Below are 42939 nucleotides of genomic sequence, written 5' to 3' on the forward strand. Positions count from 1 at the left end.
GGTGTTCGACTCGTACGCCGAGGTCCCGCAGAACGTGGCCAAGGAGATCATCGCCAAGGCCACCGGCGAGTGACCCGGCGGGCGGGGGCCGCCCCCCCCCCCCCCCCCCCGGGGCCCTCCCGCCGCGCCGCCCGGCACCGCCCCCGTCCGGTGCCGGGCGGTCGCGCGTCCGGGCTAGCGTGCGTGGCATGGAGCACACCGGGGTGCGGACCACCCGCGCCGGCGACGTCGACCTGGCCTACGAGACCTTCGGCTCGGCCGGGGACCCACCGCTGCTGCTGGTCATGGGCCTGGCCACGCAGATGATCGGCTGGCCCGACGAGTTCTGCCGGATGCTGGCCGAGCGCGGCCTGTACGTCGTCCGGTTCGACAACCGGGACATCGGCCTGTCCACCCACCTCGACGACGCCGGGGCGCCGGACGTGCTCGCCGTCATGGGCGGTGACCACTCGAGGGTGCCCTACCGCCTCGCCGACATGGCCGACGACACCGCCGCCCTCCTCGACGCGCTGGGCATCGACAGCGCCCACGTCGTCGGCGCCTCGATGGGCGGGATGATCGCCCAGTCGCTGGCCGTCCGGCACCCGGACCGGGTGCGCAGCCTCACCTCGATCATGTCGACGACGGGCGACCCGGCCGTCGGCGCGCCAGCCGAGGCCGCCATCGGCGTCCTGCTCGCCCCGCCGGCCACCGACCGGGAGAGCGCCGTACAGCGTGCGGTCGACACCTACCGGGTCATCGGCTCCCCCGGCTTCGAGTTCGACGAGCACGGGCTGCGGGAGCGGGCCGGGCTGTCGTTCGACCGCGCGTACAACCCCGCCGGCGTCGCCCGCCAGCTCGCCGCGATCCTGGCCAGCCCCGACCGCACCGCCGACCTCGCGGGGGTCGCCGTCCCCACCCTCGTCGTCCACGGCGAGCACGACGCGTTGGTCAACGTGTCCGGCGGCCGGGCGACGGCGGCCGCGATCCCCGGCGCCGAGCTGCTCGTCGTCGACGGGATGGGCCACGACCTGCCGCGCGAGGTGTGGCCGCAACTGGTCGACCGGATCACCGAGCTCGCCGCGCGCGCGGACGGCCGCTGAGTGCGACCGGGGCCCCGCCGCGCGAGGCGGGGCCCCGGGACCCGGTCAGCTGGTGAGCATGCCGCCCTCCACCGGGATCGTCGTCCCGGTGACGTAGCCGCCGGCGTCGCTGACCAGGAAGACCAGGGCGGCCGCGAGCTCCATCGGGTCGCCGGCGCGGCCGGCGAGCACCCGGCCCATCTGCTGGTCGAGGTAGCCCTCGGGGTACTGGTCGGTCATCTCCGAGGCGAAGAAGCCCGGCGCCAGCGCGTTGACCCGGATGCCCTTGCGGCCGGTCCACTGCTGGGCGAGGTCGCGGGTCAGCCCGATCAGGCCGGCCTTGCTCGCCGCGTAGGCGGCCTGCGGCAGCCCGGCGGTGGTCAGGCCCAGGATGCTGGAGATGTTCACGATCGAGCTGCCCGGCTTCATCACCCGCCCGCAGGCCTGGGCCATCCAGTAGCAGCCGTTGAGGTTGACGTCGATGACCGCCCGGAACTCCTCCGGCTTCTCCCGGGTGGCCGGGACCGCCGTGCCGATGCCGGCGTTGTTCACCAGGACGTCGACCCGGCCGAACTCGGCCATCGCGGCGTCGACCAGCGCCTGGCAGTCCTCCACGTTGGCGACGTCGGTGCGCACGGTGATCGCCCGCCGGCCCTCCGCCTCGACCGCCTCCTTCGTGGCGGCCATCCGGTCCTCGCGGCGGGCGCCCAGCGCCACGTCCGCCCCGGCCTGCGCCAGCGCCCGGGCGAACACCACGCCCAGCCCGGACGACGCCCCTGTGACGATCGCCACCTTCCCGTCGAGCCGGAACATGTCCAGGATCGTCCTGTCCGCCACCGTGTCTCCTCTCCCCTGCCGATCTCGTCCCCGGACCGTAACGGCGCTGTGCGGTAGATCACCGGGCGGGCGGGTAGGAGGCCCGGCGGGTAGCCGGTCCCGCTGAGGAGGAACTCGATGTCGTCACCGACACCGCCGGGGCCCCCGCTGTGGCGGCAGGCGTACGACGCCGCCGAGAAGCGGGTGACCCCGCACGCGGAGAACCTGGTGCGCACGCCGTACTTCGCCGTCGGGGTGGGCCTGCTGCGCCGCGCGCAGACGCTGGCGAAGGACACCGCCCGCGGCGTCTCCGCGCGCGCCTGGCACCTGGTCAACCTGCCCGCCGGCACCGACCTCGCCCGGCTGCGCGCCCAGGTCGGCGCGCTCGACCGCGAGGTCCGGCGACTGACCGTGCAACTGGAGAACGAGCGCCGCCGTCCCCGGACGGCGGACGTCCCGCCCCCCTCGACCTCGGAGGAACCCGATGCCGACGGTGCCCAGTCCCCAGGCGGTCCTCGACCGCGTCCGCCGCGACGTGGAGCGCAACGCCCTCCGCGCGCGTAACGGCATCAAGCTCGTCGCCGGCGTCGACCGGCCAGGCGTCGGGCTCACCCCGAAGGACGTCGTCTGGGAGCGCGGCCGCACCCAGCTGTGGCACTACCGCAGCGACAAGGTCCGGTACTCGCCGCCGCTGCTGATCGTGTTCAGCCTGATCAGCCGCAGCTACATCCTCGACCTGACGCCGGGGAACTCCTTCGTCGAGCAGCTGCTCGACGCGGGGTTCGACGTCTACATGGTCGACTGGGGCGAGCCCGACGCGCGGGACGCGCAGAACCGGCTCGAGGACTACGTCGACGACTACATCCCCGCCGCCGTCGAGCGGGTGCGCGAGCTGTCCGGCGCCGACGAGGTCAACCTGTTCGGCTACTGCTTCGGCGGCAACCTGACGCTGCTCTACGCCGCCCACCACCCCGACGCCCCGGTCCGCAGCCTCACCGTGCTGGCCACCCCGGTCGACTTCACCGAGATGGGGCCGATGGCCGAGGTCTTCCGCGGCGGCCTCGACGTCGACGACGTGGTCGACGAGGACGGCAACGTGCCGCCGCGGGTCGTCGTGCAGGGGTTCCGCACCCTCACCCCCACCTCCGAGGTCACCCGGTACGTGACGCTGTGGGAGCGGCTCTGGAACGACGAGTACGTGCAGGCCTACCAGGCGATGACCGGCTGGTCCGACGACCACATCCCGTTCCCCGGCGCGGCCGCCCGCGAGACGGTGCAGATGCTGGTGCGCGACAACGGGATGGTCACCGACCGGCTGACCGTCGCCGGGGACCCGGTGCACCTGTCCGACATCCGGCTGCCGTTCCTCACCGTGCGCGCCGACCGCGACCACATCGTCCCGCCGGACGCGACCGCGCCGTTGATCGACCTGGTCGGCTCGGAGGACAAGCACGAGCTGCGGCTCAACGCGGGGCACATGGGCCTGGTCGTCGGCCGGACGGCGGCGAAGACGACGGTGCCGGAGATCATCAGCTTCCTCCGGAAGCGCAGCGACGAGATCGGGGAGGACTGACGGTGGAGGTCGTCGAGCTGGAGTCGGCGCACTGCGACGCGCTGCTGCGCTTCTTCGCGGGCCTGCCCGAGGGCGACCTGACCTTCATCGAGGAGGAGGTCACCGACCCCGACGTCGTCCGGTCCTGGGCGTCCGGGTCCGCGGGCGGACGGCGGTTCGTGGCGCTGGACGGGGGCGAGGTCGCCGGGTACGTCGCGGTGCGCCCGCTGCCCGGCTGGTCCTCGCACGTCGGGGAGGTCCGGCTGGTCGTCTCCCCCACCCGGCGCGGCGAGGGCCTGGGCCGCCAGCTCGCCCGGCAGGCGCTGGTGACGGCGGTCGGCGACGGGCTGGCGAAGCTGGTCGTAGAGGTGGTCGCCGAGCAGGGCGCGGCGCTGGCGCTGTTCACCGACCTCGGCTTCAGCGGCGAGGCGCTGCTGCGCGACCACATCCGGGACCGCGAGGGGCAGCTGCGCGACCTCATGGTGCTGGCCCACCACGTCGACGACACGTGGGCCGGCATGGCCACCGTCGGCCTGGACGAGGCGCTGGGCCAGGACCTGAGCTAGGTCCGGTCCGTCCCCCGGGTGAGCCGGATCCGGCTCAGACCTCGCTGACCCGGCCGCCGTCGACGGTGATCCGCCGCGTGGTGGCCACCGCCTCGAGCATCCGACGGTCGTGGGTGACCAGCAGCAGCGTGCCCGGGTAGGCGGCCAGCGCCGACTCCAGCTGCTCGATCGCCGGCAGGTCGAGGTGGTTGGTCGGCTCGTCGAGGACGAGCACGTTCACCCCGCGGGCCTGCAGCAGCGCCAGCGCCGCGCGGGTGCGCTCCCCCGGCGAGAGGGTGGCCGCGGTGCGCAGGACGTGCTCGGCGGTGAGGCCGAACTTGGCCAGCAGGGTGCGCACCTCGGCGGTCGGCCAGTCGGGCACCTCGGCGGCGAAGGCGTCGAGCAGCCGCCGGTCGCCGGTGAACAGCCCGCGGGCCTGGTCGACCTCGCCGAGCCGCACCGCGGGGCCGAGCGAGGCGGCGCCGGAGTCCAGCGGCACCCGGCCCAGCAGCGCGCCGAGCAGCGTCGTCTTGCCCGCGCCGTTGGGCCCGGTGATCGCCACCCGGTCGCCCCAGTCGACCTGCAGGCCCACCGGCCCGAGGGTGAAGTCCCCGCGGCGCACCACGGCGTCGCGCAGGGTGGCGACGACGGCCCCGGCGCGCGGTGCCGCGGCGATGGTCATCCGCAGCTCCCACTCCTTGCGCGGCTCCTCGACCACCTCCAGCCGCTCCAGCCGCCGCTCCGTCTGCTTGGCCTTGGCCCCCTGCTTCTCCGCCGTCGCCCGGTTGTGTGCCTTGATGAACTTGTCGGGGTCCTTCTGCTTCTTCACCGCGTCGCGGACGCCCTTGGCCAGCCAGTTGCGCTGCATGCGGGCCCGCGCCTCGAGCTCGGCCTTGGTCTCGGCGTACTCCTCGTACTCCTCGCGCGCGTGCCGGCGGGCCACCTCGCGCTCGCCGAGGTAGGCCTCGTAGCCGCCGTCGACGACGCGGACGAGTTGCTGGGCGAGGTCGAGCTCGACGACCCGGGTGACGGTGCGACTGAGGAACTCGCGGTCGTGGCTGACCACGACGATGCCGGACCGGTTGCCGGTGACGAAGCGCTCGAGCTGGTCGAGGCCGGCCAGGTCGAGGTCGTTGGTCGGCTCGTCGAGCAGCAGCACGTCGTAGCGGGACAGCAGCAGCGCGGCCAGCCCGACCCGCGCCGCCTGGCCGCCGGACAGCGCCGGCATCGCGGCACCCGGGTCGACGCCGGGCGCGACCTCGGCGAGGACCTGCTCGAGCCGCTCGTCGAGGTCGGCGCCGCCCAGGGCCAGCCAGCGCTCCAGCGCCTCGGCGTAGGCGTCGTCGGCGCCGGGGCGGCCCTCGGCGAGGTCGGCGGTGGCGGCGTCGAGGGCGGCCTGCGCGGCGGTGACGCCGGTGCGGCGGGCGAGCGCGGCGGCGACGGTCTCGCCCTCGCGGCGGTCGCGCTCCTGCGGGAGGTGCCCGACGGTCGCCGTCGGCGGGCTCAGCGTGACCGAGCCGGAGCCGGCCGGCAGCTCGCCGGCCAGCGTGCGCAGCAGCGTGGACTTGCCGGCGCCGTTGACGCCGACCAGGCCGACGACGTCACCGGGCGCGACGACGAGGTCGAGGCCGGAGAAGAGGACGCGCGCGCCGTGGCCGGCGGCCAGGCCGCGCGCGACGAGGGTGGCGCTCATGGAGGTGCTCCCGGGAGGACGGATCGGTCGGGTCGACGTCGTTCCGGGGGTCACAGCACGCGCCCACGGTAGCGCGCGGAACGGTCAGGCGTCGCGCGCGTTCCCGTCCCCCGCCCCGCCGTCGGTGTCCCCGTCGGGGTCCTCGGCGGCGTCCCCGTCGGGGTCCTCGTCCAGGTCCTCGTCCAGGTCCTCGTCCAGGTCCTCGTCCAGGTCCTCGTCGTGGTCCCGGGCGAGCACCTCGTCGGCCATCTCGTCGAGCATCGCCTCGAGCGCGTTGTCCTCCTCCCCCGCCGGCCGGCGGCGGACCAGCCACGGCCGGAGGTGGTCGTAGCCGCGCACCGACACCCGGCGCAGCGGCCGCACCCGGTACCGCGGGTGCCCGCGCAGCCGGCGGGCGAGCTCGCGGTCGACCAGCACCGTCCCGGGCCGGGCCACCGAGGTCAGCCGGCTGGCCAGGTTGACCACCGGCGAGTAGACGTCGCCGAGCCGGGTGAGCACCGTGCCGTAGGCGGCGCCGACCCGCAGCTGCGGCCGGTCGGGGGCGTCCCACGCCTCGGGCAGGGTCAGCCCGATCTCCACCGCGTCGACGGCGGAGGCGGCGGTGTACAGGACGCCGTCGCCGACGGTCTTGACCACCCGGCCGTGCGAGCGGGCGATGACCTCGGTCGCGGTCGCCTCAAACGCCTCGACCATCGCGCCGAGCTCGCGGGCCGCCATGCCGCGGGAGCGGGTGGTGTAGCCGACCAGGTCGGCGAACCCGACGGCGAGCTCGCGGCGGTCGCCGGGCTCGCCGGTCGCCAGCACCCGGTCGATGTTGGCCGCGAGGTGCCGCCGCCACACGTAGTCCTGGGTGCGGGCCAGCAGCGGCAGCAGCACGTCGGCCGCGGCGACCGGGTCGACGGCCTCCGGGCCGAGCTCGCGGGCCTGCCGGGTGAGGACGTCGGCGAGCAGGTCGGTCTGCCAGTCGGCCAGCCGCGACAGCGCCTGCCCGGTGGCCCGGGCGATCGAGGCCTCGGTGTCGGGGTCGACGAAGCCGGAGTCGATGAGCGCCGACAGGGTCCCCAGCGCCCCGACGTCGGCGAGGGTGAAGGCGGGGTCGTCGTCGGCGACGTCGGGGAAGCCCAGCGCCCGCCACAGCCGCTGCGTCCGCTCGGGCGGCATGCCCGCGGCCGCGGCCACCTCCAGCCGGGTCAGCCGGCGCGGGCCGCCGAGCAGCAACCGCTCCAGCGCCGCCCGGACGGCGTCGCGGTCCGGGCCGGATCCGGGGTCCACGTCCGCCCCCCGGGTCAGCCCGTCGTGTGGACGACGAGCACGTCGCAGGCCGCGCGGCGCGTGGCGTCGGCCGGCACCGAGCCCAGCAGCCGGCCCCGGATGCCGTTGAGCCCGCGGTTGCCGACCACCAGCAGGTCGGCGTCCTCGCGCCGGACGACGTCGAGCAGCGCCTCCACCGGCGACCCGAGGACGGCGACGGTGCGCACGTCGCCGGCGCCCGCCTTCAGGGCCACCTCGCCGGCCTGCCGCACCGTCTCCTCGGCGGGGTTGGCGCCCACCACCTGGTAGGCCTCGTCCCCCAGCACGTCCCGGGCCCGGGACAGCTCCCGGTCGTCCTCCTCGGTGGGCAGGTGGGCGCAGGCCACGACGAGGGTCGCCCCGCAGGCGCCGGCGAGGGCACCGGCCCGCGCCACCGCGCGCAGCGAGGACTCCGAGCCGTCCGTCCCGACCACGACCGTCCGATACGCGCTCACGGCGCGCACTGTAGTGATCGCGCCGCGCCGCTGTGCCGCCGGTCACGGGCCGGGCACCCGATCGGGCTGCCGGGAAACGGCTGGTGGACGGCGGGTTGCCGGGGCGCGACCGGCGGCGCGCCGTCCCCCGGGGCCTCGGCAGCGTCCCCGGCGTGGGCGAGGATGGCGGGCGCACGGGGACCCGACGGCGAGGAGGACCATGACCAGCGCGACCCCCGGACGCCCGGGACCGGTGCGGGTCGACGTGTCCGGCCTGAGCAAGACCTTCGGCTCGGTGCGGGCCGTCTCCGACCTCGGCTTCACCGTGGAGCCTGGCTCGGTGACCGGCTTCCTCGGCCCCAACGGCGCGGGGAAGACGACGACGCTGCGGATGGTGCTCGGGCTCGTCACGCCCGACGCCGGCACCGCGACCTTCGACGGCGTCCCCTACGCGGCCCTGCGCGAGCCGGTGCGCACCGTCGGCGCCGTCCTCGAGACCGCGTTCCACCCCGCCCGCTCCGGCCGCGACCACCTGCGCGTGTACTGCCGCGCCGCCGGGCTGCCGGTCTCCCGCGCCGACGAGGTGCTCGAGCGGGTCGGGCTGACCGCCGCCGGGCGCCGCCGCGCCGGCGGCTACTCCCTCGGCATGCGGCAGCGGCTCGCGCTGGCGACGGCGCTGCTCGGCGACCCGTCGGTGCTCGTGCTCGACGAGCCGGCCAACGGCCTGGACCCCGAGGGCATCCTCTGGCTGCGCGGGTTCCTGCGGCACCTGGCGCACGACGAGGGCCGCACGATCCTCGTGTCCAGCCACCTGCTCGCCGAGGTGGAGCAGACCGCCGACCGGGTGGTCATCGTCGGCGCCGGCCGGCTGGTGCGGCAGGGCTCGATCGCCGAGCTGCGCGCCGGGGCGTCCGGCGGCAGCGTGCTCGCCCGCAGCCCCGAGGCCGACCGGCTGGCCGCCGTCCTCACCGGGGCGGGCATCGCCGCCACCCGCTCCGACGACGGCCTGGTCACCGTGACCGGGACGACGACCGCCGACGTCGGCGCCCGCGCCTTCGCCGCCGGGGTGGAGCTGCACGAGCTGCGCGCCGAGACCACCGGCCTCGAGGACCTCTACTTCCGGCTCACCGCCGGCCAGGAGCAGTACGCCGCCGACCCGACCGCCGTGACCGCCGAGGGAGCCGCCCGATGACCGCGCTGGTGCGCGCCGAGTGGACCAAGCTGTTCACCACGCGCGTGTGGATCGGCCTGCTGCTGGGGTCGTGCGTGATGGTCGCCGGCTTCGCCGTCCTGTTCACCGCGTTCGCCGGCGACGCCGAGGCCGGGCTGCCCCCGGTCGGCTCGGAGCAGTACGAGCAGCTCGCGCTGGCCACGGCGGCGAACGTGACCGTGCTCTTCCTGATCCTCGGGATCATCGGGATGACCCAGGAGTACCGGCACCGGACCGCGACGCCGACGTTCCTGACCACCCCGGCCCGGGGACGCGTCGTCGTCGCCAAGCTGGTCTCGTACGCGCTGGCGGCGGTCCCCTTCGCGCTGCTGGTCCTGGCGGTGAACTACGTCGTCGTCGCCCTCTACGCCGGCGCCCGCGGGACCGCGCCGTCCCTGTCGGGCGAGAACCTGCAGGTCCTGGCCTCCAGCGGGCTGGCGCTGGTCGTCTACGCCGTCATCGGCGTGGGCGTCGGCGCGCTGCTGCGCAACCAGGTGGGCGCGATCGTCGGGGCGCTGGTGTACCTGTTCGTCGTCGAGCCGATCATCCGGTCGGTCCCGGCGACGGCCACCGCGTACAAGTGGCTGCCCGGGGGTGCGCTGGAGGCGCTGACGGCGACCTTCCAGGCCCCCGAGCTGCTGGAGCGGTGGCAGGGCGGCCTGCTGCTGCTCGGCTACGGTCTGCTGGCGGCCCTGCTCGGCACCTTCCTCGCCGTCCGCCGCGACGTCGGCTAGCCGGCGCCGGCCTCCCCGACCCCGCACCGAGAGGTCCTCCCGCATGACCACCCGCACGACCACCCGCACGACCACCCGCATGACCGTGCAGCGCCTGGGCCGGCTGGTGGCCGACGGCGACGCCGAGGCCGTCCGCAGCGCCCTCACCGAGGCGCCGCGGCTGCTGACCGGCGCGGTCGAGCACGACGGCGACGCCGGCTGGACGCCGCTGCACCTGGCCGTCGCGCAGGGCCGCACGGACGTGGTCGAGGTGCTGGTCGGGGCCGGCGCCGACCTCGCCGCGCGCACCGAGTCCGGCCGCACGCCGCTGCACGTCGCCGTCGAGCACGCCCCGCGGCTGGTGCCGGTCCTCACCGGGCTCGGCGCGGCCGTCGACGCCGCGGCCGCCGCCTACCTCGACGACCCCGGCCGGCTCGCCGCCGAGCTCGACGCCGGGGCGCCGCTGACCGATCCCGCCGGCGGCTGGGACCTGCTGACCCTCGCCGCCGCCGGCGGGGCGGCGGGCACGCTGCGCCTGCTGCTCGACCGCGGCGCCGACCCCGACGGCGGCGCGCTGGCCGCGGCGGCCGCCGCGGGCCGCCCGGACCTGGTCCGCGTCCTGCTCGACGCCGGCGCCACCGTCGCCCGACGGGACCCCGACACCGGCCGGACGGCGCTGCACGAGGCGGTCGCGGCCGGCCCGGGCGGCGACGCGCCCGAGGTCGTGCGGCTGCTGCTGGCCGCCGGGGCCGACGTCAACGCCACCACCAGCGACGGCGCCAGCGCCCTCGACATCGGCCGGGTCGCGGCGGCCCGGCACCGGCGCGACGCTGGTCAGGCGGGCGCCCGCGACGCGCTCGTCGACCTGCTCGTCGCCTCCGGCGCCACCGACTGACCGGCCCCCGACCAGCGGCGTCCGGGACGCAGACGGCCTGCTCCGCGCGGTTCCGGAGAACCGGACGGGCGTAGACTCCAACCCCGGTCCAGCGACGTCCACCGACGACGAAGAAGGCACTCGCCCCGTGTCACGCGACAACTCATCCCGGCCGTCCACCACCTCGTCCTCCTCCGCGGTGGCGGGCTTCGGCACCAACGAGTGGCTGGTCGAGGAGATGTACCAGCAGTACCTCGCCGACCCGTCCAGCGTGGACCAGGCCTGGCACGAGTTCTTCGCCGACTACCGGCCGGGCAGCCCGGTCGCCGCGAGCGACGACCGTGAGCAGGCGCCGGCCGCCGGCAACGGCGCCGCCGCGCAGCCCGAGCCCGCCGCCGAGGCGACCTCCCCCGCGCGCCCGGCCGCCGCCGACGCCGCCGCCTCGGCTCCCGCGGCCGCCGCCCCCGCGGCGCCGTCCCCGGCGCCGGCGCGCTCCACCCCGGTCCCCGAGCGCACGGAGGCCACCGTGGTCGACCAGGCCGCCGACCGAGCCGACCAGACGGCCACGGCCGCGCCCGCCCCGGCGAAGCCGGCCCCGGCCGCCGCGAAGCCCGCCGCGGCCCCCGCCGACGGCCCGAAGCGCACGCCGCTGCGCGGCGCGGCCGCCAGCGTCGTCAAGAACATGAACGCCTCGCTCACCGTGCCGACGGCGACGAGCGTGCGCGCGGTGCCGGCCAAGCTGCTGGCCGACAACCGCATCGTCATCAACAACCACCTGAAGCGCTCGCGCGGCGGGAAGGTCTCGTTCACCCACCTGATCGGCTACGCGCTGGTCCGGGCGCTGGACGACTTCCCGAACATGAACGCGGCCTTCGCCGAGGTCGACGGCAAGCCGACCCTGGTGCAGCCCGAGCACGTCAACTTCGGCCTGGCCATCGACCTGCCCAAGGCCGACGGCTCCCGCTCGCTCGTCGTCGCCTCGATCAAGGCCGCCGAGGAGATGGACTTCGCCCAGTTCTGGGGCGCCTACGAGGACGTCATCCGCCGCGCCCGCGCCGGCAAGCTGACCCTCGAGGACTTCTCCGGCACCACGATCAGCCTGACCAACCCGGGCACCATCGGCACGGTCCACTCGGTGCCGCGGCTGACCGCCGGCCAGGGCGCGATCATCGGCGTCGGTGCGATGGAGTACCCGGCCGAGTTCCAGGGGATGAGCCCCGAGGCCCTGACCGAGCTCGGCGTCTCGAAGATCATCACGCTGACCTCGACCTACGACCACCGGATCATCCAGGGCGCCGAGTCCGGCGACTTCCTGCGCCGGCTGCACCAGCTGCTGCTCGGCGAGGACGGCTTCTACGACGAGGTCTTCCGGTCCCTGCGCCTCCCCTACGAGCCGGTGCGCTGGATGCCGGACGTGCGGGTGAGCCGCGAGGGGCAGATCGACAAGGAAGCCCGGGTCATCGAGGTCATCGAGTCCTACCGGCGCAACGGCCACCTCATGGCCGACACCGACCCGCTCGAGTTCAAGGTCCGCAGCCACCCCGACCTGGACATCCTCCAGCACGGCCTCACGCTGTGGGACCTCGACCGGCCCTTCCCCGTCGGCGGGTTCGTCGGTGAGAAGGTCATGCCGCTGCGCGACATCCTCGGCGTGCTGCGCAACTCCTACTGCCGCACCGTCGGCGTGGAGTACATGCACATCACCGACCCCGAGGAGCGCGAGTGGCTGCAGAAGCGCATCGAGCTCAAGGCCGAGCAGCCCGACCGCGAGAAGCAGAAGCACATCCTCGGCCGGCTCAACGCCGCTGAGGCGTTCGAGACCTTCCTGCAGACCAAGTACGTCGGCCAGAAGCGGTTCAGCCTCGAGGGCGGCGAGTCGGTCATCCCGATCCTCGACGAGGTCCTCATCGCCGGCACCGACCACGGCCTCGACGAGGTCGCGATCGGCATGGCCCACCGCGGCCGGCTCAACGTCCTGGCCAACGTCCTGGGCAAGAGCTACTCGAAGATCTTCGGCGAGTTCGAGGGCAACATCGACCCCGGCACGGTCCAGGGCTCGGGCGACGTCAAGTACCACCTCGGCGCCGAGGGCACCTTCGAGAACCCGTTCAAGCCGGGTGCCGAGATCGCCGTCTCGCTGGCCAGCAACCCCTCGCACCTGGAGACGGTCAACCCGGTCCTCGAGGGCATCACCCGCGCCAAGCAGGACATGATCGACAAGGGCGAGCAGGGCTTCACCGTCCTGCCGGTCCTGCTGCACGGCGACTCCGCGTTCGCCGGCCAGGGCGTCGTCCAGGAGACGCTGAACCTGTCCCAGCTGCGCGGCTACCGCACCGGCGGCACCGTGCACGTGGTCATCAACAACCAGGTCGGCTTCACCACCAGCCCGGCCGCGGCCCGCTCGAGCCTCTACTCGACCGACGTCGCGCGGATGGTCAACGCGCCGGTCTTCCACGTCAACGGCGACGACCCCGAGGCGTGCGTGCGCGTGGCCCGGCTGGCCGTCGAGTACCGGCAGGCGTTCAAGAAGGACGTCGTCATCGACCTGGTCTGCTACCGCCGCCGCGGGCACAACGAGGGCGACGACCCGTCGATGACCCAGCCGCTGATGTACGACATCATCGACCGCAAGCGCTCGGTCCGGAAGCTGTACACCGAGGCGCTGGTCGGCCGCGGCGACATCACGCTGGCCGAGGCCGAGGAGGCCCTGAAGGACTACCGCGACCAGCTGGAGCGGGCCTTCGCCGAGACCCACGACGCCACCGAGACCCCGAAGCCGCAGCCGGTCATGGACCAGCCGGCCCAGCAGGTCTCGGCCGTCGCCACCGCCATCACCCCCGAGGTGATGAAGGCGATCGGCGACGCGCACGTCTCGCTGCCCCCGAACTTCACCCCGCACCCGAAGCTCAAGCGGCTGCTCGAGCGGCGCGCGGCGATGGTCAGCGAGGGCGGCATCGACTGGGCGATGGGCGAGCTGCTGGCCTTCGGGTCGCTGCTCATGCAGGGCGTGCCGGTGCGGCTGGCCGGTCAGGACTCCCGCCGCGGCACGTTCGTGCAGCGCCACTCGGTGCTCATCGACCGGGAGACCGCCGCCGAGTACACGCCGCTGGCGCACCTGGCCGAGGACCAGGCGAAGTTCTTCGTCTACGACTCGCTGCTGTCCGAGTACGCGGCGCTGGGCTTCGAGTACGGCTACTCGGTGGCCAACCCCAGGGCGCTGGTCCTCTGGGAGGCGCAGTTCGGCGACTTTGTCGACGGCGCGCAGATGGTCATCGACGAGTTCATCTCCTCCGGCGAGGCCAAGTGGGGGCAGCGCTCCGGCGTGACCATGCTGCTGCCGCACGGCCTCGAGGGTCAGGGCCCGGACCACTCCAGCGGCCGCATCGAGCGGTTCCTGCAGCTGTGCGCCGAGAACAACATGACCGTCGCCAACTGCTCGACCCCGGGCAACTACTTCCACCTGCTGCGCCGGCAGGCGCTCTCCGACGTGCACCGGCCGCTGGTCGTGTTCACGCCGAAGTCGCTGCTGCGGGCCAAGGCAGCGGTCAGCCCGGTCGCGGACTTCACCGACGAGGGCTTCCGCCCGGTGCTCGGCGACCCGGGCGTCGGCGGCGAGCCGCTCGACGACGCCGCGGTGCGCCGGGTGCTGCTGTGCAGCGGCAAGGTCGCCTACGACCTGCTCGCCCAGCGGGAGAACGAGGGCCGCGCGGACACCGCGATCCTGCGGGTCGAGCAGCTCTACCCGCTGCCGGCCGAGCAGATCGCCGAGGCGGTCGGCCGCTACCCGAACGCGCAGGACCTGGTCTGGGTGCAGGAGGAGCCGGCGAACATGGGCGCCTGGTCGTTCATGGCGCTCAACCTGCCCGAGCACCTCGGCGGTCGGACGCTGCGCCGGGTCAGCCGGAAGGCCTCGGCCAGCCCGGCGGTCGGCTCGGCCAAGGTCCACGAGGTGGAGCAGAAGGAGCTCATCGCGCAGGCGTTCGCCGGCTGACCGTGTACTTCACCGATCGCGGCCTGGAGGAGCTGGCCGACCGGCGGGGCGAGGAGCAGGTGACCCTCGCCTGGCTGGCCGACCAGCTGCAGGCCTTCGTCGACCAGCACCCCGACTTCGAGGTGCCGATCGAGCGGCTGGCCACGTGGCTGGCGCGCGGCGGCACCGACGACGTCGAGGACCTCGACTGACTGACCTCGACTGACTGACTGACCGACGAGATCGGCGATCTCGCCCGTTCCGGCCACCTGGAACGCGCGAGATCGCCGATCTCGTCGTCTCTGGAGCGCGCCTGCACCGGGCTGGCCGCGGACGACGGCACGCTGTGTCCGTGCTCGGTCACTCGCACGCCCTGTCCGGACTCGCGGCCGGCGCGGCGACCCTGCCCTGGGCGCCCGTCGAGGGCACCGTCGCCCAGGTCGCATGGGTCGCCGCCGCCGGCGGCTTCGCCATGCTGCCCGACCTCGACCACACCGGCTCCACGGTCTCGGACATGTGGGGGCCGGTGACCGACGTGCCCTCCGGCGCGATCGGCCGGCTGGCCGGCGGGCACCGCTGGGGCACCCACGACGCCGTGCTCGCGCCGCTGGCCTTCGGCGCGCTGGCGCTGGCCGCGGCCGGCCTGTTCTGGTCCAGCCTCCTGGTCATGGCACTGGGGATCGGGCTGGCGCTGCGGGCGCTGCACTTCGTCATCCCCGGCCGGGCGGAGAACACCGTCGTCGGCAACCTGGTGCTCTCCTTCGGCGGCGCCTGGCTGCTGCTGGCCCACACCCCGCAGCCCACGTGGCTGCCGTACGCGGTCGGGCTCGGCGTCCTCACGCACATCGCGGGCGACCTGATCACCAGGCAGGGCGTGCCCCTGCCGGTGCTGTGGCTGGCCAAGCGGAGGCGGCTCGCGCTCACCCCGATGCGCACCGGGACGACGCTGGAGAAGGCGGTGCTGGCGCCGCTGTTCCTCGGCGTCGCGGTGTGGTTCGTCTACGCCAACACCGGCGCCCGCGAGGCCCTGGACCCCTACCTGGCCGACCTGGTCACCCTCGGCGGCTGAGACCGCGCCGAGACCCGCGCCCGCCATGCTCGGCGCGTGACCCGCGTCGGCGCGCTGCTCGTGGCCCTGGCGTGCGCCGGGTGCACGCCGCCCGCCGGAACCCCGCAGGCCGGAACCCCCCAGGCCGGGACCCCGCAGGCGTTCGCCGGCCGTGACGTGCTGCCGGCCTGCCCGGTGCAGGACCTCGGCCAGGGCGAGCGGGTCGCCGCGGACGCCCTGGCGTGCCTGGCCGCCGGCGGCACCGCCGGCGGGGCGGAGCTGGAGGTCACCCGCCCCACCACCGAGGGCGACCCGGTGACCGGTTGGTACCGCGCCCGGCCCGGCGTCCCCGGCCTGGAGGTGTTCGTCGACGGCAGCCGCGACCGGTTCGGCACCGGCGACTGGCTGCGGCTGGACTGCCCCGCGGCGACCTCCCCGGAGGACCTCGGGGACTGCGCGGAGACCGTGCTGGGGTGAGGTCAGCCGGCCCGCGTCATCGTGGACCCGTAGCCGCCGCCGGGCCACCGCCACGCGCCCTCGTTGACCGTGCCGTCGGGGCTGAACCGCCCCTCGTAGCGGGCCGGGGAGTCGGTGCCGCCGAACCAGATCCGGAGGACGTCGTCCTCGACCCGGTAGGTGTACTCGAGCAGCTCCCCGCCGGCGCCGAAGAAGTGCGACCGCAGCTCGCCGGCGCCCTCGTCCCAGCCGATGTACTCCACCCCGCGGGTGGGGTCGTCGCCGCGCAGGTCCACGTGCTGGACCAGCCAGTTGCCGCCGTCCATCCACTCGTAGCGGACCTCGCCGCGCGGGCCGCCGGGGCCCGAGACGGTCCAGGTGCCGACCAGCCGGTCGAGGGTGCGCAGCGCCGCCGCGCGGGCCTCGGGAGCGGGAGGGGTGCTCGGGTCGGGGTCCATGGTCGCCTCCTGAGGGGCGGGGCCCGGCGCCGTCGCGGGGCCACACGGGGAGGACCGCGCGGCGGCTCCTCCCTCATCGGTGGACACCCCTCATAGGTGGACAGCGCGGAGGGTTCCGAGACCGCGCTGCGCCGACGGCGGCTACGGTGCCCCGCTGTGACCGCCGTCGCACCGCGCCTGTCCCGGGGGACCCACCTCGGGTACGCCCTCGGCTCGATCGGGACGGCGGCCTTCGGCACGGTGCCCGGCCTGCTGCTGCTCCACTACCTGACCGACGAGCTCGGCGTCGCCGCCGGGCTGGCCGGGCTGGTGGTGTTCGCGCCCAAGGCCTGGGACGTGCTGCTCAACCCGTGGATCGGCAGCCGTTCGGACCGGACGACGGGCCGCTGGGGGCCGCGCCGGCCGTGGATGCTGGCCGGCGGGCTCGCCCTGCCGCCGCTGTTCGTCCTCGTGTTCGCCGGCCCCGGTGCCCCGCCGGCGGCGGCCGCGGCGTGGGTGGCGGTGACCTTCCTGCTCGCGGCGACCGCCTACGGCTGCTTCCAGGTGCCCTACGTGGCCCAGCCGGCCGAGATCACCGACGACCCCGGCGAGCGGTCGACGCTCATGTCCTGGCGGGTGGCCGCGCTGGCGCTGGGCATCCTGCTCGCCGGCGCGGGCGCGCCCGCGGTGGTCGACCTGGCCGGCGGCGGGCGCGCCGGGCACCTCGCGATGGCGGTGTTCGTCGCGGTGCTGCTGGCCGCCGGGATGCTCGGCGCGGTCGCCGGCACGCGGCGGGCGCCCACCCTCACCCGCGTCGAGAGCGAGGGGCGCCTGGGCGCCACGCTCGTCGTCGCCTGGCGGTCCCGGCCGTTCCGGGTGCTGCTCACCGGCTTCGTCGTCCAGGCGCTGGGGATCGGCGTGATGCTCGCCGGCGTCCCCTACTACTCCGAGCACGTGCTCGGCGACGCCGCGGCCGGCTCGCTGCTGTTCGCCGCGCTGGTCGGTCCGGCGATCCTCGTCATGCCGCTGTGGCTGCGGGTCAGCCGGCGGCTGGGCAAGCGGACCGGGCTGCTGGCGTCCTCGGCCCTGTTCGCGGCCGGGGCCGGGGCGCTCGCGCTGGTCGGCCCGGGTGGCACCGGGGTCGCGGTCGCGCTCGTGGTGCTGGTCGGCGTCGGCTACGCCGGCATGCAGATGTTCCCGCTGGCGATGCTGCCCGACGTCGTCGCCGCCGACGAGGCCGCGTCCGGGCGGCGGCGGGCCGGCGTGTTCACCGGCGTGTGGACGGCGGCCGAGACGCTCGGCCTCGCCGTCGGGCCGGGCCTGCTCGGGCTGCTGCTCGCGACGGCCGGCTACGTCTCCTCCACCGGTGGCGACGCCGTCCAGTCCGGCGGCGCGGTGCTCGCCGTCCGGCTGGGCTTCACCGTCGTCCCGGCGCTGCTCGTGCTCGCCGGCCTGCCGGTGCTGGCCCGCTACCGGCTCGACCCCGTCCCCGCCCGGCCCCAGGAGGTCCCCGCGTGACGCCGCAGGAGGTGCTGGCCGAGCTCACCGCGCTGCAGGCCGGCGACGTGCCCACCCACGGGGGCTCGACGATGGCCTACGTCTACGACTCCGGGCTGGCCGGCGTGGAGGACCTCGCCGCCGCCGCGCAGGCCGCGTTCCAGTGGACCAACGCGCTGGACCCGACCGCCTTCCCCAGCGTCGCCCGCATCGAGGACGACCTGGTGGGCGCGGCGGCCGACCTGCTCGGCGGCGGGCCGGCGACGGTCGGCACGGTCACCAGCGGCGGCACCGAGTCCTGCCTGCTCGCGGTGCTCGCCGCCCGTGAGCGGTGGCGGGGCAGGGGCGGCTCCGGGCGGCCGCGGCTGGTGCTGCCGGTCACCGCGCACGCGGCGTTCCGCAAGGCCGCGCACCTGTTCGACCTCGAGGTCGTCGACGTCCCCGTCGACCCGGTCACCTGCCGCGCGCTGCCGTCCGCGGCGGCCGCGGCGCTGGACGCCCGGGCGGCACTGGTCGTCGTCAGTGCGCCGTCCTACCCGCACGGGGTCCTCGACCCGGTAGGCGAGGTGGCCGCCCTGGCCGCGGCGGCCGGGGTGCCCTGCCACGTCGACGCCTGCATCGGCGGGTGGGTGCTGCCCTTCCTCGACGACGTCCCCGGGCCCTTCGACCTGTCGGTGCCCGGCGTGACCTCGCTGTCGGTGGACCTGCACAAGTACGGCTACGCGCCCAAGGGCGTCTCCGTGCTGCTCACCACCGAGCCCGAGCTGCGGCAGGGGCACTGGTTCAGCACCGCCGGCTGGCCCGGCTACCCGGTGGTCAACCCGACGCTGGCCGGCACCCGCCCCGCCGGGCCGATGGCCGCCGCCTGGGCGGTGCACCGGTGGCTGGGCCGGGACGGGTACACCGAGCTGGCGCGGGCCACGCGGGCGGCCACGGTCGCGCTCGCCGAGGGCGCGGCGGCGATCCCCGGCCTGCGGGTGGTCGGGACGCCGGTGGCCACGCTGGTCGCGCTGGCGCAGGACGGCCCGGACGGCGTGGACGTGCTCAACCTCGCCGACGAGGCCACCACCCGTGGCTGGCTGCTCCAGCCCCAGCCGCCGTTCGCCCAGCCCGGCGGCGCGGACCTGCCGGCCACGCTGCACCTCACCGTCACCGGCGCGACGGCCGGCCGGGTGGACGCCCTGCTCGCCGACCTCGCCGACGCCGCCCGCGCGGCCGCGGCGCTGCCCCCGCCGGTGGCTGACCCGGACCTGGTCGCGGCCGCCGCGACGATCGACCCGGCCGCGCTCACCGTGGCCGAGGTCGACGCGCTGCTGGAGGTCGCCGGCGTCGGCGGTGGGCGGCTGCCCGAGCGGATGGCGCCGGTGCACGCCCTGGTGGCCGCGCTCCCCCGCCCGGTGGCCGAGCGGCTGCTCGCCGGCGTCCTCGACCTGGTCTACCGGCCGCGCCGGGCGGCGCTCAGCGGGTGACGCCCTGCTCGCGGGCGCAGGCGGACACGGCCTCGGCGACCGCGGTGGCCACCCGCCGGTCCAGCGGGCTCGGGACGACGTACCCCGGTGCCAGGTCCTCGCCGACGACGCCGGCGATCGCCTCGGCGGCGGCGAGCTTCATCTGCTCGGTGATCGCCGTGGCGCCGGCGTCGATGGCGCCGCGGAACACGCCGGGGAACGCCAGCACGTTGTTGATCTGGTTGGGCAGGTCGCTGCGCCCGGTGGCGACGACGGCGGCGTACCGCGCGGCCATGTCCGGGTCGACCTCGGGCGTCGGGTTGGCCAGCGAGAACACGATGCAGTCCGCCGCCATCGACGCGATCGCCGCCTCGGGCACCGAGCCGCCGGACAGGCCGAGGTAGACGTCGGCGCCCTCGAGCGCGCCGGTCATCGTGCCCGCGTACCCGGCCCGGTTGGTGTTCTCGGCGACCCACCGCTTGACCGGCGTGAGGTCCTCGCGCCCGGCGTGCAGCACCCCGCGCGAGTCGGCGACGGCGATGTCCCCGACGCCGGCCTCGAGCAGGATCCTCGTGCACGCGATGCCCGCCGCCCCGGCGCCGGCCACGACCACCCGCAGGTCGCCCAGCGTGCGGCCGGTGACCCGCGCCGCGTTGCGCAGCGCGGCGAGGACGACGATCGCCGTCCCGTGCTGGTCGTCGTGCATGACCGGGACGTCGAGCCGCTCGCGCAGCCGGTCCTCGACCTCGAAGCAACGCGGGGCGCTGATGTCCTCGAGGTTGATCCCGCCGAACGACGGCGCGATCGCGACGACGGCCTCGACGATCTCGTCGACGTCGGTGGTCGACAGCACGATCGGCACCGCCGACAGCCCGGCGAACTCGCTGAACAGGCAGGCCTTGCCCTCCATCACCGGCAGCGCCGCGGCCGGGCCGATGTCCCCCAGGCCGAGGACGGCGGTGCCGTCGGAGACGACCGCGACCACCCGCGGGGCCCAGGTGAACCGGCGGGCCAGGGCCGGCTCCGCGGCGATCGCGCTGGAGACGCGGGCCACACCCGGGGTGTAGGTGAGCGCGAGGTCCTCGCGGGTCTCGATCGGCCGGGTGGGCCGTACCGCGAGCTTGCCGCCCTCGTGGACGGCGAACGCCGCGTCCCCGCTGAAGCGGTCGGCACTGTCCCCGGCGGAGCCCGTCGCTGCGCTCATGGCCTCGACAGGGTAGTGGTGTGACCCCCGTCGCCGGGCCGCCGACCCCGCACGCGGCACCCGGCTCGCTACCGTGCGGCCGTGGAGATCCGAGAACTCGCCGTCCCGGACAGCTACGTCCTCGATCTGGTGCCGCACGGGGACGACCGGGGGCGGTTCACCGAGTGGTACCGCGCCGACGTGCTCGCCGGGGCCACCGGGTGGGCGCTGCCCCTGGCCCAGGCCAACCACAGCGTCTCGGCGCGCGGCGTGCTGCGCGGCGTGCACTTCGCGCTGGTGCCGCCGGGGCAGGCCAAGTACGTGTACTGCCCGGCCGGGCGGGTGCTCGACGTCGTCGTCGACATCCGGGTCGGCTCGCCCACCTTCGGCGTCTCCGACGCGGTCCTGCTGGAGGCGGACAGGCCGCGCGCGGTCTTCCTCGCCGAGGGCCTCGGCCACGCCTTCCTCTCCCTCGAGGACGGCTCGTCGGTCACCTACCTGGTCTCCTCGGGCTACTCCCCCGGCCGCGAGTTCGGCGTCTCGCCGATGGACCCCGAGCTCGGCCTGCCGTGGCCGGACGACGTCGAGGTCCGGCTCTCGGACAAGGACCGGGCCGCGCCCACCCTGGCGCAGGCCCGCGAGCAGGGCATCCTGCCGACGATGGAGGAGTGCCGCGCCTGGTACGCCCACCAGCGCGCCGGTGCCTAGACGACGGGCCTAGAGCGCGGGGGCCGCGGCCAGCCGGCCGGGGCGCGGGTGCACCCGGAGGACGACCCGGCCGACGGCGACCGCGGGCCCGTAGGCCCGGCTGTCGTCGGTCACCAGCGGGTTGTCCCCGCGGACGTCGACGGCGCCGCCGTCGAGCAGCCGGTGCACCCGCTTGACCACCAGCAGGTCCGGGCGGGCCGGGAAGCGGGCCAGGACGACGTCGCCCACCCGGGCCCGGCCGCGGCGCAGCCGGCGCACCAGCAGCCGGTCACCGTGCCGGACGGTCGGCGTCATCGAGGGGCCGGTGACCCGCGCGAGCACCCACACCGCGGGCAGCGGTGGGAACGGCCGCTCGGCGGGACGGGGGCTGATCACCGCGAGTAGGGTCGCAGACGACCCGATCGATCGACACACGAAGGAGCAAGCATGCTGTTCAGCCGCGTGTTCTCCGCCGTCGAGGCCACCGCGCACTGCGACCTCCCGTGCGGCGTGTACGACCCGGCCCAGGCCCGCATCGAGGCCGAGTCGGTCAAGGCCATCCAGGAGAAGTACCAGGCGAGCGACGACGAGGTCTTCAAGCAGCGCTGCGTGCTCATCAAGGAGCAGCGCTCGGACCTGGTGAAGCACCACCTGTGGGTGCTGTGGACCGACTACTTCAAGCCGCCGCACTTCGAGAAGTACCCGCAGCTGCACGAGCTGTTCAACAAGGCGACCAAGCAGGCCGGCGCCGCCGGCGGCAAGGGCAGCATGGACCCGGCCGAGGGCCAGAAGCTGCTCGACTACATCGCCGAGATCGACAAGATCTTCTGGGAGACCAAGGCCGCGGCCTGATCTCGCAGCACGACGTCCCGACGGCCGGTGGGCACCTCGCCCACCGGCCGTCGGCGTCCCCGGGACCGATGAGTCCCGCCCCACCCGCCGGTCTGCACCCCGCCACCCCCAGACCCGAGGAGACCCGATGGCCGTCCGGCTCAACCCCTACCTGCACTTCTCCGGCGACGCCCGCGAGGCGATGGAGCTCTACCGGTCCGTCTTCGGCGGGCACCTCGACGTCATGACCTTCGGCGACGTCGGCGGGGGTGGCGACCGGTTCCCCGCCGACGGCGTCATGCACGCCTTCCTGCGCACCGAGCACGGCCTGGAGCTCATGGCCTCCGACGGCCACGACCCGGACGCCGGCGGGCCGGACAAGGTGTCGGTCTCGCTGTCCGGGGACGACGCGGAGACGCTGACCCGCTGGTTCGAGCAGCTCGCCGACGGCGGCCGGGTCGACGTCCCGCTCGAGAAGCAGATGTGGGGCGACACCTTCGGCCAGGTCACCGACCGGTTCGGGATCCGCTGGCTGGTCAACGTGGCGGCCCCCGCGAGCTGACGCCGCGACCCGCCCACCGGCCTCCCCGGCGGGTGGGCGGGCCGCGCGACGGCCCCCGGTACCGTCGGACCTCGATGCGCATCGACCGGGCCGGGTGGCCCTTCATCACCGGACCCCTGGCCCCGGCCGCGCTGCTGGCCGCTGCCGGCGCGGCCCGCGGGCGCCGCTGGGCGCGGCTCGCCGCGTGGCCGTTCCTCGCCCTGTCGGCCTACATGGTGCTGTTCTTCCGGGACCCCGAGCGCGCCTGCGACCGCGAGGAGCCGCCGGCCGACGTCGTCCTCTCCCCCGCCGACGGCATGGTGATGGTGGCCGGCGAGCCGCAGGAGGGCGTGGCGCCCGAGCCCGCGCCCGAGGGCGGCTGGCAGCAGGTCAGCGTGTTCCTCTCGGTGGTCGACGTGCACGTCAACCGCTCGCCCTACCGCGGCGAGGTGGTGGAGAGCTCCTACCGCAAGGGCAGCTTCCTGGCCGCCTACCGCGCCGAGTCGGCGCACCGCAACGAGCGCAGCGAGCTGTGGCTGCGTGACGGCGAGCGCACCGTCGTCTTCCGGCAGCTGGTCGGCGTGCTGGCCCGCCGCATCGTCACGCGCACCGGCGTCGGCCAGCGGCTGGCCACCGGCGAGCGGTTCGGCCTGATGAAGTTCGGCTCGCGGATGGACGTCTTCGTCCCGGCCGGGTGCACGCTCACCGTGCAGAAGGGGCAGCGGGTGCGCGGCGGGGAGACCGTCATCGCCCGCTGGCCCGCCGCGGGCTGAGGGGCCCGACGGTGCCCAGTACCGCCTCGGGAGAGGGGCGGCCGGCCCCCACCCGGCGCACGGCCACGGTCGAGTTCGTCCGCGGGTCGGTGCGCGGCAGCCGCCGGCGCGCGCTGGCGACCCTGCCCAGCCTGTTCACCCTGGGCAACATGATGTGCGGCTTCGCCGCCATCCTCGTGTCCATCCGCGGCCAGTACACGCTCGCCGCGGTGCTCATCGGCCTGTCGGTGCTGTTCGACATCACCGACGGCGCGGTCGCCCGCCTGGTCGGCGCGGTGAGCGCCTTCGGCCTGCAGTTCGACTCGCTGGCCGACCTGGTGTCCTTCGGCCTGGCTCCCGCGCTGCTGGCGTTCACGCTGTTCTCCGAGGGCCGCGACGAGTGGGACCCGCTGGGCTGGGTCGTGTGCTTCCTGTGGGTGGCGTGCGCGGCGATCCGGCTGGCCCGCTTCAACACCACCATCGACCCGACGGCGGACAAGCGGTACTTCACCGGCATGCCCAGCCCCGGCGCGGCCGGCGTCGTCCTGGCCTCGGTGTTCGCGTTCGGCGACCAGATGCAGGGCCGCGACCGGCTGTGGGTGCTGCTCATCGTGGCCGTCCCGGCGCTGCTCATGGTCAGCACCATCCGGTTCCGCTCGTTCCGCTCGCTGGTCAGCCCGAAGAGCGGCCGGCCCTACGGCCTGGTCGCCGCCGCGGTCGCGCTGGTGGCCGGGTTCGCCACCGTCCCCGTCGTCACCGGCTGCGTGCTCGCCTACGGCTACCTGCTGGCGCCGGTCCTGGTCCCCCTGCTGTCCCCCCTCGCCCGGCTGGTGCCGGCCCGCCTCCGTGAGGTGCTCACGTGACCGTCCGCCCGATCCGCCCCGACGACGTCCCGGCCGTGGTCGGCCTGGTGCGCGAGCTCGCCGAGTACGAGGAGGCGGCGCACGAGGTGCGGCTGACCGAGCAGCAGCTGCACACCGCCCTGTTCGGCGACTCGCCCGCGCTGTTCGGGCACGTGGCCGAGCGCGAGGGCGCCGTCGTCGGGACCGCGCTGTGGTTCCTCAACTTCTCCACCTGGCGCGGCACGCACGGCATCTACCTCGAGGACCTCTACGTGCAGCCGCGGCACCGCGGCAGCGGCCTGGGCCGGGAGCTCCTGCGCACGCTGGCCGCCACCTGCGTCGAGCGCGGCTACGACCGGCTGGAGTGGTCGGTGCTCGACTGGAACGAGCCCTCGATCGCCTTCTACCGGGCCGCCGGCGCGGTCCCGATGGACGAGTGGACGGTGTTCCGGCTCACCGATGAGGCACTGGCCGGTTTCGCGGCCGGCCGGCGCGATGCGGCAGTCTGACGCGGTGACCATCGAGCGCGGCACCGCGGAGTGCTGGCTGACCGACATGGACGGCGTCCTCGTGCACGAGGGCCAGGCCCTCCCGGGCGCCGCCGAGTTCCTCGCCCGGCTGGTGGACAAGGACCGCCGTTTCCTCGTCCTGACCAACAACTCGATCTTCACGCCGCGCGACCTGTCCGCCCGGCTGTCGCGCTCGGGCCTGCAGGTGCCCGAGACCTCGATCTGGACCTCGGCCCTGGCGACGGCGGACTTCCTGTCCACCCAGCTGCCCGGCGGCTCGGCCTACGTCATCGGCGAGGCCGGGCTGACCACCGCGCTGTACGAGGCCGGCTACACCCTCACCGACACCGACCCGGACTTCGTCGTCCTCGGCGAGACCCGCACCTACTCGTTCGAGGCGATCACCCGGGCGATCCGGCTGATCGGCACCGGCGCGCGGTTCATCGCCACCAACCCCGACGTCACCGGGCCCTCACCGGAGGGGCCGCTGCCGGCCACCGGCTCGGTCGCGGCGATGATCACCGAGGCGACCGGCGCCAAGCCCTACTTCGTCGGCAAGCCCAATCCGATGATGTTCCGCAGCGCGATGAACCGGATCGACGCGCACTCGGAGAGCACGGTGATGATCGGCGACCGGATGGACACCGACGTCGTCGCCGGCATCGAGGCGGGCCTGGAGACGATCCTCGTGCTCACCGGCTCCACCACCGCCGCGGACGTCGGCCGCTTCCCGTTCCGGCCCAGCCGGGTCCTCGACTCGATCGCCGACGTCGTCGACCTGGTCGTCTAGCGGTCCAGGAAGGCCAGCCGCGCCTCGGGGGTGAACAGCAGGTACAGCTCGGCGACCGCCAGCACGATCAGCGGGATGCCCAGCAGCGGCTGGCCGCCGGGGAACGCGGTGCTGTAGCCGAACAGCCCGAGCAGGATCTGCAGCACGACGACCGGACCCCGCGCCCACCCCGACAGCCGCCGCAGGCCCACGGCGGCCGCGGCCAGGACGGCGCCGAAGATGCCGACGTACACCACCTCGGCCAGCGCGCGGGCCACGCTGTCGGGGTCGCTGGTGAGCGTCAGCCACAGGATGACCAGCGCCCCGCCGAGCAGCAGGGCCGCCTCGATCGCGGCCACCAGCGCCGCCCGGACCACCGCCGGCGGGGCCTCGGGCCGGGCAGGCCGCGGTGCTCGGGCGGAGGGCTGCGCGGCGCCGCCGAGGAGCCGCTCGGCCCGGCTGGGGCGGCGGGTCGCGTCCTCGTCCGTCACAGGAGCGAGGCTACGCGTCACCGGTCACGCGAGATCCCGTCCGTGCCCGTCGGGCGCCCCGGTGCTGGCTAGCCTGGCCCCATGCGTGCGCTCGTGGTGGCCAACCCCGCGGCGACGACGACCACCGGCCGGGTCCGGGACGTGCTGGTCGGCGCACTGGCCAGCGAGCTCAAGGTCGACCTCGCCGAGACCACCCACCGGGGGCACGCCCGCGAGCTGGGCCGGCAGGCGCTGGCCGACGGGTTCGACGTCGTCGTCGCGCTCGGCGGGGACGGCACCGTCAACGAGGTCGTCAACGGCCTGCTGACCGACGGGCCCGGTGAGCACGTGCCGACGCTGGCCGTCGTCCCCGGCGGCTCGACCAACGTGTTCTCCCGCGCGCTGGGCCGCTCCCGCGACCCGGTCGAGGCCACCGGCGAGATCCTCCACTCGCTGCGCGCCGGGCGCACCCGCCGCGTCTCCCTCGGCACCGCCAGCGCCACCGGCACCAGCACCGCGCCCGCGCGCGGGGTGGACCCGGGCGTCGCCACCGCCGTCGCCGAGGTCGACGCCGCGGCCGACCCCGGCTGGACCGACCCGCGCTGGTTCGTCTTCGCCGCCGGCCTGGGCTTCGACGCCGACGTCATCGCCCGGGTGGAGGCGCAGCGGGCGCGCGGCCGCCGGTCGACCGGGGCGCTGTACGTCCGGGAGGCCACCCGGGCGTTCGTCCTCGGCCGCGAGCGCCGCCGTCCCGCCGTGACGCTGTGCGTCCCGGGCTCCCCCGACCTCGACGGGCTGTTCCTCTGCCTGGTCTCCAACGTCAGCCCGTGGACCTACCTGGGCTCCCGGCCGGTCAACCCGAGCCCCGAGGCCTCCTTCGAGGCCGGCCTCGACGTGTTCGCCCTCGGCCGGATGGGCGTGCTGCGGATGCTGCACACGACCCGGCAGGTGCTGGCCCGCCGCCCCGACGCGCGCGGCCGCGGCGTGCACCGCCTGCACGACCTGGCCGGCTTGGAGCTGCGCGCGTCGCGCCCGCAGGGCTGGCAGCTCGACGGCGACCACCTCGGGACGGCGACCGGGCTGCGCGTGCGGTCGGTGCCGTCGGCGCTCGCCGTCATCGCCTAGCGATCGCCTGGCGCGCGGAGCCCTCCACGGCGTCCCGAGGACACGCCCGGGGGCCCGTGTCAAGCACCACCGCACCGCCGAGTGGCGCCCCTAGCACGCCCGTGGTGAGGTTGCTCACGAGGGGTCGACCCAGGGCCCCGGTGCGCTTGACACGAGTTCCTCAGGTGAAAACATCGCGAGAGGAACGCAACCTGCCGGTAACAAGCGGTGGGCGGTCGCTGGAACGAGGCGCTGGGCAACCGGTGTCGCGCCCGCGCATGCGGCCCGATGTCAGCGATCTGCAAGCAATGTAGTCGACACCGAGGAGTGCACAGACATGGACTGGCGCCACCGCGCGCTCTGCCGGGACGAGGACCCGGAGCTGTTCTTCCCCATCGGGACGACCGGCCCGGCCCTCGTGCAGATCGAGCAGGCGAAGGCGGTCTGCAACCGCTGCTCGGTCGTCGAGTCCTGCCTCGACTGGGCTCTGCGCTCGGGTCAGGACTCCGGCGTGTGGGGCGGGCTGTCCGAGGACGAGCGGCGTGCTCTCAAGCGCCGTCAGTCCCGCACCCGCGTCCGCGCCTGACGCAGCAGCTGCCGGCACCCGCCGGCTGAGCAACGGCGCGAGGCCGGTCCCCCGAGCGGGGACCGGCCTCGCGCCTTTTCAGCGACACCGCCTAGCGGCGCGGCCTCCCCGCCCCGGGGAGCTCGAGGACGACCTCGGTGCCCGGCCGGCCGGGACCCGGCGGCTCCTCCGGCGTCCGGATGAGCAGCGACCCGCCGAGCTCGCTGGTCACCAGCGTCCGCACGATCTGCAGGCCCAGGCCGTCGCTCCGCGCCGGGTCGAACCCCTCCGGCACCCCCTGCCCGTCGTCGCGGACGCGCACCACCAGATCGTCGCCGTCGCGCTCGGCCGCCAGCTCGATCGAGCCGGGCTGGCCGTCGACGGGGAAGGCGTGCTCGGCGGCGTTGTGCAGCAACTCGGTGACCGCCATGACCAGCGGCGTCGCGGTGGCCGCGGGCAGCTCGCCGAAGGCGCCCACCCGGCGGGTGCGCGCCGCCGGGCCGATCGAGGTGAGGTCGCCGAGCATCGGCAGCACCTGGTCGAGCACGTCGTCGACGTCGACCACGTCCTCCCGGCTGCCGGCCAGCGTCTCGTGGACGACGGCGATCGAGGCCACCCGCCGCACCGACTCCTCCAGCGCCGCCCGCGCGGCCGGCTCGGTCATCCGCCGGGCCTGCAGCCGCAGCAGCGCGGCGACCGTCTGCAGGTTGTTCTTCACGCGGTGGTGGATCTCGCGGATCGTCGCGTCCTTGGTGAGCAGCGCCCGGTCGCGGTCGCGCAGGTCGGTGACGTCCCGGACCAGCACCAGTGCGCCCTCCTCGGCGCCGGGGGCCTGCAGCGGCAGCGCGCGCACCAAGAGCGTCGCCGACCGCCCCACGACGTCGGTCGGGTCGGGGAACCGCCCGGCCACCGCGGCGGCGATGGTGGCCGCGACCGCCTCCCCCGCCACCCGGTCCGACGACGCCGCCCGCGTCACCCGGGCCAGGTCCGTGCCGAACAGGTCGCCGGTCACCCCGAGCCGCCGGTAGGCCGACAGGGCGTTGGGGCTGGCGTAGACGGCGCGGCCGGCCGCGTCCAGGCGCACCAGCCCGTCCCCCACCCGCGGGCTCATCTCGGCGTCGAGCAGCTTCTCCGGCGGGAAGGTGCCGGCCGAGACCATGAGGCAGAGGTCGGCGGCGATGTCCAGGTAGGTCAGCTCCAGCGTCGACGGCGACCGGGTCACCGCCAGGTTGGTGTCCTTGGCCAGCACCGCGACGACGACGCCGTCGTGCCGCACCGGGATGACCTCGCGCCGCCGCGGGCTGGTGCCCGACCAGTCCGGTTCCCCCTCGGTCACCGGCCGGCCCTCGCGGTGCGCCAGCCGGAACGGGTCGGCGTCGGGGCCGTGGACCTCGCTGCCGACCAGGTCCTCGGGCTGGCTGGTCGGCGCGGTGAGCGGGCGCACCTGCGCCACGCACCACCACGCGCCGGTGCGCAGCGGCACCCACAGGGTGAGGTCGGCGAAGGCCAGGTCGGCCAGCAGCTGCCAGTCGGCCACCAGGCGGCGCGCGTGGTCGACCTGCGACGGGGCGGTCGCCGCGCCGCGGTGCAGGCGCTCGGAGAGGGTGCTCATCGTCCCCGAGGGTAGGGCGGGCCCCCGCCTAGGCTGGGCACCCGTGGCCGCACCGTCCCTCGTCCCCCCGCCCGTGACCGTCGACGACGCCGTCCCCGCCGACTGGCCGGCCATCGCGGCGCTGACCGTCGCCGTCTACCGGGACGAGCGGCTGGCCTCCGACGCGTACCTGCCGCAGCTGGCCGACGTCGAGGGCCGCGCCTCCCGGTCGCAGCTGCTGGTCGCCCGGGACGGGGACCGGGTCGTGGGCGCGGTGGCGCTGGTGCTCGACGGCGACTTCGGCGAGATCACCGAGTCGCCGGAGGAGGCGGCGTTCCGGATGCTCGTCGTCGACCCGGAGGCGCGCGGCCGCGGGATCGGCGAGCTGCTGGTGACCGAGTGCCTGCGCCGGGCCCGCGCGGCCGGCAAGCGGCGCATGCTGCTCTCGACCGACCCGGTGATGGCCGCCGCGCACCGGCTCTACGCCCGGCTCGGCTTCACCCGGCTGCCCGAGCGCGACTGGGCGCCGCGCCCGGGCATCGACCTGCTGGTCTACGCCCGCGACCTCTGACCGGGTCCCCTCAGCGCCGCGCGCGGGCCGGACCGCTGCTGCGGGACCGGGCGGGACGGCGGGGTGGGTGCGCGGCCGCCTCCGGCGCGGGCACCTGCACGCCGGCCGCGGCGGCGAGGGCGTCCAGGTCGTCGAGGATGTCGCGGAGCAGCACGTCGACGTCCGGGAGCAGCTCGGCGCACGACACCAGGCCCCAGTCCAGGCGGTCGAGGTAGCTCTGCACCGTGATGTTCAGGCCCTGCCCCTCGACGATCGTCGAGACCGGGAAGTAGTGCTCCAGCCGCGCGCCCGCGGCGTAGAGCGGCGTGCGCGGACCGGGCACGTTGGAGATGACGAGGTTGCCCGGGCTCAGGCGGGAGCCCAGCCGCAGCCGGGCGCTGAGCCGCATCGCCCGCGCGAAGACCGCCGGCGGCGGGAACTCGGCGAAGTCGGTGAGCCGCTCGGCGGGCAGCGCGGAGAAGATCTCCTTGCTGCTGCTCATCGCCTCGTGCACGCGGCGCACCCGCCGGACGGGGTCGGGCTCGTCGGTCGGCAGGACCGCCGAGAGCATCGACACCCGGTTGGTCCAGCGGTCGGTCTCCTCCCCGGTCCGCACCGAGACGGGCACCAGCGCCACGAGCGGGTCCGACGGCAGCGCCCCGCGCCGGTCCAGCCAGGTGCGCAGGCCGCCGGCGCACGCGGCCATGACGACGTCGTTCACGGTGGCGCCCAGCGCGGTCTTCACCTGCTTGACGACGTCGAGCGACGTCGACCGGATGGCGAGCTTCCGGTGCGGGGTGATGGGTCCGTTGAACGGCGTGCGCGGCGGCCGGACGCTCGGCACCGGCGGCGGCTGGTCGGGCTCCTCGGGGCGGTGCCGGCCGAGGTTGAGCACGGTGCCCAGCGGCCCGCGCAGGCTGCGCCGGACGTCGTTCGCCGCCCGCACCAGCACCGGGTTGCGCGTGGCCCGGCCGATCTCCCGGGCGCTCCACGCGGCGAGCAGCACCCCGCGCGCGGGCTTGCGGGCCAGGCCGAGCGCGCCGCGCGCGAGCATCTCGAGGTCGCCGGGTGGCCGCTCGGGCGTCCACGTCTCGGTCTCGGCCTCGGGCGGCGTCCGGTTGCCCTCGGGGGTGTCGTCGAGCATCAGCGTCATCAGCTCCACGCCCGACGCCCCGTCGATGGTGGCGTGGTGGACGATCGTCAGGACGGCGAAGCGGTGGTCGGCCAGCCCCTCGATGACGTAGGACAGCCACAGCGGCTTGCGCCGGTCCAGGGGCCGGGAGACCAGGCGCGCGGCCAGCGCGGCGAGCTGGTCGTCGCTGCCGGGCGGCGGGACGGCCGTGTGCCGGACGTGGAAGTCCAGGTCGAAGGCGGGGTCGGCGACCCAGTAGGGGTGGTCCAGGCCCAGGGGCACCTCGACCAGGCGCCGGCGCAGCGGCTCGAGCAGGTGCAGCCGCTGCTCCAGCTGCGCGCGCCACGCGTCGTAGGGCCGGTAGGCGGGGTCGTCCGGGCGGGAGTAGATGGACAGGCTCGAGACGTGCCCGAACTGCGCCGACGTCTCCAGGTGCAGGAACGTCGCGTCCAGACCCGACAGCTGCTTCACGTCCGCTGGCCTCCTCGGGAGACGGCGGGGTGTGCGCCCCGGCCGTGTGCACGAGTGTGTCAGGGGCCACACTTCCCTGCACCGGACGGTCGAGGGAGCGGAGACCCGACATGCAGACGACGGCGCACTCCTCCCGGACACCGGCCGGCGAGGCTCCCCCGTGGATCGGGGCGTCCCCGGTGGCGGCGCTGCTCGCGGCGCAGCGGCCGTGGCGCGAGGCGGCTGCGCTGGCCCGCTCCCCCGTCTGGCGGGGGCACGGCGTCCCGCCCGGCGGCGGCCTGCCGGTCCTGCTCGTGCCCGGCTTCCTCGCCGGGGACCCGTCGCTGTCGGTGCTGGAGCGCTGGCTGCGCGCCCGGGGCTACCGGACGTGCACCTCGCAGATCCGGGTCAACGTCGACTGCACCCGCCTGGCGGTGGAGCGCCTGGAGCGCCGCCTCGTCGAGTTCACCGACCGGACGGGCCGGCCCGCGGCGGTCGTCGGCCAGAGCCGGGGCGGGCTGTTCGCCAAGCTCGTGGCGATGCGCCGGCCCGACCGGGTCGCCGGGATCGCCACGCTCGGCAGCCCGAACGTCGACCACATGGCGATCAACCCGCTGGTGGCCGCGCAGGTGCGGCTGGTCGCCGCGCTGGGCAGTGCGGGGATGCCGGGGCTGTTCCGCGACGACTGCCTCGACGGCGGGTGCGCCGGGGAGCTGGCCGAGGACCTGGCCCGCCCCTTCCCCGCCGGGGTGCCGTACCTCTCGGTCTACTCGCGCAGCGACTGGGTCGTCGACTGGCACGCGTGCCTGGACCCGGACGCCGAGAACGTCGAGGTCGACTCCAGCCACGTCGGCATGAGCGTGCACCCGGGGGTCTACCGGCTGCTCGGGGACCGCCTGGGCGACCTGGCCCGCCGCACGACCTGAGCCGCCGGGACGGCGGTCAGGCGTCGGCGACGGTGGCGATGAGGTCGCCCTCCTGCAGCACCTCGCCCTCGACGACGTGCAGCTCCTGCACGACGCCGGCGCGCTCGGTGAGCACGGGGATCTCCATCTTCATCGACTCGAGGATCACCAGGGTGTCCCCCGCGGAGACCTCGCTGCCCGGGCTCACCAGCACCTTCCAGACGCTGGAGACCATCTCGGCGTGGATCTCCTCGACTGCCACGCGGCACCTCCTCGCTGAGCGGAGCCCCCATCCAAGCACGGGCCGCCGCGGCCCGGCGGTCGCTCAGGAACCCGGCGCGAGCTCCCCCTCGGCCAGCCGGTGCAGCACCGCGCAGACCTCCTCGCCGTCGTGCGGCACGCCCGTCTCGGGCAGCCCGGACAGCGCGGCGGCGGCCGTCCGCGCGGCGGTGGCGGTGTCGGGCGCCCCGGCGCTCACGGTGGCCAGCAGGGCGTCGTACCAGCCGTCGAGCCGGTCGCCCGGGTCGTAGCCGCTGACCGCGACCACCTCGGTCCGCCCGGTGGTGCCGCGCAGCCGGCCCGCCGCGGGCAGGGCGCCGGTCACCCGGCCGGCCCGCCCCGGCGGCAGCGTCGACCGCAGCTGGACGGCGACCGCGGCCCGCGGCGGGTGCTCGTCGGCGGCGCGGCGGCGCGGCGCGCGGCGGCCCACCGCCGCGGCCAGCGCGAGGTCGACCGCGTCCACCTGGTGCGCCCGCTCGAGCACGGCCATGTCGAGGGAGAAGCCGGCCGCGACCTCCCCCAGCTCGCCGTCCTCGGCGACGCCGACGGTGACCAGCCCCCGCCAGCCGACCTCGGCCAGCCGCTTCGCGCCGGGCGGCACGTCGCCGGCGGGGTCGGGCGTCCAGGACACCCGCGCGATGCCCGCCGCCCGGTCGCGGGCGACCGCCGTCGGGAAGCTCAGGCCGTCCTCGGTGACGACGGCGAGCAGGCCGTGCTCGCTGGCCGGCTCCACGCCGTCGCCGCCGAGCCGCTCGAGCACCTCGGCGGGCGGGCCCACCCAGGTGAGCCCCGCCGCGGCGACCTCCCCCGCCAGCGCGGCGTTGCCGGCCAGCGCCGGCGGCACGGGCAGCACGGCGCGGGCGCCGCTGCGGCGGGCGGCCTCCACGATCCGGTCGACGGCGAGGTAGGACTCCGCCGCGGGCGCCGGGCCGAGCAGCACCGCGTCGTCGGCCAGGCGCACGTGCCGGGCCGAGCGCTCGGCCTCGGAGTAGACGGCCACCGACTTCACGTCCAGCCGGGAGCAGGCCGCGATGACCGCGCACGCCGCGGGCCCCCGTCCCGCCACGAGCACGCTGTCGATCCCGTGCTGGGCCACGCTTCCCGGCCTCCCGTCCCCGCGCCGGGCCGTCCGCCCGGTCTCCCTGCCATCGTGCCCCGCGCCGCCGACACCCACGCCACCGGGCGGGGGCCCCCTCACCCGCTGTGGGACCCTGGGTACGACCTCGGACACTCCGGACCACGACGACGAGAGGAGGGCAGCGATGTCCAAGCGTGGACGCAAGCGGCGCTCCCGCAAGGGGAACAAGGCCAACCACGGCAAGCGCCCCAACGCCTGACGACGGCCCTCACGGGCCCGACGCGACGACGCCCCGCACCCGGAGGACCGGGGCGGGGCGTCGTCGTGTGCCGGGGTGTGTCAGGCGTCCTCGGACCAGTCGGTCCGGACCACCTCGGTGCTGACCTTCTCCACGCTGATCTGCGTGCCGTCCTCCTCGAAGGAGACGGTGGTCAGCTGCATCTTGATCCGATCGCGCAGGCCCGACGGCGTCGGGTCGCCGCCGCAGCGGCGGCGGACCAGCGCCTTGAACTCCTGCTCGATGCCGAACTGCCGCAGACACGGGGAGCAGTCCTCGAGGTGCTCGGCGATGACGGCGCGCCGGGCGTCGTCGGTCTCGCGGTCGAGGAACTCGAAGACGTGCGACAGGACGTCGTCGCACGAGGAGATCTCGACCGGACGCTCCTGCTCGGTGCTCACGACCGCCCCTCCTCACCGGCTCCGGCGCGGACGAACCCGCGCTCACGGGCGTAGTCGGCCAGCAGCTTCTGCAGGCCCCGCCGGCCACGGTGCAGCCGGGACATCACCGTGCCGATGGGCGTGCCCATGATCTCGGCGATCTCCTTGTAGGCGAAGCCCTCGACGTCGGCCAGGTACACCGCCAGCCGGAAGTCCTCGGGCAGCTGCTGCAGGGCCTCCTTGATGTCGGAGTCCGGCAGGTGGTCCAGCGCCTCGATCTCCGCCGACCGCAGCCCGCTGGAGCTGTGCTCCTCGGCCGCGTAGAGCTGCCAGTCCTGCACCTGGTCGGTGGGGTACTGCTGCGGCTGCCGCTGCTTCTTGCGGTAGCTGTTGATGTAGGTGTTGGTCAGGATCCGGTACAGCCAGGCCTTGAGGTTCGTGCCCTCGGCGAACTGGTGGAACGCGGAGTAGGCCTTGACGAACGTCTCCTGGACCAGGTCCTCGGCGTCGGCGGGGTTGCGGGTCATCCGCAGCGCCGCCGGGTAGAGCTGGTCGAGGTAGGGCAGCGCGTCCCGCTCGAAGCGGGCGTCGCGCTCCGCGCGGGTCTCGGCGACCTCGGTGCGGCTGCCCCCCTCGCGGGCCTCGGGCACCTCCACCGGAGCCCCGACCACCTGCTCGCGCGGGGTCTCGACCGGCTCGACGGCGGGGTTCCCGCCCGGGGTCTCCTCAGGCACCGACCGTCCTCTCTGCGGCGCCCGGAGGCGGGCTGCCACGTCGGTCGATCCTAGTCGCGCGGCGTCGGGCCGGCCCGGGGGCCGCCGGCGCGGGGCCCGCGTGCGGGCGCTGGAGACGGTGCTGCTCACGGTCCCTGCAACGGTGCCCGCCGGTGGGCTCATTCCCCGGCCGGGGGAAGTCGGCGGCGGTCCGCGCGGGCGCTGGCTACAGTGCCCGGCCGTGGCGGCGACCCCCGCGGTGCGGGCCCTGGAGAAGGCCGGGGTGGCGCACACCCTGCACCCCTACGACCCCGAGCACCCGAGCGACCAGGGCCACGGCGAGGCGGCGGTGGCCGCGCTCGGCGCCGACCCGCGCCAGGTGTTCAAGACGCTGGTCACCCGCGTCGACGGCACGCTGACCGTCGCCGTCGTCCCGGTGAGCGGCACCCTCGACCTCAAGGCGCTGGCCGCCGCGGCCGGTGGGCGGAAGGCCGCGATGGCCGACCCGGCCGACGCCGAGCGCACCACCGGCTACGTCCTCGGCGGGATCAGCCCGCTCGGCCAGCGCAAGGCACTGCCGACCGTGGTCGACGACTCGGCGCTGGGGTTCGCCACGGTGATGGTCAGCGCCGGCCGCCGCGGGCTGCAGGTGGAGCTGCCGCCGGCCGAGCTGGTCCGCCTGACCCGCGCCCGCACCGCCCCGATCGGCCGCTGAGTTCCCCGCGATCATGGCGCGGTGACCACGATCCGGCCCCGCGGAGTGGTCACCGCGCCATGATCGCGGGGGAACTCCCGGTCAGGAGCCGGGGGCGCCGTAGGGGGTGAGCAGCTGGTCGACCGGCGCGGCGTCGTCGGTGAGCACCTGCGCGTCGCCGGCGAGGGCGGCCACCTCCTCCGACGAGGCGACCTGCCAGGCCGAGTCCTGCGCCAGCAGCGCCTCGGCGAGCGCGGCCTCGTCCAGCGGCCGGTGCGAGGCGACCGCGACGACGTTGCCGCCGTCCTCGCCGGCCAGCACCGGGGCGCGCGCGAGCAGCAGCACGTGCGGCCACACCGCGCGCAGCGTGGCCAGCTCCGCGCGGACGAAGCCCAGCGGCGGGTGGTCGATGAGGTTGGCGACGTACACGCCGTCGTCGGTGAGCGCCCGGTCGACCAGCTCCAGCGCCTCCACGGTGGTCAGCTGCCAGGGCACCGACAGGCCGCCGAAGGCATCGCCGACGACGACGTCGCGGGTGCCGGCGGGCTCGGCCGCCAGCCCCACGCGGGCGTCGCCGACCCGCACCTGCAGCCGCTCCGAGGTCTGCAGGCCCAGCTGCTCGCGGTCGATGGCGACGACGCCGGGGTCGACCTCGAGCACCAGGCTCTCCGTGCCCGGACGGACCTCGGCGAGGTACCGCGGCACGGTCGCCCCGCCGCCGCCCAGGTGCAGCGCCGACAGCGGCTGAGCGGCGGGGGCCAGGACGTCGGTGACCGCGGCGATCGCCCGGACGTACTCGAACTCCAGGTACGTGGGGTCGGCGAGGTCGACGTAGCTGTGCCGCAGCGTGTCCAGCACCAGCACCCGGCCGGTCTCGCGCTCGGGGTCGGCCACCACGCGGGCGCAGTGGTAGGAGGTCTCCTCCTCGCACGGCGTCGGCGCGACCGCCGCCAGCAGCGACCCGGTGACGGCGAGCAGCAGCAGCGCCGTCGGCACCCGTCCCGCCCCGCCCGGGGACCGGCGGCGCAGCAGCAGGAACACGGCGACGCCGGCGACGACGGTCACGAGCCCGGTGCCGACGAGGATGCCGCTGCTGGGGAAGACCGCGATGAGCACGAAGCCGGTGGCGAAGGTGGCCGCGATCCCGCCGAGCGTGCCGATGCCCGACAGCTTCCCGACCACCGACCCGGTCTCGGCCAGGCTGGCCAGCTGCAGCTTCACCACCATCGGCGGCACCGCCGACAGCAGCGTCGCCGGCACCACGATGGCGACCGCGGCCAGCAGCAGCACGGCGCCCGCGTCGGGACCGGTGAGGAACGACCCGGTGAAGCGCACCAGCGGCAGCACGGCGATCACCAGCGCCCCGCCGGCGACCAGCAGCGGGGCGATCAGCGCGCGCGGGTCGCGGCGGTCGGCGGTGGCGCCCCCGGCCCAGGCGCCGACCGCGATGGCGGCCAGCGCGAAGCCGATGACCGCGGTGTTGGTCTGCAGCGTGATGCCGACGTAGGGGGCGATCAGCCGCAGCCCCACGATCTCCAGCACCAGCACCGCGCCGGAGGCGAGGAAGGTGACCCCGGCGGCCACCCAGCCGGGCAGCACGGGACCGGTGGGCGGCTCGGCGGGCGGGTCGGAGGGGACGACGGCGGACGCGCGTTCGCTCAGGGGACGGCTCCTCAGAAGAGCGCGGGCTGGTCGGCCGGGGCGCTGGCGCCCTCGACGCGGGCGACCAGCTCGGCGCCGTTGTTGCGGACGTTGTTCACCGCGGGGCTCACCGGGCGCAGCTCCAGACCCTCGACCACCGACGGCGGGGTCGGCTCCGCGAGCGCCTCGACGTCGTCGCGGGCGGGGTCGAGCCAGTCGGCCCACCGCTCGCGCGGCAGCACCAGCGGCATCCGGTCGTGGATCTCGGTGAGCGCGCCGACGGCGGGCGCGGTGACCACCGTGCAGGTGTAGAGCCGGTCCTCGCCCTTGCCCCACACCTCGTAGAGCCCGGCCATGGCCAGCACCGACCCGTCGGCCGGGGTGATGAAGTACGGCTGCTTGCCGGGCGAGTCGAGCTTCTTCTGCCACTCGTACCAGCCGTCGGCCGGGACCAGGCACCGGCGGGAGCGGGCGGCCGAGCGGAACGCCGGCTTCTCGGTGAGCGACTCGACGCGGGCGTTGAGCAGCCGGTTGCCGACCGACACGTCCTTGGCCCAGGAGGGCACCAGGCCCCAGCGGACCGCGCGCAGCTCCCGGTGCGCCTCGCCGGTGGGGCTGCCCTCCGGGTCGCGCTCGCGCTTGGTCCGGACCACGTAGACGTCCTTGGTCGGCGCGACGTTGAAGTCGGCCCGCAGCGGCTCCTGTCCCTCGGCGGGGACGGCCTCGAACTCGACGACGAGGTCCTCGGGACGGCGGGTGGCGGCGTAGCGACCGCACATGGCTGGTCCTCCCGGCTGTCGGGCCGGCCCGGGACGGGCCCGCGGGACCGACTCTAGGCGGCACCGGGGACAGCGGGAGCGCCCTCCGCGGGCCCCGGATGGGCCCCGGATGGGCCCGGGGTGGAGACCCCGGCGAGCAGAGACGAGGATCACGCGCGTGACCGCGACCCAGAACCCACCGCAGGAGCAGCCGAAGACCGCGAGCGAGTCCGCCGAGCGGCGCTACGCGACGGTCAACCCCTTCACCGGGGAGACCGAGAAGGAGTTCGACTTCACGCCCACCGAGGCCATCGACGGCATCATCGGGACCGCGCACGCCGCCTACCAGGAGTGGCGGCAGCGTCCGGTCGAGGAGCGCGCCGGCGTCGTCCGCCGCGCCGCGGAGCTCATGGACGAGCGCCGCGAGGACCTCGCCAGGCTCATCACCACCGAGATGGGCAAGCGGCACGAGGAGGCAACGGGCGAGCTCTACCTCTGCTCGATGATCCTCAAGTACTACGCCGACAACGGCCCGTCGTTCCTCGAGCCCAAGCCGATCACGCCCCTCATGGGCAAGGGCGAGGCCGTCGTCGAGACCCAGCCGATCGGCGTCCTGCTCGCCATCGAGCCGTGGAACTACCCCTTCTACCAGGTGGTCCGCGTGGCCGGCCCGAACCTGGTGCTGGGCAACACCGTCATCCTCAAGCACGCCGAGATCACCCCGCAGTGCGCCGAGGCGATCGAGCAGCTGTTCCGCGACGCCGGCGCCCCGGAGGGCGTCTTCACCAACACCTTCCTGCGGATCGCCGACGTCGAGCAGGTCATCGCCGACCCGCGCATCCAGGGCGTGACCCTGACCGGCAGCGAGCGGGCCGGCAGCGCCGTGGGTGCCCTGGCCGGCAAGCACCTGAAGAAGTCGGTGCTCGAGCTCGGCGGCAGCGACCCGTTCATCGTGCTCGACGCCGAGGACCTCGGCGCCACGGTGAAGGCCGCGACCATGGGCCGGATGCAGAACACCGGCCAGGCGTGCACCGCGTCCAAGCGGCTGATCGTCACCGAGGAGCTCTACGAGCCGTTCGTCGAGGGCCTCAAGCAGGCGTTCTCCACCTTCTCCCCCGGCGACCCGGCCGACCCGTCGACGTCGCTGGCCCCGCTGTCCAGCGAGCGGGCCGCGCAGGACCTGCACGCGCAGATCCAGGACGCCGTCGACAAGGGCGCCACCGTGGTCGCCGGCGGCAAGCGGCCCGAGCACCCCGGCGCGTTCGTCGAGGCGACGATCCTCACCGACGTCACCCCGGAGATGCGCGCCTACCGCGAGGAGCTGTTCGGCCCCGCGGCGGTCGTCTACAAGGTCAAGGACGCCGACGAGGCGGTCGCGCTGGCCAACGACAGCGCCTTCGGCCTCGGCGCCACGGTCATGAGCAGCGACCTCGACCGCGCCCGGGCGGTGGCCGACCGGCTCGAGGCCGGGATGGTGTGGATCAACCAGCCCACCGGCTCCTCCCCCGAGCTGCCCTTCGGCGGGATCAAGCGGTCGGGCTACGGCCGCGAGCTGTCCGAGCTGGCGGTGTTCGAGTTCGCCAACCGGAGGCTGGTCCGCACGGTCCCGGCGAAGAAGCAGGCCGCTCCCCCGGTCGGCGGCTGAGCGTGGGCGGCGTCGTCCGGACCGGGCAGGATGGTCTCCCGTGAGCCAGGTCTGGACGACGCCGCACCGCCCGACCCCCGTGGACGCCGTCGTCCCGCTGCCCGGGTCCAAGTCGATCACCGCGCGGGCGCTGGTCCTGGCCGCGCTCGCCGACGGCCCGAGCCGCGTCGTGCGCCCGCTGCGGGCCCGCGACACCGACCTCATGGCCGCCGGGCTGCGCGCGCTCGGCGTCGGGATCGCCGAGGACGGCGCCGACTGGCTGGTCACCCCCGCGGAGCTGCGCGGCCCGGCGGAGGTCGACGCCGGCCTGGCCGGCACCGTGCTGCGCTTCCTGCCGCCGGTGGCCGCGCTCGCCGACGGCCCGGTCCGGCTCGACGGCGACCCGCGGCTGCGCGAGCGCCCGAACGCCGGGCTGGTCGCCGCACTGCGCGACCTCGGCGTCGAGGTGGACGACGGCGGCCGGGGCCGGGCGCCGTTCACCGTGCACGGCACGGGCGCGGTCCGCGGCGGGGCGGTGACCGTCGACGCGAGCGAGTCCTCGCAGATCGTCTCCGGGCTGCTGCTGGCCGCCGCCCGCTTCGACGAGGGCCTCGACCTGGCCCTGGCCGGCGGGGTGCCGTCGATGCCGCACGTGGAGATGACCGTCGCCGCGCTGCGCGAGCACGGCGTCGACGTCGCGGCCACCGACCGCGGCTGGCGGGTCGCCCCCGGGCGGCTGGCCGCGCTCGACCGCGTCGTCGAGCCCGACCTGTCCAACGCCGCGCCGTTCCTCGCCGCGGCGCTGGTCACCGGCGGGCGGGTCACCGTGCCCGACTGGCCGGCGGTGACCACCCAGCCCGGCGCACAGCTGGACGCGCTGCTGGGCGCGATGGGCGCCGAGGTCGAGCGGACGCCGGACGGCCTGCGGGTCACCGGCACCGGCCGCATCGCCCCGCTGGTCGCCGACCTGGGCGACGTCGGCGAGCTGACCCCGGTGCTCGCCGCGCTGTGCGCGCTGGCCGACGGGCCCTCGCGCCTGACCGGCATCGCCCACCTGCGCGGCCACGAGACCGACCGCATCCAGGCCCTCGACGAGGTGCTCACCGCCGTCGGCGCCCGCGTGCGCCAGCTGCCCGACGGCCTGGAGGTCGAGCCGGGCCCGCTCCGGCCGGCGCTGCTGGACTCCTACGCCGACCACCGGATGGTGCACGCCGCGGCCGTCCTCGGCCTGGCCGTCGACGGCGTGCGGGTCTCCGGGCCCGAGGCGGTCACCAAGACGCTGCCGGACTTCCGCGAGCGCTGGGCGGGCATGCTCTCCGCGACCGCGGGGGTGGCCTCCTGAGCCGCCGTCACGACAGCCGCTCGGACGAGGACGACGTCCGGGTCCGGCCCAGCCGGCGCGGCTCCCGCCCGCGCACCCGCACCCGGCCGGCGCACTCCGACGCCGTCCCCGGCCTCGTGATCGCGGTCGACCGCGGCCGGATGACCGTCCGGGTCCCCGGTCCCGACGGCGCCCCGCTCGAGGTGACCGCGATGCGCGCCCGCGAGCTGGGGCGGCACGGCGTCGTCGTCGGGGACCGGGTGCGGCTGGTCGGCGACACCAGCGGCCGGCCCGACACCCTCGCCCGGATCGTCGTCATCGAGGACCGGACGACGTCGCTGCGGCGCACCGCCGACGACACCGACCCCACCGAGCGGGTCGTGGTGGCCAACGCCGAGCAGCTCGTCGTCGTCACCTCGGTCACCGACCCCGACCCGGCGCTGGGGTTCCTCGACCGCTGCCTGGTGGCCGCCTACGCCGGTGGGCTGGAGCCGCTGTTCTGCCTGACCAAGACCGACCTGGCCAGCCCACAGGCGCTGCTGGACCGCTACGCCGGGCTGGACGTCGGCGCGGTGCCGGTGTCGCGGGAGACGCCGCTGGACCCGCTGCTCGACCGGCTGGAGGGGCGCACGAGCGTGTTCGTGGGCCAGTCGGGCGTGGGCAAGTCCACGCTGGTGAACCGGCTGGTGCCCGAGGCCGGCCGGGCCATCGGCGAGGTGACGAAGGTCGGCAAGGGGCGGCACACGTCGTCGTCGGCGGTGCTGTTCGACCTGCCCGGCGGCGGCACGATCGTCGACACCCCCGGCATCCGCTCGCTGGGGCTGGCGCACGTCACCGCCGACGACGTCGTCGCGGCCTTCGACGACCTCGCCGAGGCCGCCGTCGACTGCCCGCCCGGGTGCGGGCACTCCGCCGACGACCCCGACTGCGCACTGGACGCCTGGGCCGCCGCCGGGCCGCCCGGCCGCGCCGAGCGGCTGGCCAGCGTGCGGCGGCTGCTCGACGCCGTGGGCCAGCTCGGCCCCGGCTACTGACGGGAGGTCACCCATGGACCAGCAGGTCCACTTCCTGACCCTGGCCACCGCGGATCTCGACGCCGCTCGGCGGTTCTACGTCGAGGGCCTGGGCTGGACGCCGCTGCTCGACGTGCCGGGCGAGATCGTCTTCTTCCAGGTCGCGCCGGGCACGGTGCTGGCCTTCTTCGAGACGGCGAAGTTCGCCCAGGACCTCGGCACCGGGCCCGCCCGGCCGGAGGTGTCCGGGCTGACGCTGGCGCACAACGTCGGCGACCGGGACGCCGTCGACGCGCTGTGCGAGCGGATGGCCGCCGCGGGCGGCACCGTGCTCACCCCGCCCGCGGAGGGCGCCTTCGGCGGTGTCTTCCACGCGCTGGTGCGCGACCCGAACGGCGTCGTCTGGGAGATCGGGCACAACCCCGGCTGGTCGGTCGACGCCGACGGGACCGTGCGGCTCGGCTAGCCCCGGCCGGGACCCCCGAACAGTCCGTCGGGCACCGGCTCGTCGACCGCCTCGATGCGCAGGTCGTGCGTCTCGCCCGCGTAGGTGCCGTCCAGCGGCTCCGCCCACACGCAGACGCCGGTCCGCAGGTCGAGCCGGACGAGGTGGGCGGTCGGGTAGTCGACGCCGTCGGGGACGCTCCCCCACTCGAGCTCGTCGACCCGGCGGCTGCGCAGCAGCGGGCAGCACCCGCAGCGCGGCTCGTACCGGTCGGTGGGCACGACCAGCGCCTCCCAGGCGGGGCGGCCGGCGTGCTCGACCTCGCGCAGGCCGTCGACGGTCAGCGCCGGCCCGGCGGGCGCCCCGGTGTCGGGGTCGACGCCGTCGGCGAGCTCCCGCGGCCGCAGCTCGGCCACCCAGCGGTAGTCCTGCCACATCGGGTCGTCACCCGCGCCGGCCTCCCGGACGACGCCGAGCAGCCGGCCGGCGGCGTCCTCGACCCGGAGCCGGTCCGGCCGGCGCAGCCAGGCGCGGACCGGCTCGGACCACGTCCACCCGCGGCGCCGGCGCTCGGTGAACCGCAGCGTCGTCCACCGGTCCGGGGAGGACCGGGCGAGCGCGCGGAAGGCGTCGGCGTCGGGCACGCCCGGCAGTGTGACCCTCGGGGACCTGTCCCGTGGGGAGTCGTGGGGGGGGGGGGGGGGGGGGGGGGGGGGGGGGGGGGGGGGGGGGGGGGGGGGGGGGGGCGGCGGGGGGGCCGGGGCGCCGGCGTCCGGGGATGGCGTCCAGAC

Annotated in this window: 47 protein-coding genes; 30 read left to right on the forward strand and 17 right to left on the reverse strand. The window is 75.6% G+C overall.

From position 1 onward, the window contains the following. The first annotated feature begins 188 nt into the window (after positions 1-188). The gene (locus tag ACI8AR_RS21790) at positions 189-1082 is read left to right on the forward strand and encodes an alpha/beta fold hydrolase (RefSeq protein ID WP_457052859.1); all 894 of its coding nucleotides are present in this window, start codon (positions 189-191) and stop codon (positions 1080-1082) included. Positions 1083-1127: 45 nt separating this feature from the next. Here the strand turns inward: ACI8AR_RS21790 and ACI8AR_RS21795 are convergent, their stop codons facing one another. After that, positions 1128-1898, reverse strand: a complete 771-nt coding sequence (locus ACI8AR_RS21795) for an SDR family NAD(P)-dependent oxidoreductase (RefSeq protein WP_457052860.1) — start codon at positions 1896-1898, stop codon at positions 1128-1130. A 117-nt stretch (positions 1899-2015) separates the two neighbouring features. On the opposite strand from ACI8AR_RS21795, the gene ACI8AR_RS21800 reads away from it, so the two are divergent. The 3 genes from ACI8AR_RS21800 to ACI8AR_RS21810 are packed head-to-tail and all read left to right on the forward strand — an operon-like array spanning position 2016 to position 3995. After that, positions 2016-2441 (forward strand): hypothetical protein, encoded by a 426-nt coding sequence (locus tag ACI8AR_RS21800; RefSeq protein WP_456929315.1) that lies wholly within the window; start codon positions 2016-2018, stop codon positions 2439-2441. After that, on the forward strand, positions 2362-3450 hold the full coding sequence (locus ACI8AR_RS21805; RefSeq protein ID WP_457052861.1) for an alpha/beta fold hydrolase: 1089 nt from the start codon (positions 2362-2364) through the stop codon (positions 3448-3450). Before ACI8AR_RS21800 ends, ACI8AR_RS21805 begins: the two co-directional genes overlap by 80 nt. A 2-nt stretch (positions 3451-3452) precedes the next feature. Continuing rightward, the gene (locus ACI8AR_RS21810; RefSeq protein WP_457052862.1) at positions 3453-3995 is read left to right on the forward strand and encodes an N-acetyltransferase family protein; all 543 of its coding nucleotides are present in this window, start codon (positions 3453-3455) and stop codon (positions 3993-3995) included. A gap of 34 nt (positions 3996-4029) precedes the next feature. Here ACI8AR_RS21810 and ACI8AR_RS21815 read toward each other — a convergent pair whose 3' ends face one another. The 3 genes from ACI8AR_RS21815 to ACI8AR_RS21825 all read right to left on the reverse strand — a co-directional run bounded on the left by ACI8AR_RS21815 (position 4030) and on the right by ACI8AR_RS21825 (position 7412). After that, positions 4030-5667, reverse strand: coding sequence for an ABC-F family ATP-binding cassette domain-containing protein (locus ACI8AR_RS21815; RefSeq protein ID WP_457052863.1), 1638 nt, complete (start codon positions 5665-5667; stop codon positions 4030-4032). An 84-nt stretch (positions 5668-5751) separates the two neighbouring features. Then, positions 5752-6939, reverse strand: coding sequence for an adenylate/guanylate cyclase domain-containing protein (locus ACI8AR_RS21820; RefSeq protein ID WP_457052864.1), 1188 nt, complete (start codon positions 6937-6939; stop codon positions 5752-5754). Between the two features lie 14 nt (positions 6940-6953). Then, positions 6954-7412 (reverse strand): universal stress protein, encoded by a 459-nt coding sequence (locus ACI8AR_RS21825; protein WP_456937672.1) that lies wholly within the window; start codon positions 7410-7412, stop codon positions 6954-6956. Between the two features lie 199 nt (positions 7413-7611). Between ACI8AR_RS21825 and ACI8AR_RS21830 the strand changes: the two genes are divergently transcribed. The 7 genes from ACI8AR_RS21830 (at position 7612) to ACI8AR_RS21860 (ending at position 15683) form a co-directional block, all read left to right on the forward strand. Further along, positions 7612-8583: an ABC transporter ATP-binding protein gene (locus tag ACI8AR_RS21830; RefSeq protein WP_457052865.1), complete on the forward strand. Its 972-nt coding sequence runs from the start codon at positions 7612-7614 to the stop codon at positions 8581-8583. Then, the gene (locus ACI8AR_RS21835) at positions 8580-9335 is read left to right on the forward strand and encodes an ABC transporter permease (protein ID WP_457052866.1); all 756 of its coding nucleotides are present in this window, start codon (positions 8580-8582) and stop codon (positions 9333-9335) included. The genes ACI8AR_RS21830 and ACI8AR_RS21835 overlap by 4 nt, the downstream gene beginning before the upstream one ends. 43 nt (positions 9336-9378) lie before the next feature. Then, positions 9379-10209: an ankyrin repeat domain-containing protein gene (locus ACI8AR_RS21840; protein WP_457052867.1), complete on the forward strand. Its 831-nt coding sequence runs from the start codon at positions 9379-9381 to the stop codon at positions 10207-10209. A gap of 127 nt (positions 10210-10336) precedes the next feature. After that, positions 10337-14179, forward strand: coding sequence for a multifunctional oxoglutarate decarboxylase/oxoglutarate dehydrogenase thiamine pyrophosphate-binding subunit/dihydrolipoyllysine-residue succinyltransferase subunit (locus ACI8AR_RS21845; RefSeq protein ID WP_457052868.1), 3843 nt, complete (start codon positions 10337-10339; stop codon positions 14177-14179). A 2-nt stretch (positions 14180-14181) separates the two neighbouring features. After that, positions 14182-14370, forward strand: a complete 189-nt coding sequence (locus tag ACI8AR_RS21850) for a DUF6104 family protein (protein ID WP_456937677.1) — start codon at positions 14182-14184, stop codon at positions 14368-14370. Between the two features lie 140 nt (positions 14371-14510). Further along, positions 14511-15227 (forward strand): metal-dependent hydrolase, encoded by a 717-nt coding sequence (locus ACI8AR_RS21855; RefSeq protein WP_457052869.1) that lies wholly within the window; start codon positions 14511-14513, stop codon positions 15225-15227. A gap of 36 nt (positions 15228-15263) precedes the next feature. Then, complete coding sequence (locus ACI8AR_RS21860; protein ID WP_457052870.1) at positions 15264-15683, forward strand: hypothetical protein; 420 nt, start codon at positions 15264-15266, stop codon at positions 15681-15683. A 2-nt stretch (positions 15684-15685) separates the two neighbouring features. Here the strand turns inward: ACI8AR_RS21860 and ACI8AR_RS21865 are convergent, their stop codons facing one another. Further along, complete coding sequence (locus ACI8AR_RS21865; protein WP_457052871.1) at positions 15686-16120, reverse strand: hypothetical protein; 435 nt, start codon at positions 16118-16120, stop codon at positions 15686-15688. 156 nt (positions 16121-16276) lie between these two features. Here ACI8AR_RS21865 and ACI8AR_RS21870 point away from each other — a divergent pair, with 156 nt between their 5' ends. Further along, entirely contained in the window at positions 16277-17617 is a 1341-nt protein-coding gene (locus ACI8AR_RS21870) for an MFS transporter (protein WP_457052872.1), read from the forward strand. Further along, positions 17614-19065 carry a pyridoxal phosphate-dependent decarboxylase family protein gene (locus ACI8AR_RS21875; RefSeq protein ID WP_457052873.1) on the forward strand — a complete coding sequence of 484 codons (1452 nt, stop codon included), beginning with the start codon at positions 17614-17616 and terminating at the stop codon, positions 19063-19065. Before ACI8AR_RS21870 ends, ACI8AR_RS21875 begins: the two co-directional genes overlap by 4 nt. On the opposite strand, the gene ACI8AR_RS21880 is transcribed toward ACI8AR_RS21875, so the two are convergent. Then, positions 19055-20248 (reverse strand): NAD(P)-dependent malic enzyme, encoded by a 1194-nt coding sequence (locus ACI8AR_RS21880; RefSeq protein ID WP_457052874.1) that lies wholly within the window; start codon positions 20246-20248, stop codon positions 19055-19057. The two genes, ACI8AR_RS21875 and ACI8AR_RS21880, sit on opposite strands and share 11 nt — an antisense overlap. Positions 20249-20329: 81 nt before the next feature. Here ACI8AR_RS21880 and ACI8AR_RS21885 point away from each other — a divergent pair, with 81 nt between their 5' ends. Beyond that, a complete protein-coding gene (locus ACI8AR_RS21885) occupies positions 20330-20935 on the forward strand; it encodes a dTDP-4-dehydrorhamnose 3,5-epimerase family protein (protein WP_457052875.1) in 606 nt (201 codons plus the stop codon). Between the two features lie 9 nt (positions 20936-20944). On the opposite strand, the gene ACI8AR_RS21890 is transcribed toward ACI8AR_RS21885, so the two are convergent. Then, complete coding sequence (locus ACI8AR_RS21890) at positions 20945-21310, reverse strand: S24 family peptidase (protein ID WP_457052876.1); 366 nt, start codon at positions 21308-21310, stop codon at positions 20945-20947. Positions 21311-21361: 51 nt separating this feature from the next. Between ACI8AR_RS21890 and sodN the strand changes: the two genes are divergently transcribed. The 6 genes from sodN (at position 21362) to ACI8AR_RS21920 (ending at position 25179) form a co-directional block, all read left to right on the forward strand. After that, positions 21362-21766 (forward strand): superoxide dismutase, Ni, encoded by a 405-nt coding sequence (gene sodN, locus ACI8AR_RS21895; protein WP_456929294.1) that lies wholly within the window; start codon positions 21362-21364, stop codon positions 21764-21766. A gap of 127 nt (positions 21767-21893) precedes the next feature. After that, positions 21894-22307 (forward strand): VOC family protein, encoded by a 414-nt coding sequence (locus ACI8AR_RS21900; RefSeq protein ID WP_457052877.1) that lies wholly within the window; start codon positions 21894-21896, stop codon positions 22305-22307. A 74-nt stretch (positions 22308-22381) separates the two neighbouring features. Further along, a complete protein-coding gene (locus ACI8AR_RS21905; RefSeq protein ID WP_457052878.1) occupies positions 22382-23059 on the forward strand; it encodes a phosphatidylserine decarboxylase in 678 nt (225 codons plus the stop codon). Positions 23060-23070: 11 nt separating this feature from the next. Continuing rightward, positions 23071-23901, forward strand: coding sequence for a CDP-diacylglycerol--serine O-phosphatidyltransferase (pssA, locus tag ACI8AR_RS21910; protein WP_457052879.1), 831 nt, complete (start codon positions 23071-23073; stop codon positions 23899-23901). Next, the gene (locus tag ACI8AR_RS21915) at positions 23898-24389 is read left to right on the forward strand and encodes an N-acetyltransferase family protein (RefSeq protein WP_457052880.1); all 492 of its coding nucleotides are present in this window, start codon (positions 23898-23900) and stop codon (positions 24387-24389) included. The genes pssA and ACI8AR_RS21915 overlap by 4 nt, the downstream gene beginning before the upstream one ends. Before the next feature lie 4 nt (positions 24390-24393). Continuing rightward, complete coding sequence (locus tag ACI8AR_RS21920) at positions 24394-25179, forward strand: HAD-IIA family hydrolase (RefSeq protein ID WP_456929289.1); 786 nt, start codon at positions 24394-24396, stop codon at positions 25177-25179. Here the strand turns inward: ACI8AR_RS21920 and ACI8AR_RS21925 are convergent. Next, positions 25176-25649 carry a hypothetical protein gene (locus ACI8AR_RS21925; protein ID WP_457052881.1) on the reverse strand — a complete coding sequence of 158 codons (474 nt, stop codon included), beginning with the start codon at positions 25647-25649 and terminating at the stop codon, positions 25176-25178. The genes ACI8AR_RS21920 and ACI8AR_RS21925 overlap by 4 nt on opposite strands. A gap of 81 nt (positions 25650-25730) precedes the next feature. Here ACI8AR_RS21925 and ACI8AR_RS21930 point away from each other — a divergent pair, with 81 nt between their 5' ends. Beyond that, positions 25731-26753, forward strand: a complete 1023-nt coding sequence (locus tag ACI8AR_RS21930; protein ID WP_457052882.1) for a diacylglycerol/lipid kinase family protein — start codon at positions 25731-25733, stop codon at positions 26751-26753. A gap of 316 nt (positions 26754-27069) precedes the next feature. Next, complete coding sequence (locus ACI8AR_RS21935; protein WP_456929286.1) at positions 27070-27318, forward strand: WhiB family transcriptional regulator; 249 nt, start codon at positions 27070-27072, stop codon at positions 27316-27318. Positions 27319-27409: 91 nt separating this feature from the next. On the opposite strand, the gene ACI8AR_RS21940 is transcribed toward ACI8AR_RS21935, so the two are convergent. Further along, positions 27410-28909 (reverse strand): sensor histidine kinase, encoded by a 1500-nt coding sequence (locus ACI8AR_RS21940; protein ID WP_457052883.1) that lies wholly within the window; start codon positions 28907-28909, stop codon positions 27410-27412. A gap of 43 nt (positions 28910-28952) precedes the next feature. On the opposite strand from ACI8AR_RS21940, the gene ACI8AR_RS21945 reads away from it, so the two are divergent. After that, complete coding sequence (locus ACI8AR_RS21945; protein ID WP_457052884.1) at positions 28953-29459, forward strand: GNAT family N-acetyltransferase; 507 nt, start codon at positions 28953-28955, stop codon at positions 29457-29459. Between the two features lie 10 nt (positions 29460-29469). Here the strand turns inward: ACI8AR_RS21945 and ACI8AR_RS21950 are convergent, their stop codons facing one another. Beyond that, positions 29470-31041, reverse strand: coding sequence for a WS/DGAT/MGAT family O-acyltransferase (locus ACI8AR_RS21950; protein ID WP_457052885.1), 1572 nt, complete (start codon positions 31039-31041; stop codon positions 29470-29472). Positions 31042-31151: 110 nt separating this feature from the next. Between ACI8AR_RS21950 and ACI8AR_RS21955 the strand changes: the two genes are divergently transcribed. Then, positions 31152-31946 (forward strand): esterase/lipase family protein, encoded by a 795-nt coding sequence (locus ACI8AR_RS21955; RefSeq protein ID WP_457052886.1) that lies wholly within the window; start codon positions 31152-31154, stop codon positions 31944-31946. 16 nt (positions 31947-31962) lie between these two features. Here ACI8AR_RS21955 and ACI8AR_RS21960 read toward each other — a convergent pair whose 3' ends face one another. Together ACI8AR_RS21960 and ACI8AR_RS21965 are read right to left on the reverse strand one after the other, a co-directional pair. Next, positions 31963-32187 (reverse strand): biotin/lipoyl-binding carrier protein, encoded by a 225-nt coding sequence (locus tag ACI8AR_RS21960; protein ID WP_387990214.1) that lies wholly within the window; start codon positions 32185-32187, stop codon positions 31963-31965. Between the two features lie 63 nt (positions 32188-32250). After that, complete coding sequence (locus ACI8AR_RS21965; RefSeq protein WP_457052887.1) at positions 32251-33300, reverse strand: biotin carboxylase N-terminal domain-containing protein; 1050 nt, start codon at positions 33298-33300, stop codon at positions 32251-32253. Between the two features lie 166 nt (positions 33301-33466). Between ACI8AR_RS21965 and ACI8AR_RS21970 the strand changes: the two genes are divergently transcribed. Beyond that, a complete protein-coding gene (locus ACI8AR_RS21970) occupies positions 33467-33541 on the forward strand; it encodes a 50S ribosomal protein bL37 (RefSeq protein WP_014377707.1) in 75 nt (24 codons plus the stop codon). Positions 33542-33621: 80 nt separating this feature from the next. On the opposite strand, the gene rsrA is transcribed toward ACI8AR_RS21970, so the two are convergent. Continuing rightward, positions 33622-33960 carry a mycothiol system anti-sigma-R factor gene (gene rsrA, locus ACI8AR_RS21975; RefSeq protein ID WP_456929280.1) on the reverse strand — a complete coding sequence of 113 codons (339 nt, stop codon included), beginning with the start codon at positions 33958-33960 and terminating at the stop codon, positions 33622-33624. Then, a complete protein-coding gene (locus ACI8AR_RS21980) occupies positions 33957-34673 on the reverse strand; it encodes a sigma-70 family RNA polymerase sigma factor (RefSeq protein ID WP_387990223.1) in 717 nt (238 codons plus the stop codon). Before ACI8AR_RS21980 ends, rsrA begins: the two co-directional genes overlap by 4 nt. A gap of 220 nt (positions 34674-34893) precedes the next feature. Between ACI8AR_RS21980 and ybaK the strand changes: the two genes are divergently transcribed. Further along, positions 34894-35367: a Cys-tRNA(Pro) deacylase gene (ybaK, locus tag ACI8AR_RS21985; protein WP_457052888.1), complete on the forward strand. Its 474-nt coding sequence runs from the start codon at positions 34894-34896 to the stop codon at positions 35365-35367. Between the two features lie 81 nt (positions 35368-35448). On the opposite strand, the gene ACI8AR_RS21990 is transcribed toward ybaK, so the two are convergent. Together ACI8AR_RS21990 and ACI8AR_RS21995 are read right to left on the reverse strand one after the other, a co-directional pair. Next, on the reverse strand, positions 35449-36945 hold the full coding sequence (locus ACI8AR_RS21990) for a fused MFS/spermidine synthase (RefSeq protein WP_457052889.1): 1497 nt from the start codon (positions 36943-36945) through the stop codon (positions 35449-35451). 74 nt (positions 36946-37019) lie between these two features. Continuing rightward, positions 37020-37766: an SOS response-associated peptidase gene (locus ACI8AR_RS21995; protein ID WP_457052890.1), complete on the reverse strand. Its 747-nt coding sequence runs from the start codon at positions 37764-37766 to the stop codon at positions 37020-37022. A gap of 157 nt (positions 37767-37923) precedes the next feature. Here ACI8AR_RS21995 and ACI8AR_RS22000 point away from each other — a divergent pair, with 157 nt between their 5' ends. From ACI8AR_RS22000 to ACI8AR_RS22015, 4 genes are all read left to right on the forward strand, one after another. Continuing rightward, positions 37924-39390 (forward strand): NAD-dependent succinate-semialdehyde dehydrogenase, encoded by a 1467-nt coding sequence (locus tag ACI8AR_RS22000; RefSeq protein WP_457052891.1) that lies wholly within the window; start codon positions 37924-37926, stop codon positions 39388-39390. Between the two features lie 40 nt (positions 39391-39430). Continuing rightward, positions 39431-40711, forward strand: coding sequence for a 3-phosphoshikimate 1-carboxyvinyltransferase (gene aroA / locus ACI8AR_RS22005; RefSeq protein ID WP_457052892.1), 1281 nt, complete (start codon positions 39431-39433; stop codon positions 40709-40711). 140 nt (positions 40712-40851) lie between these two features. After that, the gene (rsgA, locus tag ACI8AR_RS22010; protein WP_457052893.1) at positions 40852-41724 is read left to right on the forward strand and encodes a ribosome small subunit-dependent GTPase A; all 873 of its coding nucleotides are present in this window, start codon (positions 40852-40854) and stop codon (positions 41722-41724) included. Between the two features lie 13 nt (positions 41725-41737). Beyond that, a complete protein-coding gene (locus ACI8AR_RS22015; RefSeq protein ID WP_457052894.1) occupies positions 41738-42169 on the forward strand; it encodes a VOC family protein in 432 nt (143 codons plus the stop codon). Here ACI8AR_RS22015 and ACI8AR_RS22020 read toward each other — a convergent pair. Beyond that, on the reverse strand, positions 42166-42792 hold the full coding sequence (locus tag ACI8AR_RS22020; protein ID WP_457052895.1) for a hypothetical protein: 627 nt from the start codon (positions 42790-42792) through the stop codon (positions 42166-42168). The genes ACI8AR_RS22015 and ACI8AR_RS22020 overlap by 4 nt on opposite strands. Positions 42793-42939: the final 147 nt, after the last annotated feature.

The organism is Geodermatophilus sp. SYSU D01036 (assembly GCF_054050435.1).

Excerpts from the sequence above, each read along its gene's own strand:
- ACI8AR_RS21790 (WP_457052859.1), top strand. The coding sequence starts at position 189 with ATGGAGCACACCGGGGTGCGGACCACCCGCGCCGGCGACGTCGACCTG.
- ACI8AR_RS21800 (WP_456929315.1), top strand. The coding sequence starts at position 2,016 with ATGTCGTCACCGACACCGCCGGGGCCCCCGCTGTGGCGGCAGGCGTAC.
- ACI8AR_RS21805 (WP_457052861.1), top strand. The coding sequence starts at position 2,362 with ATGCCGACGGTGCCCAGTCCCCAGGCGGTCCTCGACCGCGTCCGCCGC.
- ACI8AR_RS21815 (WP_457052863.1), bottom strand. The coding sequence starts at position 5,667 with ATGAGCGCCACCCTCGTCGCGCGCGGCCTGGCCGCCGGCCACGGCGCG.
- ACI8AR_RS21830 (WP_457052865.1), top strand. The coding sequence starts at position 7,612 with ATGACCAGCGCGACCCCCGGACGCCCGGGACCGGTGCGGGTCGACGTG.
- ACI8AR_RS21835 (WP_457052866.1), top strand. The coding sequence starts at position 8,580 with ATGACCGCGCTGGTGCGCGCCGAGTGGACCAAGCTGTTCACCACGCGC.
- ACI8AR_RS21840 (WP_457052867.1), top strand. The coding sequence starts at position 9,379 with ATGACCACCCGCACGACCACCCGCACGACCACCCGCATGACCGTGCAG.
- ACI8AR_RS21865 (WP_457052871.1), bottom strand. The coding sequence starts at position 16,120 with ATGGACCCCGACCCGAGCACCCCTCCCGCTCCCGAGGCCCGCGCGGCG.
- ACI8AR_RS21880 (WP_457052874.1), bottom strand. The coding sequence starts at position 20,248 with ATGAGCGCAGCGACGGGCTCCGCCGGGGACAGTGCCGACCGCTTCAGC.
- sodN (WP_456929294.1), top strand. The coding sequence starts at position 21,362 with ATGCTGTTCAGCCGCGTGTTCTCCGCCGTCGAGGCCACCGCGCACTGC.
- ACI8AR_RS21900 (WP_457052877.1), top strand. The coding sequence starts at position 21,894 with ATGGCCGTCCGGCTCAACCCCTACCTGCACTTCTCCGGCGACGCCCGC.
- ACI8AR_RS21905 (WP_457052878.1), top strand. The coding sequence starts at position 22,382 with ATGCGCATCGACCGGGCCGGGTGGCCCTTCATCACCGGACCCCTGGCC.
- ACI8AR_RS21930 (WP_457052882.1), top strand. The coding sequence starts at position 25,731 with ATGCGTGCGCTCGTGGTGGCCAACCCCGCGGCGACGACGACCACCGGC.
- ACI8AR_RS21935 (WP_456929286.1), top strand. The coding sequence starts at position 27,070 with ATGGACTGGCGCCACCGCGCGCTCTGCCGGGACGAGGACCCGGAGCTG.
- ACI8AR_RS21940 (WP_457052883.1), bottom strand. The coding sequence starts at position 28,909 with ATGAGCACCCTCTCCGAGCGCCTGCACCGCGGCGCGGCGACCGCCCCG.
- ACI8AR_RS21955 (WP_457052886.1), top strand. The coding sequence starts at position 31,152 with ATGCAGACGACGGCGCACTCCTCCCGGACACCGGCCGGCGAGGCTCCC.
- ACI8AR_RS21995 (WP_457052890.1), bottom strand. The coding sequence starts at position 37,766 with ATGTGCGGTCGCTACGCCGCCACCCGCCGTCCCGAGGACCTCGTCGTC.
- rsgA (WP_457052893.1), top strand. The coding sequence starts at position 40,852 with ATGACCGTCCGGGTCCCCGGTCCCGACGGCGCCCCGCTCGAGGTGACC.
- ACI8AR_RS22015 (WP_457052894.1), top strand. The coding sequence starts at position 41,738 with ATGGACCAGCAGGTCCACTTCCTGACCCTGGCCACCGCGGATCTCGAC.